At 43.0% G+C, this 44,701-nt stretch carries 31 protein-coding genes, 2 tRNA genes and 1 pseudogene; 7 read left to right on the top strand and 27 right to left on the bottom strand.

What is annotated here, in order from left to right; translation table 11 throughout:
- Positions 1–1,018, top strand: a 1,018-nt coding sequence (locus QZU58_RS06680; RefSeq protein WP_294495780.1) for a hypothetical protein, incomplete at its 5' end; no start/stop codon positions are given.
- A 171-nt stretch (positions 1,019–1,189) separates the two neighbouring features.
- Here QZU58_RS06680 and QZU58_RS06675 read toward each other — a convergent pair.
- The 6 genes from QZU58_RS06675 to leuA all read right to left on the bottom strand — a co-directional run bounded on the left by QZU58_RS06675 (position 1,190) and on the right by leuA (position 8,906).
- Positions 1,190–2,989, bottom strand: coding sequence for an ABC transporter ATP-binding protein/permease (locus tag QZU58_RS06675; protein WP_294495779.1), 1,800 nt, complete (start codon positions 2,987–2,989; stop codon positions 1,190–1,192).
- A gap of 324 nt (positions 2,990–3,313) precedes the next feature.
- Positions 3,314–3,589, bottom strand: a complete 276-nt coding sequence (locus tag QZU58_RS06670) for a PilZ domain-containing protein (RefSeq protein WP_294460270.1) — start codon at positions 3,587–3,589, stop codon at positions 3,314–3,316.
- A gap of 391 nt (positions 3,590–3,980) precedes the next feature.
- Positions 3,981–4,580, bottom strand: coding sequence for a 3-isopropylmalate dehydratase small subunit (leuD, locus tag QZU58_RS06665; RefSeq protein WP_294460268.1), 600 nt, complete (start codon positions 4,578–4,580; stop codon positions 3,981–3,983).
- Positions 4,581–4,592: 12 nt separating this feature from the next.
- Positions 4,593–5,990 (bottom strand): 3-isopropylmalate dehydratase large subunit, encoded by a 1,398-nt coding sequence (leuC, locus tag QZU58_RS06660; RefSeq protein ID WP_294460265.1) that lies wholly within the window; start codon positions 5,988–5,990, stop codon positions 4,593–4,595.
- 2 nt (positions 5,991–5,992) lie between these two features.
- On the bottom strand, positions 5,993–7,093 hold the full coding sequence (gene leuB / locus QZU58_RS06655; RefSeq protein WP_294460264.1) for a 3-isopropylmalate dehydrogenase: 1,101 nt from the start codon (positions 7,091–7,093) through the stop codon (positions 5,993–5,995).
- Between the two features lie 259 nt (positions 7,094–7,352).
- Complete coding sequence (gene leuA, locus QZU58_RS06650) at positions 7,353–8,906, bottom strand: 2-isopropylmalate synthase (protein WP_294495778.1); 1,554 nt, start codon at positions 8,904–8,906, stop codon at positions 7,353–7,355.
- A 638-nt stretch (positions 8,907–9,544) separates the two neighbouring features.
- On the opposite strand from leuA, the gene QZU58_RS06645 reads away from it, so the two are divergent.
- The gene (locus QZU58_RS06645; protein WP_294495777.1) at positions 9,545–11,443 is read left to right on the top strand and encodes a peptidoglycan DD-metalloendopeptidase family protein; all 1,899 of its coding nucleotides are present in this window, start codon (positions 9,545–9,547) and stop codon (positions 11,441–11,443) included.
- Between the two features lie 359 nt (positions 11,444–11,802).
- Positions 11,803–12,330 (top strand): Rsd/AlgQ family anti-sigma factor, encoded by a 528-nt coding sequence (locus QZU58_RS06640; RefSeq protein ID WP_294463415.1) that lies wholly within the window; start codon positions 11,803–11,805, stop codon positions 12,328–12,330.
- A 94-nt stretch (positions 12,331–12,424) separates the two neighbouring features.
- On the opposite strand, the gene QZU58_RS06635 is transcribed toward QZU58_RS06640, so the two are convergent.
- From QZU58_RS06635 to pflA, 10 genes are all read right to left on the bottom strand, one after another.
- The gene (locus QZU58_RS06635; RefSeq protein WP_294463414.1) at positions 12,425–13,810 is read right to left on the bottom strand and encodes a sodium-dependent transporter; all 1,386 of its coding nucleotides are present in this window, start codon (positions 13,808–13,810) and stop codon (positions 12,425–12,427) included.
- 83 nt (positions 13,811–13,893) lie between these two features.
- Positions 13,894–15,285, bottom strand: a complete 1,392-nt coding sequence (radA, locus tag QZU58_RS06630) for a DNA repair protein RadA (protein ID WP_294495776.1) — start codon at positions 15,283–15,285, stop codon at positions 13,894–13,896.
- 240 nt (positions 15,286–15,525) lie between these two features.
- The gene (locus QZU58_RS06625) at positions 15,526–16,653 is read right to left on the bottom strand and encodes a metallophosphoesterase (protein WP_294460961.1); all 1,128 of its coding nucleotides are present in this window, start codon (positions 16,651–16,653) and stop codon (positions 15,526–15,528) included.
- A 1,903-nt stretch (positions 16,654–18,556) separates the two neighbouring features.
- Complete coding sequence (gene serB / locus QZU58_RS06620) at positions 18,557–19,552, bottom strand: phosphoserine phosphatase SerB (protein WP_294460960.1); 996 nt, start codon at positions 19,550–19,552, stop codon at positions 18,557–18,559.
- Between the two features lie 39 nt (positions 19,553–19,591).
- A complete protein-coding gene (gene prfC / locus QZU58_RS06615) occupies positions 19,592–21,184 on the bottom strand; it encodes a peptide chain release factor 3 (protein ID WP_294460958.1) in 1,593 nt (530 codons plus the stop codon).
- A 104-nt stretch (positions 21,185–21,288) separates the two neighbouring features.
- Entirely contained in the window at positions 21,289–22,149 is an 861-nt protein-coding gene (gene kdsA, locus QZU58_RS06610) for a 3-deoxy-8-phosphooctulonate synthase (protein ID WP_294460956.1), read from the bottom strand.
- A gap of 5 nt (positions 22,150–22,154) precedes the next feature.
- Positions 22,155–23,021: a peptide chain release factor N(5)-glutamine methyltransferase gene (gene prmC, locus QZU58_RS06605; RefSeq protein WP_294460954.1), complete on the bottom strand. Its 867-nt coding sequence runs from the start codon at positions 23,019–23,021 to the stop codon at positions 22,155–22,157.
- Positions 23,022–23,154: 133 nt separating this feature from the next.
- Positions 23,155–24,246 (bottom strand): peptide chain release factor 1, encoded by a 1,092-nt coding sequence (gene prfA, locus QZU58_RS06600; protein ID WP_294460953.1) that lies wholly within the window; start codon positions 24,244–24,246, stop codon positions 23,155–23,157.
- 425 nt (positions 24,247–24,671) lie between these two features.
- Entirely contained in the window at positions 24,672–27,479 is a 2,808-nt protein-coding gene (locus QZU58_RS06595; RefSeq protein ID WP_294495775.1) for an alpha-amylase family glycosyl hydrolase, read from the bottom strand.
- 1,179 nt (positions 27,480–28,658) lie between these two features.
- Complete coding sequence (pflA, locus tag QZU58_RS06590) at positions 28,659–29,426, bottom strand: pyruvate formate-lyase-activating protein (protein WP_294495774.1); 768 nt, start codon at positions 29,424–29,426, stop codon at positions 28,659–28,661.
- Positions 29,427–29,635: 209 nt separating this feature from the next.
- Between pflA and QZU58_RS06585 the strand changes: the two genes are divergently transcribed.
- The gene (locus QZU58_RS06585; RefSeq protein ID WP_294495773.1) at positions 29,636–30,613 is read left to right on the top strand and encodes a DUF1731 domain-containing protein; all 978 of its coding nucleotides are present in this window, start codon (positions 29,636–29,638) and stop codon (positions 30,611–30,613) included.
- A gap of 95 nt (positions 30,614–30,708) precedes the next feature.
- Here the strand turns inward: QZU58_RS06585 and pta are convergent, their stop codons facing one another.
- Entirely contained in the window at positions 30,709–32,829 is a 2,121-nt protein-coding gene (pta, locus tag QZU58_RS06580; protein WP_294462805.1) for a phosphate acetyltransferase, read from the bottom strand.
- 402 nt (positions 32,830–33,231) lie between these two features.
- Between pta and yfbV the strand changes: the two genes are divergently transcribed.
- Positions 33,232–33,705 carry a terminus macrodomain insulation protein YfbV gene (yfbV, locus tag QZU58_RS06575; protein ID WP_294495772.1) on the top strand — a complete coding sequence of 158 codons (474 nt, stop codon included), beginning with the start codon at positions 33,232–33,234 and terminating at the stop codon, positions 33,703–33,705.
- A gap of 65 nt (positions 33,706–33,770) precedes the next feature.
- Here yfbV and tsaA read toward each other — a convergent pair whose 3' ends face one another.
- The 3 genes from tsaA to QZU58_RS06560 form a co-directional block, all read right to left on the bottom strand.
- Positions 33,771–34,493: a tRNA (N6-threonylcarbamoyladenosine(37)-N6)-methyltransferase TrmO gene (gene tsaA, locus QZU58_RS06570; RefSeq protein ID WP_294495771.1), complete on the bottom strand. Its 723-nt coding sequence runs from the start codon at positions 34,491–34,493 to the stop codon at positions 33,771–33,773.
- Positions 34,480–34,800 (bottom strand): Rcs stress response system protein RcsF, encoded by a 321-nt coding sequence (gene rcsF, locus QZU58_RS06565; protein WP_294495770.1) that lies wholly within the window; start codon positions 34,798–34,800, stop codon positions 34,480–34,482. The genes tsaA and rcsF overlap by 14 nt, the downstream gene beginning before the upstream one ends.
- 126 nt (positions 34,801–34,926) lie before the next feature.
- A tRNA-Ala gene (locus QZU58_RS06560) sits at positions 34,927–35,002 on the bottom strand.
- A 335-nt stretch (positions 35,003–35,337) separates the two neighbouring features.
- Here QZU58_RS06560 and QZU58_RS06555 point away from each other — a divergent pair.
- A tRNA-Gly gene (locus QZU58_RS06555) sits at positions 35,338–35,411 on the top strand.
- 241 nt (positions 35,412–35,652) lie between these two features.
- Positions 35,653–36,084, top strand: a pseudogene (gene rfaE2 / locus QZU58_RS06550) (D-glycero-beta-D-manno-heptose 1-phosphate adenylyltransferase); the annotation flags it as partial.
- A gap of 94 nt (positions 36,085–36,178) precedes the next feature.
- On the opposite strand, the gene QZU58_RS06545 reads toward rfaE2, so the two are convergent.
- From QZU58_RS06545 to QZU58_RS06515, 7 genes are all read right to left on the bottom strand, one after another.
- On the bottom strand, positions 36,179–36,613 hold the full coding sequence (locus QZU58_RS06545) for a hypothetical protein (protein ID WP_294495769.1): 435 nt from the start codon (positions 36,611–36,613) through the stop codon (positions 36,179–36,181).
- Between the two features lie 233 nt (positions 36,614–36,846).
- Positions 36,847–38,157 carry a TolC family outer membrane protein gene (locus QZU58_RS06540; protein ID WP_294495768.1) on the bottom strand — a complete coding sequence of 437 codons (1,311 nt, stop codon included), beginning with the start codon at positions 38,155–38,157 and terminating at the stop codon, positions 36,847–36,849.
- A gap of 276 nt (positions 38,158–38,433) precedes the next feature.
- Positions 38,434–39,342: a tyrosine-type recombinase/integrase gene (locus QZU58_RS06535; RefSeq protein WP_294495767.1), complete on the bottom strand. Its 909-nt coding sequence runs from the start codon at positions 39,340–39,342 to the stop codon at positions 38,434–38,436.
- Between the two features lie 134 nt (positions 39,343–39,476).
- Entirely contained in the window at positions 39,477–41,393 is a 1,917-nt protein-coding gene (gene parE / locus QZU58_RS06530; RefSeq protein ID WP_294460203.1) for a DNA topoisomerase IV subunit B, read from the bottom strand.
- 241 nt (positions 41,394–41,634) lie between these two features.
- Positions 41,635–42,222, bottom strand: a complete 588-nt coding sequence (locus QZU58_RS06525) for a YqiA/YcfP family alpha/beta fold hydrolase (RefSeq protein WP_294495766.1) — start codon at positions 42,220–42,222, stop codon at positions 41,635–41,637.
- A gap of 1 nt (position 42,223) precedes the next feature.
- Entirely contained in the window at positions 42,224–43,060 is an 837-nt protein-coding gene (gene cpdA / locus QZU58_RS06520) for a 3',5'-cyclic-AMP phosphodiesterase (protein ID WP_294495765.1), read from the bottom strand.
- A 435-nt stretch (positions 43,061–43,495) separates the two neighbouring features.
- The gene (locus QZU58_RS06515; RefSeq protein WP_294495764.1) at positions 43,496–44,122 is read right to left on the bottom strand and encodes an NUDIX domain-containing protein; all 627 of its coding nucleotides are present in this window, start codon (positions 44,120–44,122) and stop codon (positions 43,496–43,498) included.
- Between the last annotated feature and the right edge of the window lie 579 nt (positions 44,123–44,701).

The following is a 44,701-nucleotide window of genomic DNA, read 5'->3' as shown; positions in this document are numbered from 1 at the left end:
TAACGACCTTCATTCAATGTATGTAGTAAATTCATTCAATGTATGCGGTAAATCCGTTTCTGTTTTATTAACATCTACAGTTTACACGGTAAATCCACGATTTACATTCATTCGTGGAGGTCGTTTCATATTGTCTTTAGGATGCTTTGTATTCGTTCTTTATGGTTCATTTCCCGGACTATATAACAGTCTGACAGGCAAATTACCATCAGGTTTTGCTGACGGCTCAGGATTAGTGGTAAAGGTAATAAATAACAGTAAAAATCCGGACAGTGTCAGAACTGATAATGATCTTACAAGAAAAATATCATGTCTTGCCCTCGTTGATATTGACCATAAAACCACTGCAATCCCGTCCGACAGAACATGGTTAACCGATATTGCATGTGACGTTAAGGAAGGCGAGAAGCTGAATTTTGCTTATCTCACCAAAAAGGCTCAAACATTCACGGAAGAACTGCAGTCTGATGCAATTATGTACGCCACATACCAGTCTTCCATATTTCCGAAAGAAAGACTGAGCGTAAAGCAGAAGAACTTCCACAAGAACATTTTATTTATGACAGTAGCCTTTCTGATTATCCTGCTCGGAATAGCTTACCGCATTGTAAAAGAAATGTCAGCCAGGGCAAATTTGAAAAAATTCACTCCTGTCACTCTGCACCTCAGACGATTAGATGCCGAAAATTTCAATGTGATAAACGAGCTTGCAGCTAATGAATTTACAAAATACGTGGCTCGCACTCTGGCTACAAAGTACCTTAAAAACGGAATTGACGGAAGCATGCGTCAATGCACCTTTTCAGGCAAATCATACGTTTCATTCTGCTACGCTGTAGCCAAAGCGGAACTGGCTGCACTCTGTGGTAAAACAACGGACAACGGAACGAATAATCAGGAGGACTCTATATTTTTCTATGGTCCTTGGATTGAGGAAGGAAAAGAACCGGCACCATCCATAGAAATCATTTTCTACGATAACAAAGCATCAGACTATCTTATCGTTGACAACAAATAACCTTCTGTACCAAGTTGATCAGTCCTAACTGATTACAAAATCAAAAAGCCCGGAAACAATGTGGCGTCCCTTACGAATTCTGGTTACCCCAGAGGGAACACTCAATGTTTTCCGGACTTTTCAGCCTCTGGTTACACATCTGAATGTCTGACTTCTTATATCAGGCAACTTCTAACAGTTAATCTGATTTTTTCTCTTTGAGTCATCGGAAAAATCAAGAATTCTGTTGTGTTGTTTTTCAAGTGTACTGCGATGACCTACACTTATGATGATGGACTCCTTCAGTTCATTCTTAAGCATTTCGTAAAGCTTAAACTCATTAGGTTCATCCATGGCGCTTGTAACCTCATCCATAAAAATGACATCAGGTCTGTTTATAACGGCTCTCAGGAAGGCGATACGCTGCTGTTCACCGAGACTGAGCACCATACTCCACTGATCTTCCGTATTCAGATTTGGAACAAGATACTCCAGTCCTACGCCGGAAAGCAGTTTTTCAAGGTATCCGTCATCATCAGAAACAGGTGACGGATAACATATGGTCTGAGCAAGGGTGCCCATAGGCATGTACGGTTTCTGACTTAAAAACAGAACCTTTTTTCCTTCAGGAAGCTTAACCATCCCCGTTGAATACGGCCATATTCCCGCTACTGCTCTAAGCAGAGTGGACTTTCCGACTCCGCTTGGTCCTTTTATAAGCAGTCTGTCTCCTGCTCTGAGAACCAGCGACAAATCATCTATGAGCGAAGTACCGTCCGGCTTGGTTATTGAAAGTTTATCTAACTCCACGTCATTGCCTTCATAGACCACCTGCGGCTTAGGAAGAAGGAGAGCTCTGTCCATACTCTTCTCAAACAGTGCCAGACGGTCAATAACAGCCTTCCACGTAGCCAGTTCCGGGAACAGTGACATTATCACGGACAACGAGTTATAAACCTGCCCGAATGCAGAATTTATCTGCATCAGACTGCCGATGGTAATCATCTTTGCAAAGTAAAGGGGAGAAGCTACAAGTATCGGAAAAATTACAGCCAGCTGATCACAGCCAAAGGTAAAAAACTCCAGTGCCTTTGTTCTATTAATGAGGTATATGTAGTTCTTAACAACATCACCAAAGTAACTGGTTAATCTTTCTTTTTCCTCTGATTCCCCCTTATATAAAGCAACCGCTTCGGAATTTTCACGCAAACGGATGAGCGAATAACGGTAGTCAGCCTCAAAACGCTGCTGTCTGAAGTGAAGCAGCGCCAGCGGCTTACCGATTATAAAGGTTATCAATGTACCGCACACGGCATAAATCAGAGCCAGATAGAACAAATATCCGTCAGGAAGACTAAAGGTATATCCTGCTACTGAAACATTCTCAACTCTTTCCGACAGTCCCCAGAGAATTATCGCAAATGTCACCAGCATGGCACTCGATGTAATCAAACGGACAATTATGCCGATAGTTAGAGTAACAAAGCTGTTAAGATCCTCAGCGATACGCTGATCCGGATTATCGGTCTTCTGCTCGGTCAGCTGAAGTCTGTAATATGTGCTTTCATTGAGATAACGATGCGTATAGTATGAGGTAAGCCATTTACGCCAACGGATGCTTAAGGCCGAAATTACATATGATTTGTAAACAACATTACATACATGGAGTGTGGCAAGGAACAGAAACAGACAAAGACCGCCGTAAAAGCCGTCCATGTTATAACTCTGAACATTGTCCCAGAATTCCTTATACCAGTCGTTGAACATTTTAGCCAACACAATGGTAGCAGCGGTAAACATCAGTATCCCTATGAACTGAATCCAGCCAGGAATACTTTCCCTTGTTTTCCAGTAAGGTAATGCTATTTTAAAGAAAGCCCCTACAGACTCACAAAGACGCAGACTTTCATGTCTGTCAGGATTGCTTCCGTCATGATTTCTGGCTCCGAAAATACTGAAGATCGGAGACTTTTTTCTGCCTTTTTGGCTCATATTAAAGGACCTCAAAATTAATTTTCCGGAAATTCCGGTTTTCTGCAGACACGTGTAAATACTCTATCTGCCGGCAACAACGCATCGGTATGACAGACAGCATAAACATAATACATTACTCATAAACATATGTCTGAAGACAAAAAAATAAGCAGTACAGACATTACATCCACTGCTCTCACAATTCAATCAGCAAAGTTTTTGCTGTCAACGGCACACACAAATCCCCCCTTCATCCTGTTCCACATTAAATTAACATGTGGCAACAAAATTCAAGGGACTAATAATTTCATTGTTCCAAAACACCAACGATACGCACGTAAATTACTCTTCAAACTTAATTCCGTATTTACATGAACGCTGATCGATGACTCTTACAACCTTTGCCTGTGCATCAATATGCGGCATGTCATCCTCATCTTCAGATATAACCTGAATGGCATCACCGACTTCGAGCGAACCATTTTTCAGTATTAAAGACATACCTGTAGCACTAAGGTCCAAACACTTCGCATCATAAACAGCATCCTGCCGTATCACCCGACATTCAATCGGCAACTCAACCCGAATAAATGTTCTTCTTTCCTTGTTACCCGTCATCTTGGTTCCAAATGCTAACGATTAGTAAAATTATAGATATTATATATATATTTTCGGGAATGAAAATCCCCTTCCGAGCACAACCGCTCTATTTTATTTTTATACAACATATCCCCACAAAATTGAATTTTAAATTGCCAAATTTTGAATTCCTTACAAAAAAAATAAAACATTCCCTCCACTGTTGTTGATATATCTCACATGTTTATCCGTACTTCCCTTTCTGACGCTGGGGATAAATTTGATATAAGAATCCAGATATATTTCTTAAAGCCTTTACAGTCAATGGTTTCACGGATTCTAATAAACAAGAAGCGGAGAAAATATTTCTCCGCTTCTCATTAAAAATTCGCAGCAGGCAGGCTGCCTGCCGAAAATATCGGTATCGAAACTAAATCCAGGACTTCAGTTTTGATTCAAACGCTGAAATTTCACCTTCATGCTGCAGTGTCAGACCAATATTGTCCAGACCGTTTAAGAGACAGTAACGTCTGAAACTGTCAAGGGTAAAACTAAATGTCTTATCGTTGCACTTAACCAGCATGTTTTCCAGATCGACAACAATCTTCTGTCCCTCATGAGCATTGATTTCCTTATGCAGGATATCAACCTCCTCTGCAGTCAGCTTCACGAGAAGCAGACCATTGTTAAGAGAGTTGTTGTAGAAAATATCCGCAAAACTTGAGGCAATAATCGCCTTGAAGCCGTAATCGGCAAGAGCCCAAGGTGCATGTTCACGGCTTGAACCGTTACCGAAATTTTCACGGGCAACCAAAATGCTGGCACCGGCGTATCTCGGATAGTTCAGAATGAAGTCAGGATTAGGAATGGTACCGGCTTCATCCAGATAACGCCAGTCATTGAACAGGTGCTTACCGAACCCCTGTCTTGATACGGCCTGAAGAAACTGTTTAGGAATAATCTGGTCGGTATCAACATTTGCAGCATCAAGAGGTACTGCCAAACCTTCATGGCAAACAAACTTTTGCATATATCCTATCTCCTAAAAATTTCTTACGTCTACAAGATGACCTGCGATAGCCGCTGCCGCTGCCATTGCCGGGCTGACAAGATGGGTTCTTGAGCCTCTGCCCTGTCTGCCTTCAAAGTTACGGTTTGAGGTTGAGGCACAACGTTCACCGCTAGGTACCTTGTCACTATTCATGGCGAGACACATTGAACATCCAGGAAGACGCCATTCAAAACCAGCGTCCAGAAATATCTTGTCAAGACCGAGCTTTTCTGCGGTATCCTTTACTTCCTGAGACCCAGGAACCACGATTGCCTGTACGTTAGGTGCAACCTTTCTTCCCTTAATAACTGCCGCTGCAGCCTGAAGGTCTTCAAGACGGCCGTTGGTGCATGAACCGATAAACACCTTATCAATTGATACATCCGTAATTCTGGTATGCGGTTTGAGATCCATGTATGCCAGAGCCTTTTCGCATGAAAGCTTTTCAATCTCATTATCAAAGTCCTCAGGCGCAGGAATCAGACCGTCAATACTCATACCCTGTCCAGGATTTGTGCCCCATGTAACCATAGGTTTGATTTCAGAGGCATTAAGGGTAACAACGGCATCAAATACGGCATCATCGTCAGACTTTAATGTCTTCCAATAGGCTACCGCCTCATCCCATACGTCATCCTTAGGAGCAAATGGTCTGCCCTTAACGTAGTTGAATGTTGTCTCATCTGGTGCAATTAAACCGACCTTCGCACCCATTTCAATAGCCATATTTGAAAGAGTCATACGACCTTCCATGGTTAAATTTCTGATGGCTTCACCACAGAATTCCACGGCATAACCTGTACCACCGGCAGTACCGAGCTTGGCACATATTGCAAGAATAATGTCCTTTGCGGAAAGATCCTTGCCGAGAACACCGTTTACCTCAATTTTCATGTTTTTCAGACGAGCCTGCTTAACGGTCTGGGTAGCCAGAACATGTTCAACCTCTGAAGTACCGATACCAAAGGCAAGAGCCCCGAAAGCACCATGAGTAGCGGTATGAGAGTCACCGCAGACTAGAGTTACACCAGGGATGGTTACACCAATCTGAGGTCCGATTACATGAACGATACCCTGCCACTTATGGCCTAACGCATAAAGAGGAACACCGAACTTGGTACAGTTATCAATCAGAGTCTGCATCTGAATACGGCCCAGTTCACCGCATGCATCTATGCTGCTGGACAGAGTGGATACGTTATGATCCATGGTAGCCCAGGTTCTGTTTGGTCTGCGTACCTGACGGTGATTGTATTCGAGACCGGCAAAAGCCTGAGGACTGGTTACCTCATGCAATAAGTGACGGTCAATGTAAAGAATAGGTGTTTCACCTTCGTTCTCTGATACGATATGAGCATCATAGAGCTTTTCGTATAAAGTCTTACCCATTTTTATAATTCCTTAACCTTTTTAGCAATTAAATCACCCATTGCACTGGTACTCTGAACTTCGTGCTTGCTTGCACCGCTGGCCATAAGATCTCCGGTCAGATAACCTTCGGCAAGAACGGCAGATACAGCATTTTCGATTGCCTTAGCAGCATCTTCAAGCTTAAAGCTGTAACGAAGCATAAGAGCTGCAGAGAGGATCTGAGCAACAGGGTTTGCAATGTTCTTTCCTGCAATGTCAGGAGCAGAACCGCCGGCAGGCTCATAAAGGCCAAAACCGTCCTCGTTAAGGCTTGCACTAGGCAACATACCCATTGAACCGGTGATCATTGCACATTCATCGGAAAGAATATCACCGAACATGTTGTTGCATAAAAGGATATCAAACTGAGAAGGATCCTTAACCAGCTGCATGGTGGCATTGTCAATATAGATATGGTTAAGTTCAACGTCTGGATATGACTTATGTACTTCAGATACAACTTCTCTCCAGAGAATTGAACTCTGCAGTACGTTTGACTTATCTACGGAAGTAACCTTGTTTCTGCGCAGACGTGCTGATTCGAAAGCGATCTTTGCAATTCTTTCGATTTCAAAACGATGATAGATTTCAGTATCATAAGCTTTTTCTTCAGCACCTTCGCCTTCTCTGCCCTTTGGCTGACCGAAATAGATACCGCCGGTAAGTTCTCTTACGCAGACCATGTCAAAGCCCTTTGCGGAAATATCCTCTCTTAACGGAGAAAGGGTGTTAAGTCCCTGGTGAATCTGAGCTGGTCTTAAATTACAGAAAAGCTTGAAATGCTTACGTAACGGAAGAAGTGCACCGCGTTCAGGACGCTGATCCGGAGGAAGATGATCCCACTTAGGACCGCCTACGGAACCGAAAAGAATCGCATCGGATTCTTCACAGGTCTTCAGGGTTTCTTCAGGAAGCGGGCAGCCACATTCATCAATGGCCTTACCGCCGACAAAACATTCTCTGAATTCAAAAGAAAGATTGAATTTTTCTGCTGTTGCCTTTAATACCTTAACGGCCTGCTCCATTACTTCAGGACCGATACCGTCGCCGGGTAAAACTGCAATACGTAAATTATCAGACATCTCAAAATCTCCGAGGCACAGCAACACTGCACCCATAAATACTGTAGATCCAATACATTAAAAACATAAAAATAAGACTCGGGGTACTCCCGAAGTCTTACTGAAAAAAATTATTATGCAAACTATATCATAAAAGGCTTTTACAGTCGCTTTTTATTAATAAGCGGGAGATTCCGTCATGCTCCCATGACATCATGAATCACCTTCTGCCTTATGCGGAGAAAGACTCATGCTGACGGAAACAGCCGCACAAAAAAAATTACTGCAGCTCTATACCGGCATGTTTCTTCTCTTCCACAAGATCAGACTTATAAATTGAATTGCATGCATGAATCATTGCCAAAGCCGAAGCCTGGATTATATCCGTTGCAAGCCCCATCCCATGGAACACCCGCCCCTTATAGTTAACAATTATTGATACCTGTCCAAGTGCATCAATTCCCTGTCCCTTAGCCTTGATCTCATAAGTCTTAAGCTCAATGTCATAACCGGTAAGCTTATAAATAGCCTTGTAGAGAGCATCAACCGGACCGTTACCGACGGCAGCTTCAGTAAGAACAGTATCACCCACACTCATCTTGATGCTTGCAGTCGGCATCACATTTGAGCCCCCGCTCAACACGGAAAGATACTCAAGTCTGTATCTTTCCGGTTCGTCGCGCAGATTACTGAAAAACAGCAGAGCCTCAAGATCGTAATCAAAAACCTGGCCCTTAACGTCTGCCAGATCCTTGAAACGTCTGTATACGTTGTCAAGATCATAGCTTCCTTCTGGATAACCGAGAGCGGCAAGTCTGTGGGCAATGATGTGACGACCGGATCTTGCGGTAAGGTTCATGGTGTTTTCCTTAAGTCCCACACTTTCCGGAGTGATAATCTCGTATGTATCCCTGTTTTTAAGTACACCGTCCTGATGAATGCCTGAGCTGTGAGAGAATGCGTTGGCACCGACAATGGCCTTGTTAGGTGCTATAGGCATGTTGCACAGCTGACTTACAAGACTTGAGGTTCTGGTTATTTCCGTGCAGTTTATTCCGGTATGAAGATTAAGAATTCTGTTGCGTGTCTTAATCGCCATGACTACTTCTTCCATGGAACAGTTACCCGCACGCTCCCCTATGCCGTTAACGGTACACTCTATCTGACGGGCTCCTTTCACGACCGCACTTATGGAATTAGCCGTGGCCATTCCCAGGTCATTATGGCAGTGGACACTGATTCTGGCCTTATCTATATTAGGAACACGATCAAAGAGCTGCTCTATGATGCCGCCAAACTCGAAAGGAAGAGTGTATCCCACGGTATCCGGAATGTTAATTGTGGACGCACCGGCATCAATGGCAGCCTCAACGATTCTGCAAAGATGATCTATTGGGGTTCTGCCCGCATCCTCGCACGAAAACTCCACGTCAGGAGCCTTATTTCTAGCATATCTTATGGCATTTACAGCCATATCCACAACTGATCCGAAATCCTTTCGCAACTTATCCTTAACATGAACGTCAGAGGTGGCAATAAAGCAGTGAATTCTGTAATTGTCACTTACTCTGAGAGCTTCATAAGCTGCATCAATGTCTTTTTCCACAGCTCTTGCAAGACCGCATACTGTACTGTTCTTTATTTCTCTGGCAATCATCTGCACAGAATCAAAATCACCGCGTGAGGAAATCGGAAAACCGACTTCCATAACATCAACACCCAACTGCTCAAGAGATTTCGCTATACGCAGCTTTTCCTTGAATGAAAGACTTGCTGACAGAGCCTGTTCACCGTCACGCAGGGTTGTATCAAAAATTATTACACGATCCGACATATGTATTTCTCACAACTTCGTGCCAGCAGGGATACCGCCGTCACTTTATCAATAATTGAATTTAAATATTACATGCAATTTTAATGTGCGCCATAAGATATGTCAAAACAGGAAAATACCCGCCTCTGGCCGGAGCCGTCTTTGTATAAAAAATCACCACTTAAAACACATCATTAAAGACCTGCGTCAAAAATCTTAAAGCAGAGTGAAACTTTTCCTAAAAATAATGTCGTAATAATAAGGACAGCCGCCTCCGATTCCAGAGACGGAAGATGTGAATAACGTTTTATAACAGCCTGTAAAAATACGGATAACACCATTTTTACAAACAAGTGTTATGTTGAAGTAAATTGCACCGACATGACCTTTTTGCGCCAAATTATTAGTGTAATTACGGTGCAATTATGTTATAAGTTATTAAATTTGTGCCCTGTTTCCGCTGACAAAATCACGTTCACACCGTTTTTCCGGCTATTTGTTCCGGACTCGGTGAGACATATTGATCCGCCATGCCGGAATATTCTGTACGGCACCGTCGCTCCGGGAATTAGCAGTGTTTGGGAGCATTCTCAGGTTCGACATATAAAATAAGATTGTGAATAAATAGTTTAAAAAAATGCTTATGATTGGGATTAAACATGAGTAATACTCACTCTGGCAAAGGCAATAATCAGAAGTCACACAAACCTGGTACCACCGCTGCAAAAACGGGCGGGATCAATAATCATGGCCGTCAACAGCACAAGGAAAAGGCAAGCACCGAAAATACCAGGACAGACAATGCCGGACAACACCTCCAGCCGGAAAATAAATCCCACATAAAAACACCTTCGGCAAAATCCATCTGGGCTCAAATAAGCAGCGACAGCGATTTTTTCACGGATACCGAACCGACTGACGGTCAGGACGGAAAGGATTCCATTTTATCCATTCCACGCCACCACATGTATGCAATATGGTCTCTTGTTACCATTGCATTAATCACAGCCATAATTCTGCCAGCCCCAGAAGAAATCTCAAACCGAAATGACTACACATGGGTATCGACAGGACGACTTCCTGACAGTCATCCCGGGATGGCCAGAAACATATTCTCCGATGAAGACGTAAACGCCACGGAAACTCTTGACAGTGAACCTATTCCTTTCAACGTTCTTTATGATGAGGACGAAAGCGAAAAATCAGATGATTCCGCCGATAATGAATGGTTTACCCAGACAGTTGTTCCCGGAGACAACATCAACAACATCTTCATGAGCTTAAACCAGCCGTTTGCGGTACTCAAGGCCATTGAACAGGTGCCGGAGTACGGTAAAAACATAAGATCCATCAAACCGAACGACAAGCTGTATTTTCTGTTTAACAATAAGATGCAGATACTTCAGCTGGTAAAACCTTACGATCGTCAGCACCAGCTGCGTTTCACCCGACCATCTCCGGATTCACTTGAATTCACCGCTGTTCTTGAACCTAAAGATGCGCATCTTGACAGTCAGAATGATGATGAAATCAAATCAACAACCGTAATAGCTGGACAGACCAAGCCTGAAGAGCAGCAGAATCAGGAAGACAAGAAAGAAACTGAAGCTACTCAGACTGCAGATTCTGGCAGCACGGGTAAGCAGCAGGATAACAGCGCTGAAGAAGCAAGAAAACAGCAGGAACTGGCAAAAAAGAAAGCCGAGGAAGAAGCCCGTCGCAAAGCCGAAGAGAAGAAGCTTGCCGAAGAAAAGGCCAGAAGAGAGCTTATCAGCAAACGTAAGGAACTCGTAACATTCAGCATACAGAAGGGAGATACTTTCGTTCAGGCTGCCCAGAGAGCCGGACTGACAAAGTCCGAAGCCTTAAAAATCACCCAGCTGTACAAAGGCCGAATGCAGCCTAAGAATCTGCGTCCTGGAGACGAGGTAAGGGTACTGTTTGCCTCAAGCAAACCAAACTCAAAGATTAATGCCGTATCAATTAAGTCACAGAAGAGCGGTCGACTTAACGCATTCAGAAATACTGCAAACAACTCATACTACGACGATAAGGGCACACATGCCAGAATGAGCACAAAATTCAACCGTTACCCTGTCGCCGGACCAATCCGCATTACCAGTAACTTCAACCCTCATCGCCGTCATCCGATTACAGGCAAAGTAAGACCTCATAACGGAACAGACTTTGGTGTTAAGGTTGGAACTCCAATTTTTGCTCCTGCCGACGGTATCGTAACCAAAGCAACCTTCCAGAGAGCAGCCGGTAATTATATCGTTATTCAGCACAGAGGTGACTACTCCACCGTATACATGCATCTGAGCAAGATTCTGGTAAAACCGGGGCAGAAGGTTAAGGCCAATGACAGAATAGCACTGAGCGGAAACACAGGAGCATCAACCGGTCCTCATCTGCACTATGAGGTACGTATTAAAGGTGTTCCGGTCAATGCCCTTAAGGTAAGCCTCCCAAGCACGGGATATGACGGAGACTCAGCATCAGAAAAGAAATTCAAGATTCAGATTGCCGAGTACAAGCGTAAAATGGGCATAAACTAACCTTCACAGCAGAGCCCCGTTATCAATCATATGATCTCAGTAACGGGGTTAATCCTAACAGTGAAGCTTTATCTTTTTCGATTGACCAAATAACAAGTAATTAACATGGCTTTCGCTTTTTCTCAATATTTCCTGAATTTAAACTACTCACAAAAGCCGATTAAAACCATGGTTTGCACCTCATAACAAACACCAAAACGCCTTTTGTATCAATACTTTCAGTAATTAGAAGTCTTTCACAATATAAGACTTTGCCGTCTTATTTTTTTAAATATTCCGCTCCGTAAACAGAATGAAAAAACGTTTTCATCTATACTGAAAAATAACATAGACGGATAACTTGTCACACGGAGGTGTTTATGTTGCTCACAACTCTTAACAGAACAAAACAGATCTCCTCTGGCCATCTGAAATGGATTGATGAGATGATCCATGCTCGGGAGCAATTGATTACCGCCTACTTCAAACTTCTCACTCTGCCTGTGGATAAGGATGACACTGCATCAAGAGATCTGCACCCTTCCTATGAACAGATGAACGAGTTCTGCAATCTGCTGGTCGACTACCTATCACGGGGACATTTCAAGGTTTATCCGAAAATTCTGACAATCATGGAAAACGTAAGCAGCCGACGAATGATTGTAGCCAGAAGGTTAATACCAAGAATAGAAAACACGACAGAACACCTGCTTAAGTTTGACGCCAAGTATGGAAAAGAACTTGACGAAGGAATTATGAGCAGTTGGCGGGAGGATCTGAGTTACGTTGGTCAGTGGCTTGAGATCCGCTTTAAACATGAAGACAGAATGGTAATTGCCCTACAGATTATGGACAATACCATCTCAGAGAGCGCCAAACAGGCCGAAAGTCAAAAAGCCGGTAAATAACCAGGATACAATAGTTCCGGTGAACCGAACCATAACGAATTCCTGCGTGTTTTGCGGACTGTAGCCGTCGGCTGACGGTATCAGTCCGTGGTTTTTAAAACAGACTTACGTATCCCATAACCAGTATGGTCACAATGGTTAAGACGATAATGTATTTATAATAACCGCACAGCCATTTACTTCCCGTTAATTTCGCTCCCCTACCGCAGTTGACCTCATCAACATAATTATTCCATCCCCAGCCTGCTTTGCTCACACAGAACAGCAGCATCAGAATTGCGCCCAAAGGAAGGAGATTGTTCGCTACAATAAAATCACAGAAATCAAGGATTGTGGAATTATTCCCTAACGGATGAATACCGGAGAGTTTGTTAAATCCCAGTGCAACCGGAACCGACATCAGGGAAATCGCCAAAAAATTAACGAGTGATGAAACCCACCTTCTTATGCCGAACAGTTCAGAATATCCTTTAATAATAGCTTCCATCACTGCAATAACCGTTGTCAGCGCTGCTATGAACAGGAACAGGAAAAACAGGGTTCCCCAGAACTGACCGTAAGGCATTTTGTTAAACAGCTGCAACATGGTCTCAAAGACAAGCGTAGGCCCTGCCCCTGGGTTTATATCAAAACTGAAGCATGTAGGAAAAATGATGAGACCGGCCATGAATGCAACGGCCGTATCCAGCATACAGATAATAAATCCTTCCTTGACAAGAGAGTGTTCTCTTGACATATAAGAGCCAAAAACCATGATTGAACCTATTCCGATGCTCAGAGAAAAGAACACCTGGGTCAGGGCATTATATATAACCCTGTCAAAGCCTATTTTCTCGACTGATTCTAAATTTGGCATGAGGTAAAAGGACAGTCCTTTCTCCGCTCCCGGCAGTGAACAGGAGTGAAAAATCAAAATTGCCATGATGGCAAGCATGCCGATCATTGACGGCGTAACAATTTTTTCAATACCGTTTTTTAAGCCGAAACTGCAGACAAAGCACGCCATTGAAAGCACGGACATTGCACATATTATCTGAGCCTCGGGACTTAACAGAAGTTCAGTAAAGCTTGCGGAAACCTGAGACTCACTTATACCTATGACGTTTCCGTTTGCAGTCTGACACAGATAATGCAACAGCCAGCCGCTGATTACACTGTAATACGACATCAGAATATACAGACCTGCCAGAGACATTACTGAAATTACGTTCCAGTATTTTTTGTCACCACGCAGTTTGGTAAAAGCCTTGGCTATACTTCTGCGCGATGCTCTGCCTATGGCCAGTTCAACCGTCATAAGCGGCAGACCGAGACACAACAGTATTACCAAATACAGAATAACAAAGACTGCTCCACCGCTCTGACCTGTTATGAATGGAAACCTCCACACATTGCCAAGTCCCACGGCGCAACCGGCCGTAACCAGAATAAAACCCAGTCTTGTTGCAAATGAAGAGCGTTTATGTTCATTAGATGTCATTCTTACTTCCGCCAAAATCAAAAAAATCAGACATAAGACTCAGAAGCTCAGGTCTGTCATAATCAAATACCATAAGTCATGTATCAGCAGTTGCCACTCAGAACATTAAGTGCGTCCTGAAGGGTTTTTACCGGATAGATTTTCATATCTCCAATCGGCTTTCGAGGGTAGTTATCGTAAGGCACAACAGCCTGTTTAAAACCATGCTTATACGCTTCCTGAAGTCTTTCGGTTCCCTGAGTCACGGGGCGTACTTCACCGTTAAGACCTATTTCACCAAAAGCAATAAGATCTCTGGCTATCGGTGTGTTTCTGTAACTGGAAATCATGGTAATGATAAGCGGCAGATCCGCACTGGTTTCCTCAACCTTTACACCGCCAACGACATTGATAAAAACATCATGATCACCGAGAGACACTCCGCCGTGACGATGCAGAACCGCAAGAAGCATTGCCAGTCTGTTGGCCTCAGTCCCCAGAGTCAGCCTGCGAGGATTACCGTACTGGCTGTAATCCACGAGAGCCTGAAGTTCCACAAGTAAAGGCCTGGATCCCTCCCAGACCACCATAACCACGGATCCCGGACTGATGATGTCCGAACGGTTTAGGAAGATGGCTGAAGGATTGCTAACCTCCCTCATGCCTTTATCCACCATCGCAAATATACCAATCTCGTTAATCGCTCCGAATCGGTTCTTCTTGCAACGTAACGTTCTGAATCTTGAATCGGCATCGCCTTCAAGCAGCAGAGAACAGTCCACGCAGTGCTCAAGAATCTTAGGACCTGCTATGGAACCATCCTTTGTAACGTGCCCTATCACAAACGTGGCTACGCCGTTCTGCTTTGCAAACTGAGTCAGGGCAGCAGCACCTTCCCTAACCTGAGAAACGCTTCCGGGCGCTGATGATATGCCGTCAAGATGCATCACCTGAATGGAATCAACAATAAGTATCTGCGGTTTTTCCCTTTCAGCCATGGCAAGTATGGTTTCAATTGATGTTTCCGTGGCTATCTTTACCCCGGAAGTATTGCAACCAAGTCTGGCTGCACGCATGGCAACCTGCTGCAGAGATTCCTCACCGGTTATGTAAAGCACCTTCACCCTGTTTGCAAGATTGCACACAACCTGAAGCAGCAGTGTGGATTTACCTGCACCGGGATTACCACCGATCAACACCACGGATCCGGATACTATTCCGCCGCCTAAAACCCTGTCAAGTTCATTAAAACCGGAGGAAATCCGAGGTACACTGGTAAGAGATACGCTGTTGAGATCAACAACCTTCTGTGATATTTCCCCGGAAAACCCCTTGAGTCTGCTACTTACCGCCGAGGCTGAAACCTTAGGAGTATAGTCATTTACAAACGTTTCCTGTATTGAATTCCAGGCACCGCATTCAGGACAGCGGCCCTGCCACTTTGAAAACTCGGCACCGCATTCTCCGCACACAAAAACAGACCCACTTTTTGCCATAACCGTACCCTTTCCCTCCGGTAACAATAGTATTTTACAGATGAAGAACTGCTATTTCAGCGGCAGATGATCCCAATGGAATTTATTGTGACTGCTCTCACAGTAGAATTCTCAGAATACAAACTAAAAATCAAAAGAATACCGGAAGTACATAGCAATTCATTAAGCATAAAACCGGGGATAATCATACTGAATAAAAATATACTCAAGCGTGATTCAATTATTGTCTGAACCCACTTACTATTTCTTCTTCAAATCGACAACCACAATTTCCGCAGGATCGTTGATTCTGGCATAAAATCCGGCCCAGAGAATGGTGCCGTTACCCGTAATCATCTTTTTTCCCTTGTGTTCATAGTACCCTGACACATAACCGCCGTTGGTGAGCGCAACAATCTGCTTTAAAACAGGAATCATGCCTCCGTGAGTATGCCCGCTGAAAGTGATGTCGGCACCTGCCGTAGCGCAGTTCGGAAATTCAGCCGGTCTGTGACTCAGCATAATTACCGGAAGACTTCCGTCCACACCGTCAAGAGCTGCTTCGTAATCAGGTCCCGACATGTTGAGACCGTATTTTCTGGCGGCAGGATCGCTTACTCCTGCAAGTACCAGCAGTTTTCTGCCAAAATCATCGGTAATAGTCACATTGGCGTTATTAATCATTCTTATATTCAGTTTTTTCCAGACATGTTCCCAATCTGGTGCAGACGAATAATATTCGTGATTACCGTTAACGGCATAAACGCCGTATTTTGCCTTCAGTCCCTTTAACTCGTCAACCTGAGGAGCAATAGCCTCATACTTTCCGTCGATAATATCACCTGTATGAATTATCACATCCGGATTAAGCTCATTCACCTGTCTCACTATATCCCTTACCCTTTCCGGTGACACATTTGTTCCTATATGGGTGTCCGTAAGATGAACTATACGGAAAGAATCAGGGTATTTAGCATCCCGGAAAGTATAAAAAGTATTCTGCGGCGGCAAATCGGCATTACATGTTGCAATAAAACTGATACACGATGCACTTGTTATTACCATAAGGAAAAGGCATATTCTGAATGCATTTCCTGCCCTCACCTTAAAAACGATACTGACGATAAAAAGAAAGAGCTCAAGAACCAGCCCGAAAAACACTGCAATTATAAGCGCAAGCTGAGCGGCACTCGCACCAATTACAATCGGCCCCGGCAACTGAGGGGCAAGAAGGTTGCCACCGAAAATAACCAGTATCGGATTCTTAAATGAAATCAGCAGAAAAAGGACAATGAGAATCAGTCTTAAAATGGCATTAATCCGAATCTGCCGTATTAAAACCACATAACTTAGGGAAAACAGAATCAGGGCAAATACAAATAAAATCATTAAAAGAAATCCATGGGTACATGTTGTATATCAAAAAACTCAATCAGACACAGCATCTCTGGTGAGACTTGTAACTTCTTTTATGATTATACAGAAAAAACACTTTTTTTCCATGTAAGACATCAGCCATGATCATGTAGGAACAAACAAAAACATATCACTGTATAAAATTAAATCACTCATCTCTTAAACCCTTTATTTTCAATACATTGAATAATGTCCTACAAAATAAGAAAAGTTGAAACAGGTTATTTAAATAACGATGAAAAATTTGTTTTTAATTCAGGATTACTTAAAATAACAGGTGTTGAGGGGGAACACGGAAGTTCCGGAAAACATACCTCAAAGTAAAAGACCGAATCTGATATACAGGATGTAAACAGTATTAGGTCTAAGGAACAGGATGTTCCTTAACGTGCACCTGTTTTTCACAGGATGTGAAAAAATACAGAGCAGATTAAATCAAATCACATACAAGAAGATGACGGGGTCGGATTTTGCATCGGATGGTGCGGATACCGAACCTTTTTTTTGCCTGTTGCCGACAATTGTTTACTGCAGCCGATTCAGCCATTAGCAGCAGACTAATTCGAACACACTCTCTCAGGCAGACACCTAATGAACATTCCTAAGCCCAACAGACCATATCAAAAACAATTTTATTCCTGTCGTGTGAGACATTTGCCATTGTCTTGTAAGAACAAACAAAAACATAACACAGGAACAAAACATGGATTTTTATGTAAAATCCTTTATTATCAATGTCCGGAGGCTTGTCTTACAACTATTGCAAATTTGAAATACACATTGTACGTCAGCAGAAAAAATTTGTTTTTATCCTGAAAATACATAAAATTATAAGTGTTGAGGGGAACAAGGATGTTCCGGAAAATCAAACCTCAGCTTAAATGACTGAATCTGATATACAGGATGTAAACAGAATGAGGTCGATGGAACAGGATGTTCCTGAACATACGCTTGATTTTCACAGGATGTGAAAAAACACAGCGCAGATTAAGTTAGTATAAATCACAGCAACAAGAAACTGGCGGGTTCGGATTGGGCACAGGATGGTGCCGATACCGACCCTTTTTTTTGCCCTTCTTATTTTCTCTTTTCAGTTCTGCAGACATGACAGAAATGTTCATTATTTCAAAAATGAAATAATCATTCAGATACCGACAAGCCCCCTTACCGTCGATTACTAACTCATTAATATATTTCATACTCATACCTGATTCGCTACCAACCTCTCACAGGCATTTACAAAAAGTACCGAAACCTCCGGACAGCACATTCCGACGTGTAAGACATCAGCCATGATCATGTAGGAACATGTAAAAACATTAACGCACCTTCAACTTTAGACGTCTTTATCTCAAACCCTTTACTATCAATGCTTTCACACGTGTCTCACAAAGTCAAAAAAAGTAAAAAAACATTTTTTATTCTGCAGAAAAAATTGGTTTTTATCCATGGAATACTTAAAATTATAAGTGTTGAGGGGAACAAGGATGTTCCGGAAAATCAAACCTCAGCGTAAATGACCGAATCTGATATACAGGATGTAAACAGTATGAGGTCGATGGAACAGGATGTTCCTGAACATACGCTTGATTTTCACAGGATGTGGAAAAATACAGCGCAGATTAAGTTAAATCAAATCACATACAAGAAGATAACAGGTTCGGATTTAGCACCGGAAGTGCGTACTCCGAACCTTTTTTTATCCATTCAATATCATTTTCCATTTTTAGAAAAACTCCACATATGAATCTTGGACTCCACGTGACTAAAAAAGGGGCTCTTTCCGTGGTGCCGCCAGTAAGTTGAACAAACCTACCGGATTCAGTGCAGAAAGAGCCCCTGCCATAAAATGGTAATATCTTAAATCAGAACAGGACTACATGGATTTCAAATAACTGTATGCAGTTAACACACATACAATGGCATCCAGTCCCAGCGTGTTAATCGTCGCGGTAGCCTGTTCACGGACAATAGGCTTGGCGTGAATGGCAAAACCAAGACCTGACTCGTTGATCATCGGCAAATCATTAGCACCGTCACCCACTGCAATACTCTGTTCCTTTGGAATATCATACTTTGCACATAATTCATGAAGTGTGGCAACCTTTACGGTTGAATCCACTATTTCACCAATCAGGCCGCCGGTAAGATGATCCCCATCAATTTCGAAGGTATTGGCACGAACCAAATCCAGTCCAAAATCCTCCTTAAGCTTATTAACAAAAGGCATGAAGCCACCGGAAGCAATTGCGGTCTTCCACCCTTTGTCCTGCAGAAGTCTTATAAGTTCTGGGAATCCAGGCATGATAGGCAGGTTGTTTCTGATCTTGTCCAGAATAGAGGTAGGAGCGTATTTTAATAATCCTACTCTTTTTCTGAGACTCTGCTTGAAATCAAGCTTTCCGTGCATTGCCATGCTGGTGATTTCGGAAATCTGCTTACCAACTCCGTATGCCTTGGCTATCTCATCAATGCACTCGATCTGAATACATGTTGAATCCATATCAAGAAGAATAACTCCAGGCTTTGACAGATCCGGAATATTCTTCACGTGAATTACATCGGCATCACCGGTAAAAACCTTGAAAGCCCGATTAAGTTCTTCTGAATATCTGTCGGTTACGGCAATAAATACCTGCTTACCGCAAATTTCAAAAGGTTCTCTGAAAGCAAATGAAACGCCTGACTTGTCGGCAAGTTCCTTAATCATGAATACATGCTTCATGGTTATTCTGTCACCGATGGCACAGATGTAGCCTCCGTTAAAGTCACCATCAGCGGTAATAATACTGTCATTTACCATGGCATAGAAAGCCTTCTCCGGCAATTTGGAAAACAGTTCTTCATCTGCATTAAAATTGAATTCTGCCATTATTATTTAAATCCTATCTGATATCACACGCGTGAATTATTAATGTTCTCTGGTGGTATTAAACTTAATCTTAGGGTATCTTTCCATGGTAAGGTTTAGATTTACCATATTAGGGGCAATGTAGGTGAGATTGTCGCCACCGTCCAATGCGACGTTCTGAGGAACCTTACGCTGAATTTCTTCCAGAGCGGCAGCGTCATCACTTTCTATCCAACGGGCCGTTGTTACGTTGACAGGCTCGTATACCGCCTCAACGTTATACTCATTCTTCAATCTGGAAACAACCACGTCAAACTGCAGCACACCAACAGCACCTACAATAAGATCATTGTTAATCAGAGGTCTGAATACCTGTACCGCACCCTCTTCAGAGAGCTGAACCAGACCTTTAAGCAGAGCCTTCTGCTTTAAAGGGTCCTTAAGACGGATACGCTTAAACAGTTCAGGAGCGAAGTTAGGAATACCTGTAAACTTCAAATCCTCACCCTTTGTAAAGGTATCACCAATCTGAATAGTACCGTGATTATGAAGGCCGATAATATCCCCGGCAAAAGCCTCTTCAGCCTGTTCACGATCACCTGCCATAAAGGTCACGGCATCAGAGATATTCACATCCTTGCCGATACGTACGTGATGCAGCTTCATGCCTTTTTCATATTTACCTGATACCAGACGTACAAAGGCAATACGGTCACGATGCTTAGGATCCATGTTAGCCTGAATCTTGAATACGAATCCGGTCAGGTTCTCTTCCTTCGGATCTACGGTTCTGGTTTCGGCATTTCTGGCAAGAGGAGCCGGAGCCCAAGCCGTGAGCCCGTTAAGCATGTGGTCAACACCGAAGTTACCCAGAGCGGTACCGAAAAATACAGGAGTCAGTTCCCCCTTTAAAAACGCATCCTCGTCGAACTCCGCACTCCCTGCCCTTACGAGTTCAATGTTATCTCTGAGGATAGAGGCAAGATCCTCACCGACAGCATCATCAAGCTCAGGATTATCAAGACCCTTTACGGTAACCACGTCTTGAATGATATCCCCCTGACCCGACTTATAAAGATAGGTTTCATCCTTGTAAATATGATAAACCCCCTTAAAGCTCTTACCGCATCCTATAGGGAAAGTTATCGGTGCACAGACAATGGATAATTCCTTTTCAACTTCATCCATAAGTTCAAGAGGATCCCTTGTTTCACGATCCATCTTGTTCATAAAAGTCAGAATCGGAGTGTCTCTTAAACGGGTAACCTCCATCAGCTTACGGGTACGCTCTTCTACACCCTTGGCTGCATCAATAACCATCAGACAGCTGTCAACGGCGGTAAGAACGCGGTAGGTATCTTCGGAGAAGTCTTCGTGACCCGGAGTATCAAGAAGATTAATAAGGCAGTCATTGTAAGGAAACTGCATTACGGAGGTGGTTACGGAAATACCGCGATCCTTTTCCATCTGCATCCAGTCGGATTTGGCAAAACTGCCGTTGGCACCACGGCCCTTAACGGTACCGGCACGCTGAATTGCACGACCGTAAAGCAAAACTTTTTCAGTAATGGTTGTCTTACCGGCATCCGGATGGGAAATAATAGCAAAAGTTCTACGTTTATTTATCTCTTTAAGAAATTCAGCATCAGCCATAATATCTTACCTAAAATACAGCAACCCCAGTCTGGGCTTAAAATATAAAAATTAAAAAGACATCGTCAGTCAAGACGATGCCTTTCACTCAAAAACAGCTCGGATTAATCAATGTTCAGCTCATCAAAAGATTTGACCAAATCATCTATCTGCTTAATCTGATTAAGGAAAGGTTCCAGCTTATCCAAAGGCAGCGCACTCGGACCATCGCACTTAGCCTCGTCAGGATTCGGATGAGCTTCCAGAAACAGCCCGGCAAGCCCCACGGCCATGCCCGCTCTCGCAAGTTCGGCTTCCTGCTGCCTTCTGCCTCCAGAGGCCGCTCCGCTCGGATCCCTGCACTGCAGTGAATGGGTTACGTCAAAAATTACCGGAGCTCCCTTTGAAGCCTTCATCATCACTCCGAAACCAAGCATGTCAACCACCAGATTGTCATATCCGAATGTGGCACCGCGCTCACAGAGAATGATGTTGCCGTTTCCTGATTCCTCAAACTTTTCCACAATATTGGAAATCTGTGAAGGACTGATAAACTGAGGCTTCTTTACGTTTATAACCTTGCCGCTTTCGGCCAAAGCCTTCACCAAATCCGTCTGACGGGCAAGAAATGCAGGAAGCTGCAGAACATCAACAACTTCCGCCAGCGGAGCAATCTGATCCGTTTCATGCACGTCAGTAATAATCTTTACGCCGAATTCTTTCTTGAGGCGCTCAAAAATACTAATTCCCTTCTCCAGACCGAGACCTCTGAATGAATGGATTGAGGAACGGTTTGCTTTATCCCAGCTTGCCTTGAAAACAAACGGAATTCCAAGCTTTTCAGTAACCTCGACATACTTTTCACAGGCAGTCAAAGCCAGTTCCTCGGACTCAAGAACATTTATTCCGCCAAAGAGAACGAACGGAAGATTATTAGCCACACTGATGTCGCCAATCTTAACAACTTTGTTTTCCGCAAAGGCCATTGTATTTACTTATCCTTGTAGTTAAAGCACCCCAAAGTTACCCGGTCATTATATCCTAAATCCTTTACGGTCTCAACCTGAGTAAAGCCACCGTAATTCATCAGAAGCTTGACGTCTCCGGCCTGCTGATATCCATGCTCAAGCAGCAGGTAACCGTTATTTGCAAGATAATCGCAGGAATGTCTTATTATGTTAAGAATATCGTAGAGCCCCTGCATCGGAGCCACCAATGCAGTTCTTGGCTCAAACCGTACATCTCCCTGATTAAGATGCGGATCATTCTCGGCAATATAGGGTGGATTTGAAACAATAATATGATACTGATGTCTGGCCTTGATTTTTTCAAACCAGTCACTGTTAATGAGATTTATCGGAAGATTTAGATTTTGACTGTTGAATTCCGCAACCTTAAGAGCTTCTTCAGAATAATCAACAGCATCAACAATGGCACCGGGAAGTTCACTCTTGAGAGCCAGCGCCACAGCTCCTGTTCCGGTTCCGAGATCCAGGATTCTCAGCTTTATGTCAGGAGAAAACTTCTGGGCACACAACAAAGCCTGTTCAACCAGTGTCTCTGTATCCGGACGGGGAATCAGAGTGTGTTCGTTAACCTTGAGATTAAGTGACCAGAATTCCCTTTTTCCGAGAATATGAGCCAGAGGTCTGCCGGAAATACGTTCAGCAAGAATTGTCTGTATTTTTGCGTATTCCTCATCGGAAATCTCATGTTCCGGATATGTGAGAAGAAAGGTTTTGTTCTTTTTTAAAACCTCAGAAACAATAAAATAGGCTTCTATGGAAGATACCTCACGATCCTGCAGAAATTCATTCAGTTTCTGCCAGGATTCTTTATAAACGGTTCCGATCTGCATGCATCCTCCTAATTCGTCAGTGTTCCTAACTTAAGCATAGCCTCAAAAGCTAAAAAAACCCGAATCCAACATAAAAACAGGTTCCGAATTGTGAACCTGTTTTTAAAATGGCTGGTGATAACGGAGATGTGAATTAATTCTCGTTGGCTAATTCTGCCAACTGATTTGCCTGATGTTCTTCAATAACAGGCATCACCAGCGAATCCAAATCTCCGTCCATAACATCACTCAGCTTGTACAGAGTTAGATTTATGCGATGATCGGTAACACGCCCCTGTGGATAGTTGTAGGTTCTGATTCTGTCTGAACGATCACCGGAACTTAAAATGCTCTGTCTCTGTTCAGCCATTTCCTTTGCCTTCTTTTCTTCTTCAAGTCTTGCAAGACGGGAAGCCAGCACTGCAAACGCCTTAGCCTTGTTCTTGTGCTGAGAACGTTCATCCTGACATTCAACAACAAGACCTGACGGGAAGTGGGTAATACGAATTGCGGAATCAGTCTTATTAATGTGCTGACCACCCGCACCGGATGCCCTGAATGTATCAATACGGATATCCTTCGGATTAATTTCAGGAGCTTCAGACTCCGGAACCTCAGGGAATACCATCACGGTACATGCAGAGGTATGCACACGTCCCTGTGTTTCTGTTTCAGGAACTCGCTGCACGCGATGACCGCCTGATTCGAACTTCAGAATACCGTAGGCTCCCTGCCCAGAAACCTTGAAGATGATTTCCTTATAACCGCTGAATTCACCTTCTGAACAGCTCATTATTTCAATACTCCAGCCTTTCTTTTCAGAATACTTTGAATACAATCTGAAAAGATCTCCCGCAAAAATTGCGGCTTCGTCACCGCCGGTACCGGCTCTGATTTCAACGAAGGCATTGTTGTCATCCTTCGGATCTTTAGGAAGAAGAAGGATCTGAATGTCATGCTCGGTCTTTTCAAGACCAGCCTTTGTCTCCTCAAGTTCGGCCTCAGCCATTTCTCTCATGTCTGGATCATCACCGTTAATCATGGCATTGATTTCTTCAAGATCATCAGAATATGTCTTATAGCTCTTAAATGCGGAAACTATTGTTTCAAGCTGTGAATATTCCTTGTTTAATTCTCTGAATCTGTCCTGGTCGGCTATTACATCAGCCTCACCCAATAAGGCCTGAACTTCCTCAAATCTTTCAACCAGAGTCTCAAGCTTTGTAATAATGGATTGCTTAAGCATTGTTAATACCTTTGTAAATTAAACGGTTTAATAATAAATCTCAGACCGGCAGAATATATGTACGACTGCCAATCAATATAAACTGATATCTAAAAACTGCCCTAAAAAAGAAGTCGCTCGGTGCAGGCGGCACCGGTAATGAAAATATCCGACGGTATGTAACGCAGAAATAACCTGCCACACTATGTCGCCACGAATTGGAATGCCGGGACAGCTAATGTCTCCGCTCAGGAGATAATGAGCCGCCATCAGCCGGTTGAACAGTCAACATAAAGTTTTCCACAATTAAGGCAAATGATAACTTGCTTGATTTTACCACACTTTTCCCTCGCCTCAAAATAATAAGGCACGGTAAGAACCGTGCCTTAAAAGTTTTCACATCAGTTTTTCAGGTTTTCCCAAAAAACATCTGAAAAATATGCTAACTAATTGTCGACAACATCATTCAGGACCTTGTCACCGTCAACAACCTTGACAAGCTGTGCATCGAGATTGCTAACTGTTACAGCAGTTTCCTTACTGTTAAACGCAACCTTAATGCTGCTCCATTCATCACCGACAGCTGCACCGTTGATATCAAATACAACTATTTCATTATTACTGTTTGCAGTATCTAATGTAACGTTATCAAAGATATCATCAGCTGTAGTCATGTGGAATGCAGGGTGAGCCTTTCTTAAAGCAATGAGCTTGGCATAGGCTTCACTTACATCCTTCCAGTCTCCGCTCTTAAGATTCCACTTGTAGTCATTTGCACCGGTGGTGGTGTTGTAGCTGTTGTGAATATCTTTACCCGCAGCAGCTTTGGTACGACCGATTTCTTCACCGCCATGGATAAAGCTGATGCCCTGGCTTGCAAAAATCATGGCATTTGCATAAACCTGAAGCTTCTTCTTGTCGGCAAGAGCTTTCACACCGGCAGCTTCAATCTTATCACGGAGGGCAAGATTATCGTGAGCGGTCAGGTAGGAGATTGACTGTTCAGGATCGCTAAAGCCCTGGGCACTCCATATATTGGTTCCTGTTGCATCCTTATGACGGACACCGCCGATTGCCCCCATAAACACACATTTCAAATTGCTATCAAGTGGCTTATCGTTTTCATCGGTTTCGTTGCCGTCCCAGCCGGTATTAAACTCATTGAAAATAAAGCCGAGGGCATCAGCATTGTCACTTGAACCCTTCAGACAGTTTCTGATACGGTTGTTGAACGCACCTACGTGAGCAGCATAATCCTGTGTATGCATTCTGCCGGTACGAACAGGATTGTCAACAAGCTTTTCAGCGTCATCATTGTAAGCTGCCCATGGTTCGCCGTAGATCAGGAGATTGGCATCCGGATGCATCTTGTTGAGGTATACACCCCAGTCGGAATAATCCTTCATTGAGAATGAACCAACAAGGTCTAATCTGAAACCGTCGATGTGATATTCGTTAATCCAGTAATCCATTGAATCACGAATCATGGTCCAAACCATGTTATTGTCAGCATTAACGGTATTACCGCAACCGGTCAGGTCAGCCTTCAGATAGTACTTTGAAGTAATATTTTCGAACACGGATTTGTTCATGGTATGGTTATATACCACGTCCATAATTACACGAATGCCGTTTTTGTGGAATTCGTTAACCATGGTCTTAACTTCTTTGATCTTGGTGTTGTACTCAGCAGTACCGAATACGGATGAGTAACGATCTTCTGGGACATTGTAGTTCCAAGGATCGTAGCCCCAGTTGTAGCAGTTATTGCTCTGAGAATCTACGTTTGAGCAGGTGGCGTAATCATAGATTGGCTGCAGCTGAACGTGTGTAATCCCCAGTTCCTTCAGATGATCAATACCGGTGGTTACTCCGTTATATGTAGTTCCGGTCTGAACCATACCGAGGTAGCGCCCTCTCTTATCTTCATCCACACCTGAGGTTGGGTCAATGGTAAAGTCACGTACGTGAACTTCATAAATAACGGCATCTTCTCTGTTCTTAAGTTCCGGAGCGTCAACCCAGGCTTCATCCGGTTCGGTCTGACTCATGTCCATTACGATATTGGCGGTGTTACTTCCATTTGCAACCATCTTGCCGTACGGGTCACGAACCTTCTTGCCGCCTACGGAGAACTGATAGGTTTTACCTGCCAGATCGCCGTCAACCACGACTTCGTAAACCTCAGTAAGACAAGGGAGTGCAACCTTGCTCATATTGTACTTAACGCCGTCAACGGTAACGGAAACATTGCTTGAATCAGGAGACCAGATACGGAAAGTTGTTGCAGCAGAGGTGTACTCGGCACCGAGAGGTTCTGTCTTTGTATTCAGTCGGCATTCATCAGTCTTAACAACATAAGACTTTTTGATGGTATATGATGAAACGGCGCCGTTATACATTACGTTAAGCTTAACGCTTTTTGTTTCTCCGTCAGGAACAATCAGGTCCTGACCGATACGAATAATGTCGCCGTTACTGAATTCGATAGCATTTTCCCTGCTGTCGCCAGGAGTCTTGGCTGAAGCCTTGCTGAACCAGAAAAGCCCCTTGGCATCTTCAGCCATGTCAGGTCCCTTGAAAAGAAGTGTAACGTCGACATAGGCTGACTCAGGATTACCTACCTTTTCGGTGAATTCAATTTCTGCGCCGTCCTCACGAATTGCGCCGTCATAAGAAATATACGCCGCATTATCCACAGGAACCTGTTCATCCAGGCCGTCGATGATAACGCCGCATTCAGCCGCGGTAACGAAAGTGGCATTTGAAGCAGAAGTCATGCTGAGACAAGGTCTATCCTGAGTAAAGATATTTCCGTTACCGGTCTGTAAATCATGATTATTGTTATTTACAATTACCTCATAACCTTCAAGGGAAACAAGGGTGCTATTATCCTCATGGTTAAAGAAATGAATCGGAGCCGCACAGTCACTGCCCATGGAATTAGCAGTAAACTCTTCACCAGGCCAGTCGTCAAACATATTACCTTCATCATTCCAAAGCCATGCAGCATACTCATCGTAAAAATCCCCCTTAACGATGAGAGTATTCTGAGGAATAACACAGGTATCTTTGGTTTCTACAGGCACATATACCAAAGACGAATCGTTACCGACTGCGGGATTATTACTGTCAACCCAAGGGTCGGTCACCTTGCCGTTATCGCCGCCACCGCTGCTACCACATGCGGCAAGCGACATGGAAAGAACTGCAGTCGAAACCGCAAAACAAAGCTTATTTCTATTAAACTTCATAAATACTCTCACATAGTTAAGTTAAGATTAAGTACAACAAGAAAATATGGCTTACGCCAAGATAGTTAGAGTTTACTATATATGACGTAAAGCCAAGATATTGTGATGTAGGACTGTTTTTTTTTAAAACTCTGACAGACACGTCAAAATGTGACAACGATCTTAAGTATCTCAGTCATATTGTTGAATTTTTACAATTATGTATAAGCAACGCACATGTCACTTACAAGAAAATCCACCGATTTAGATTATCATCCACTGATAATAAAAATTAAAAAAGTCTTCATTTCTGAAGACTTTCAAATAAGTTACTGGGGTATTACAAACTAAATTAGAACTGCATATTACCTACGTTTTTTACATAGCTGAAATTATATGCTTTGGTAAAAGGAGGTAAGGTGTTCGGTTTTACTGCTTTTAATAAGTTCTTCATTTTGTTTCTTCTCTTCTTATAATAATATGACTATCGGTTTTCAAGCCTTTCACTTATTTCTTAATTATTGTTTCCACCAGAAGGCCTCATGTCATGTGTTTTTATTCTCGGTTACTTAACGTAGCTGAAACCATACTGACGGGTTACGGGAGCAATGGCATTAACTTCGTTATTGGCCGCAAACATATTTCTTAACATTCTCATTTCTGCACTCCTTATCAAGATTGCATTAACTTAACTTCTGTTTCTTTCTTAACTATGTGATGTACTTAACACTTATAATGATACATCATATTTAATTCGATTCAAGCTTTTTTGAAATTATTTTACTTTTTTATGTAATGAAAACTTTTTCAAAACACAGAAAACGCTTTCCATTACCATATATTTATTTTCAAACCCCCGAATTTTGAGACAAAAATCATTTTTTAACACTCTTTTTTACCGTAAAACGCAGAAAAATCACATGTTAAAAATGTAATTTATTTTCATAATTACTGAAAATAATTAATTATTTCGAGAATTCTGAATAATCAAATAAAAGATCCCGGCATACTCCAAAAATCATTCATTTCATGGGTGACATACGGTCTCTGAAAAAAAAAAAAAAAACGCCGGAANNNCGGTCTCGGAAAAAAAAAAAAAAAAACGCCGGAATATCAACAATGCTCCAGGCAGGTGACATTATTGGTATTCCGGCGGGTTGCAGACAGCCCTGTCTGAATATAATCAGAACACTGTTCTCATCAGTAAACCTCGTGATGATATTCTTTTAGAATATCCTTCAAATGTTTCATAACCTCTGCTTTGGGAGGGTGGATGTCATTAAGTCTGTATGGATCATTAAAGAAAGCCCACTTATGTTTTCCCATCTCATGATAAGGAAGCAGCTCCACTCTCTCCACCGCATCCCCCAGTTCCTTTATAAAATTCCCCATTTCCCTTGCATTATCTTCGGTATCCGTGTAAGTAGGAACAACGACCAGTCTTATCCACATTTTCTTGTGATTATCGGCAAGATATCTGGCAAAGGCCAGGGTATCTCTGTTGGAACGACCGGTAAGTTCCTTGTGAACATCATCATCCATGGCTTTCAAATCAAGGAGAAAGGTATCAGTTTCGTTTATCAGAGCCTTTACATCTTCATTGTAGTTACGGATGCCACCGTTAGTATCGAGACATGTATTAAAACCAGCGGCATGCACCTGCCTAAACAATTCAGCCACAAATTTAGCCTGCATCGAGGCCTCCCCACCTGATGCGGTTACCCCACCGCCACTTGCTCTGAAAAACGGAGCATATGTGACAATTTCATCCATTAACTTCTTAACGGTGACTTCCTCTCCGCCCTTAAAATCCCAGGTATCCCTGTTGTGACAGTAAATACATTTAAACTGACATCCCTGAAAAAAAACAATATATCTGATTCCAGGACCGTCAACAGCCCCTCCCGTCTCAATAGAATGAATTCTGGCCGTTAATTCAGATCCATTTACGTTCTCTGCAGGCGACATACTACGCTCCTCTAATCATATATTCTTGTATCGGTTAAACCGCATTATATTGACGTCATTAAAATCCTGGACGACAAACATTTCTTTTATTCCTGTGCTTACAATTATAATAACAACTGCCGGTATTTTTTAAAAGCTGTATTAACCGGAACCGTCTGGACAGCCGCGAATAACAACGCAACATTACAATTCATCATTCGAGGAACATAATGAACAATTATTTAATAACCGGGGCATCTGGAATGATTGCCGGAGGATTCATTCAGAAGATAGTAAGTGAACATCAGTATGTGGGACTTATTCTCCTGACAAGAGATAAGATACATACCACTTACCGTTACCAGAAGCTGCTCGAAGCCTCTCACGCTCCAATAAAAATCATCTCCGACCTTTCTGAACTCACGGATAATGAAGCCACATCAGTAACGGCCGTTATCAACCTTGCCGGAGCCCCCATAAGCACCGGACTTGTTAACACCGTGAAATTTAAAGAGCTTTACGAATCAAGGGTAACCTATACTAATAATCTTGTAAAAAATCTGAAAGAAAGAAACATAACACCTCAAGTTTTTATTTCTGCGTCCTCCATGGCCGTATATTCAGAAACATCTGCCCCGTTCACCGAAACCACACCTCCCGAACAAAATAAATCCAAGCTTGCCAAATTATGCGACGAATGGGAAAAGGCTGCACTCAATGCCCACAGTGAACTTAACTCCAGAGTAGTGATTATGAGACTCGGAAACGTCACGGATCTCTCCGGTGGAATGCTCATGAGGCTCCTTCCCGTTTTTCAGAATGGATATATTCCTCTGCTTGGAAACGGTGAACAAATCATCCCGTGGATTACTCTTTTTGACACAGCCAGAGTAATATCGCATCTCATAAGAAAGAACGGAATAGAAGGTCCGGTTCATGTGTGCACCGATGAACGGATTGCTCAGTTTGAACTGTTTAAGACACTGGCAGCCGTCACCGGAATGAAAACAGCAAAATCACTCAGAGTACCAAAATTTCTGGTAAAAGCCGCTCAGAAGGATGCCGCACAGGCTGTTCTGAATTCCATTCCATCAGTTCCGGAAAAACTCAACGGATCAGGATTCACATTCAGATACAAAACGGCAGCAGACTATGTCCGGGCCGTAAGGGAAACAATGGAAATCACTTCAGATCTCCAGAATTCATAATCCTGAACTTATGCATAAGAAACTCGCAGTATAACAAAGGCCCCGCACCGGAAGGTGCAGGGCCTTTGAATTATTTATAGTCAGTCTGGCTCGACTTACTTATTCTGCTGAGCCTGAATTGCGGTGATTGCAATGGTATATACGATATCGTCAACCAAAGCACCGCGGGAAAGGTCATTTACAGGCTTCTTCATACCCTGAAGCATAGGTCCGATGGATACCAGCTTGGCTGAACGCTGTACTGCCTTATATGCAATATTACCGGTGTTCAGGTCTGGGAATATGAATACTGTAGCCTTACCTGCAACAGGTGAGTTTGGAGCCTTGGAGGCAGCAACATCAGCCATGATTGCGGCGTCGTACTGTAACGGACCGTCGATTACCAAATCAGGACGCTTGGTCTTGGCAATTTCGGTAGCGGTACGAACCTTTTCAACATCTTCACCCTTACCTGAGGTACCGGTTGAATATGAAAGCATTGCAACACGAGGTTCAATACCGAAAGCCTTAGCGGTATCGGAAGACTGGATAGCGATTTCAGCCAGCTGTTCAGCTGTAGGATCAGGATTGATAGCACAGTCACCGTATACCAGAACCTGATCAGGAAGCAGCATGAAGAATACTGATGAAACCAGTGATGAACCAGGAGCGGTCTTAATAATCTGAAGAGGTGGTCTGATGGTATTTGCGGTAGTATGCACAGCACCTGATACCAGACCGTCAACTTCATTTCTTTCAATCATCATGGTACCGAGAACAACGTTGTCTTCAAGCTGTTCACGGGCAGCTTCAGGAGTTAAGCCCTTGCTCTTACGAAGTTCAACAAGACGTTCAACATAGTTTTCACGGGAAGCAACCGGATCAATGATTTCTACGCCTTCACCGAGAACAACACCCTGCTGAGCGGCAACGCGCTGAATTTCTTCAGGATTACCAAGAAGCACCGGAGTTGCAATGCCTCTGGCGGCACAGATTGCAGCTGCCTTAACTGTACGAGGTTCATTACCTTCAGGAAGAACAATACGCTTTCTTTCTGCTCTTGCACGTTCGGTGAGCTTATAACGGAATGCGGCAGGGCTTAAAAGTCTTACATGAGCATTCTGCTCAGACTGAGTTTCAAGCCAGTTCTTGTCAATAAATCCTGCAACATAATCGGCAATAAGATTGATTCTTTCAGCATCATCAGCAGGAATTTCAGTATTGAAGTGCTGTAAGTCAATGGCAGTCTGCCAGGTATGATCTTCAGTCTGAAGAATAGGAAGACCGGTAGCAAATGCCTGCTCACAAAGCTTCTTTACCCTTTCATCAAGATTGTAACCGCCGGTCAGAAGCAGAGCACCGATCTTGGTACCGTTCATTGCGGCAAGTGCAATTGAAATAATGATATCTGATCTGTCACCTGAAGTTACGAGCAGTGAACCAGGCTTGATATAGTCAACCATGTTCTGAACGTCACGGGCACAGAAAACGACTTCTGACAGACGACGGGTTGCAAGTTCACCTTCATTTAATACCTGACACTGTAAATAAGCAGCCAGATCGCTTGCACGTGCTGCATTCAGTGACGGATTCCAAGGAATTGAAGCCAGAACCTTAGCAATATCGTCAAGATTCATGTCGCTTAAGTCACCTGAAGGCTTGCCCACTTCAAGCTGAGTAGGAACACCGTGAGAATCAACACTTGCACCTACCTTATTGATTACACAGCCGAGTACTCTGTTCTGTGCACCTTCGGCATAGGTATTTACGGCCAGTTCCAGTCTTTCACGGATTTCCTGAGCGCCACCATTGCCAGGCTGAGTTACGAACACGATGTCAGCATCGATACCGCTGGCAATCTGCTTGTTTAATCTGTTCGCAAACGGATGCTTTTCAACAGGAACAAGCCCCTCAACGATAATTACGTCAGCTCCGCTCGCAGCAGCATGATTTTCAAAGTTGGCAATAATTTCCTCAAGTAATGTTGAATCGTCACCTGAACTCAGTAAAGTTTCCATACGGGAAACTTCGATTGGTTCTGGAAGATCAAGATCTGTACCGGCCTTAATAACTGCGGTACTTGCTTCCGGTCCGATATAGGAAGGCTTTGGCTGTGCTACCGGCTTGAAGAAACTGACCTTAACACCTTCTCTTGCAAATGCTCTTACAAGACCTAAACTGATTGAAGTTACACCCACGCCGGTTCCAATGGGTATAAGCATTATAGTATGCGCCACTTGAGGAATCCCCTTTCTACTTGTAGTAGATTTTTTCAGTAAAAAAACAAACCGTTTTGGTTAACGGTTATCCGAGCTGTCATTCCACCAAGCTTTACCGGTGGAAGTACTGTCATTTATCAAAGATCTGATACCAATCAGTGATAAAAAATAATATGTGTTATTTTACTCTCTGAATACCAATCTCGCAAACTACAATATAAATGAATGGTCATTTTTAAACAAAAATCACTTTGTGTCCGTATTCAAATAAGCAAATACATTTTTGAACTGAATGCATCATTCCTTATACCTCATAAATCACCAGTTCACCTTTACGGATAATGACTGTAAAATTATGTGAAAAATCATCACTCTCCTTACAGGTTAGTCGGATGGCGGACATCTCCGCGGGCTTACGCAATGACAACCATCGGATTTGAGGTAATTATGGGAATTTTTCACGTCTGGCATTCAGGTATCATGTATGCAGGGCTCTGGCCTGATCAGCCGATACTTGACAATGTGTTCAGAGAAGGCCGTGTAATACGCATTCTGCGTAAATCAGCTGACATTCTTCCACCTGTTCTGGCCCTGACACTGATATGGTCTTACTGCAGCGGATCCATTCTGCCCGAAAGCTTCAGATACATTCCCTGGATCGGTACCGTCGTAACAGCCGCAAACTGCGTGCTGATTCCGTTGTCAGGATACTGGTGGCTGGGCAAAAGAGCTGAACGGTTGCTGTCAGGCAAATCCCTGTCCTGGTATCAGAACATTTGCGCAAAACTAAACATAACGGCTGAGCTTGCTCCTAACGGTTTAAGTCTGGCCGGGGTTCTGAAAAAAGCCTCCCGGGATCGGGAACTCTTTAAAAGAATAACGGATGAAATGTAGCGGACATAATATTTCAGGCTGTCGCGAAAATCCTCTAAACTGCCGTAAGCAGAAAACATACCCTCTTAATCATTCTTTTTTTCAAGACGGAGAACAATGAATGTCCCGTCTTTCACACACCATTTTACATCATGACCACAAAGACCTACACCATATATACGATCATCAGAATGAGCGGCTCTGTAGGCCGGACGGGGATCCTGAGCAAGAACTTCCTGAATAAGATTTCCGAACTCTGCTATCCCGGTCTCTTCAATCTGCCTCAGAGCCAGATCCGTAAAACGCACCTCCTGCATTTTCGGTGCTTCAGGAGCAAAACCGCTGACAGCATCAGGAACGGAATCAACGAAACAGATATAAGGTTTAATATCCACAATCGGTGTTCCGTTCACCATATCTGCCCCTTCCACAACGAGAGACACATGACCGCTTACGTTGTTTACCTTTTTTAACCGAACCACTGAAAGTCCAAGTCGGTTCGGTCTGAACGGAGATCTGGTGGCAAAAACGCCTTTGTACTCATTTCCGCCAAGTCTCGGAGGACGAACCATAGGCCTGAATTCCTCATCATCGGAGTTTCTGTCAAACAGAAAACTTATCCACAGATGTGAAAAACCGTCTATACCTGCAAAAGCCTCTTCTCTGTCATAGGGAGGATAGAAATGTATTTCAAAATGACCATGACTGATTAAGGAACTCTGTCTCGGTACGGCAAACTTTTCATCGAAAGGAGTTTCAATGTAACCAATGGCCTTAACAGCAATCTCTTTTGAATTACTGCTGCTCATGAGCCTCTTCATCCTCTTTCACGTAAATAACCCTGGCATAGCAGGAGACGCTACGCAGACAGGCTGGCGTATCGTCAAGCGTGATACAGGTGCTGTAAACCAGACCGTTACCTTTTTTACTGAGAGCAAGAGCTCTTGCATCTGCCTTAGCTTCCTTTTCTGTCGGTTCCGGCTCATTTTCCTTCATCTTGCAGGAAATGCCTTCAACAGTTCCTATATCCTCATAATTTAGCTCCCTGAGCTCACTATTGGTATATATCTTCACCTTTGACAGCTCGAAATAGGATATTACATTATCAGGATCCAAATTGGACTCAAACGAAAAAGACGAACAACCGGAAAGAATAACAAAAGAAACTACAGATAAAAGTCTTTTTAACATTGGAACGAAATGAAGTAATTGAATGAATGTTTTGGAAAACCACAAAGGTTTTGGTGGAGCTACGCGGGATCGAACCGCGGACCTCTTGCATGCCATGCAAGCGCTCTCCCAACTGAGCTATAACCCCTAAGAACAGGTGTTATTTTATAGACCACCTCATATTCTGTCAAACCTTTTTTCTAAAAAAAATTAAAATTGTATTATTTATAATCAATTTATCCATAACTTGACATAAACATGTTCAAAAAGAACACGGAGCTATTATTTTAAGCTAAAGAAAACTATCAAAATACAATAAAAAACATTCCGACGCCACCTTAAATAATCATGTGCCGTATCGGAAATTTGTATATTCAGAATTCCGTATGTATGTTTTTTACGCAAAACAACTCAGAGCGTACTTTGCTCCAAATAATAGTTTGCATTTTAAAATAAAAATAATTAAAATTAGCTGTATCTTCTGCGGGCGTAATTCAATGGCAGAATGAAAGCTTCCCAAGCTTTACACGCGGGTTCGATTCCCGTCGCCCGCTCCAAAATAACATACACACATTTCACTTTTCCCTCCATACATCAACATTATTCCGACTTGCAGTGTAAAAATAATTTATTTTATGATAATTTACACATGGTTACCGGAGTTAAAAACATTTTCGATGTTTCTTAATCCATGACTACAATTTGAAACGCAATTATCTCAGGTATATACACATGAACAAGAACTTAATAGAAAGAGATCATGAGATTCTTACCGTGGAAGAACTCCTTTCCTTAAGAAAAAAAGCCAAAGAACACGGCTTAAAGGTCATCATGACTAACGGGTGTTTCGACATTCTTCACTCCGGACACGTTACCTATCTGAAGGAAGCCAGAGAACTTGGTGACATTCTGATAGTTGCTGTAAACACCGATGCATCCGTATCAAGACTTAAAGGACCTACCAGACCAATCAACAATACGGAAGAAAGAATGACAATACTTGCCGCACTTCATTCCGTTGACTGGGTTGTACCTTTTGATGAAGACACACCAAGAGAACTCATAGCCAAAGTTCTTCCTGACATTCTGGTTAAGGGAGGCGATTATAAACCCGAAGACATCGCAGGATATCATGAGGTAAAGGCAAACGGCGGTGACGTTAAGATTCTGTGCTTCAAGAATGGCTGCTCAACCACCAACGTCATAAAGAAAATCAAATCTCTCGGCTGATAACGCCAAACAGAACCGATATAAAGAAGAAAACGGCATTTGTATAAACAAATGCCGTTTTCTTCTATTTGTTATCCGTATGGATTAAACCGGATTACCAATCCTTGGAAACCCTGTCAAGCATAACGTACAGAGCCTGAGCCAGTGAATCTTCACCGAAAAAGTTTCTGATGGCAGGAAAATCTTCAACGGTGGCGGCAATATACTGCTTTTCTTCGTTATCTATAAGAGTCATACGCTGACATACAAACTTGTCATTTCTGGTTTTAAACAGTTTCAGATAACCGAGACGACGGTCATCCTTGTTATGTCGCTCTTCCACATTACAGATTTGCCATCCCTTGAAAGTGATGTCTATCTTTCCGTCACGCTTTACAACTTCATCAGCAGGCAGGTCAGACAGTTTCTTGCACAAATCCGGACGTTCCTTTATTAACGCATTTCTATGATCTTCCTCGGTTACCTTACCAAGGCCGGCAGATGATGAGGAATCCCCGTCCTTGCCTAAAATCTTATCAAAAAGCCCCATTTCAAAAATCCTCCCCCGATAATCTCTTTACACTATCATAATGTTCTTCCTGAAACAATAAAACAGTTAGGTATTTCGGAAGCCCTATCGATGCACGCCACGTACATCTCCATACATAATGCCAATTATCTTTAGATAATATAACATTATTTTATTGAGATGTACTGAATTAAAGTGCAAACAGAAAAAGATTTTGCTATCTAAATATAGTTTTGCTTCTTTTTTGTACACACCTATCTAATCAGGCCTGAATTAACTGCCTTTAGATCATCCTCTGAAAGAAGGCCTGAAGTATATCTCAGATTCAGCCAGCTAAGAATGTAAGTATATCTGGCACTAGCAAGATTACTCTTGGCGTTGTAAAGATTTTCGGTGGCATCCAGAACATCCACAATGGTTCTTGTACCCACGTCATACCCTGCTTCAGTGGCATCAAGAGCACTCTGAGCCGAAACAACGGTCTGAGCATAAGCTCTGACGGTTCCGATGGCGGCATTTATGTTATTGTACTGGTTGTACAGTGATGTCTGTACTGAACGATGTGCGTTTTCAAGGCTCTCACCGGCGGCAACATAATTAAGTTTAGCCTGCTCAACCCTGCTGGATACAGCCCCGCCGCTGTATAAAGGCATGTTAAAACTCAACCCGACTACACCGCTGTTGACAGTACCATCTTCCTTACCAATGGTATTCTTCTTGTAATCGGTATACTCAGTTCCCAACTGACCGTAAAGATCAAGAGTCGGCTCATGACCGGTCTGAGCAAGACTTATCTGATCCTTTGCAATTTCCTTCTCGAGCATCTTTGCCTGAAGATTAATATTGTTCTCCTCTGCAGTTTTCAGCCATGATGAAGAGCTTCCGTTAACCCCGGGAGTAGAAAATCTTGAAACATCCAGTTTGGAAAGATTTCTGTGCTCCATACCGGTAAGCTGACGCAGGTTCTCATATTTGTTGGACAGATTGTTTTCGGCAATAATCACCTGAGCTGAAGCGAGGTCATAAGCAGCCTTAGCCTCCTGGACATCCGTATTAGCAATTAACCCGACGGAATATTTCTGATTTGATTCATCGTAATGACGCTTAAGCGCATCCATGTCGGCCTTTTTAAATTCCAGCATATCCTGAGCCTCAAGCACGCCGAAATAAGCCTGTGCTGTTCTGAGGATGAGTCCCTGAAGGCTGTCGTTATATGTCAGATCCATTACGGTAGCCTGTTTCTGCGCAATGGAACTGTTAATGTGATTTGAATGTCTCCAGATTGCCTGCTGTAATGAAACATTACCTCCGGCAACAAAAGCTGTACCGGTGTCATTCCTGTTTGTCTTCTGATAATGTGCATCACCTGACAGGTTAATCTGAGGCAGCATTGCCGCATCAACCTCATTGATAGCCTCACGTACCGCATCCCTCTGAGCCTTAATCTGAAGAACAACAGGATCCTTAACAAGAGCCACACCGTATACGTCCATGAGATCATCCGCACATGCGGCACCTGATAATACTGAAGCTAATACTGCTGACCACACTAATGATAAGCGCATGACTTTCCCCCAAAAATCTGTAATCAATCCTCTGCCATTATACTAGAAACGCTGAAATGAAACATGTTTTTATAGTATCAATTTCCGCATATCCGTCGGCAATTTCATATTTTTGATTATTACGCCGGGGATAACTAATATTACCGGCCGACGATGCACGGTACATTATACATACATTCACGTCGGTTTGTATATAATCAATTCTCTCTGCAAACCGAATATCATCCAATCGCCTGTTGACACGCCCGGACGTTGCGGTATGCTTCGAAGATGATTTTAGGAACGGGGGTGGGTTTTCTCGTAGATCTTGTGCATTCTGCTCTTGGCTACATGAGTATATATCTCGGTAGTCGTCATTGAAGAATGCCCCAGAAGCTCCTGAATGGATTTTAAATCCGCACCATTATCAAGAAGCTCGGTTGCAAATGCATGTCTTAATGTATGCGCCGAAACGTTTCTCACTATTCCGACCTTTCTGACGAGTTTCTTGATATGCAGAAAAAGGTACTGTCGAGTAAAAACCCGACCTGTTTTAGGATTAATAAAAACTTGAGTTCCCCGGTATTCTGGAATCTGTTTTTCCGCCATCAGCTCCCGAAGTTTCGAAGTATAAAGATTCAGAACCCGAATCTGTTCATCGGACACAGGCACCTGACGTTCCTTACTGCCTTTCCCTTTGATTTTAAGAAACTGACTTTCATAATTTATCATGTCGTACGACAGATTCATTACTTCGCTGGAACGAAGACCGGAACCGTAAATAAACAGCAGAATGCATTTATCCCTGAGTTCGTCCAGCGTCTCCTCCCCAAGTTCATGGAGCATCTTCATTACTTCCTGATGAGATATTACCTTGGGAATTCTCTGTCCGAGTTTAGGAGTTGACACATTCTCCAGCGGATTATCCATCCTCAGACCTTCAACCCTCAGAAACTTCATAAAAGAACGTACGGCATTGATGGATATTACAGTTGTGGTTTCCTTATGTCTCAGTTCATCAACGACATAGGCCAAAAAGGCCTCGAAATCGTCAACGGTAAAATCGGTAAAAGTCACATTTCTGCCGGAAAGAAAATGCATAAACGTCTTAAGCTGGTACACATAGGTATTCACGGTAGCATCTGACAGACCGAGTTCACCTCTGACATACGATCCGTAATTATCCAGAATCTTATCAACCGTCATAAACCCCCCGGGACTCAATTTACGCACATACCTGCAGGCTATAGACCTCTGCACCTACGCAGGAATTCTGCGTACGTACTCAAAAGTATATATCCGCCGACATAAATATGACTGAGCGGACTCACAAAAATGAATTAATCTTCAACATCGGCAAGATAGCCTTTTGTTGCCAGCCATTCCCTTCTGTCTGCCTCTCTCTTATTCTTCTTTGAAAGCAGCATATCCATGATACTGAATACGTTCTTTTCATTTGTTTCATCAAGAGTGAGCCTTACGAGACGTCTTGTCGCCGGGGCCATTGTAGTTTCCTTCAGCTGAGCCGGATTCATTTCACCCAACCCTTTGAATCGGGTAACCTCTATATTACCCTTGCGTTTTACACTTAACTTCTTGATAAGGCTCTCCTTTTCCTCCTCATCAAGCACGTAATAACTCTCAGTCCCCTGTACCACTCTGAATAAAGGAGGCATTGCCACATACAAATGTCCCTCCTCTATAACCTTTGGAAAATGTCTTGCAAACAGAGCACAAATGAGAGTACCTATATGCAGACCGTCCGAATCGGCATCTGCCAGAATGCAGATTTTGTCATATCTTAATCCGCTTAAATCATCGGAAGAAGGATCCAGACCAATAGCTACCGATATGTCCTGTATCGTATCTGATTCGAATATTCTTGCCGTTTCCACATCCCATGTATTGAGAATCTTGCCGCGAAGCGGAAGAACCGCCTGATATTCCCTGTCCCTAGCACTGTTTGCTGAGCCACCTGCGGAATCCCCCTCCACCAGGAACAGCTCCCCTCTTGAAGGATCCGTACTGGTACAGTCCTTAAGCTTACCGGGAAGAGTCGGTCCTCCGACAACCTTCTTCCTGTTAACGGTCTTGGATGTCTTGGTTCTGGCTGAAGCTCTGGCAATACAGATCTCAGCAATGGCATTTGCCGCTTCTATATTGGCATTAAGCCACAGGGTAAAGCTGTCCTTAACAGCATTTACAACCAATGAGGCACATTCCCTGTTTGAAAGTTTTTCTTTTGTCTGGCCTGCAAACTGAGGCTCAGGAATCTTTACCGACAGTACAAATGAAATGTTGTCCCATGTATCATCGATTGTAAGGGTAACATTCTTAGGCAGCATGTTATGTATGTCGCAGAATTCCTTTAGCGCACTGTTAACAGCCTGTCTCAGGCCGTTAACATGAGTTCCTCCAAGCGGTGTCGGAATTAAGTTAACATATGACTCGGCAACGGTTCCGGATGATTCACTCATCCACACAAAGGCCCAGTCAACAATGGAATCTTCCAGCTGCATGTGCCCGGCAAATGGTTCCGGGGAAGGAACGTAGGCACATTCACCCAGTGCCGTAACCAGATATTCCTTCAAATCTCCCTTAAAACACCAGCAGTATTTTTCATTTGTGATCTCATTGAAGAAGGTTATTGTGAGTCCGGGACACAAAACAGCCTTAGCCTTAAGCAGGGCTATCATTGAACTTACCCTGAAATTGCTTCTTTCGAAATAGGAAGCATTCGGCTTGAAACGGATTTTGGTTCCTGTGTTTCGTTTTCCCACTTCACCGATTACATGCAGATCCTCAACCTTGTTACCGTCGGCGTAGCCTATCTTATACACCTTTCCGTCGCGTCTTATTTCTGCTTCAAGTTTTTCGGAGAGTGCATTAACAACACTGACACCGACACCGTGAAGGCCGCCGGAAAACGAGTAATTACGATTTGAGAACTTACCGCCGGCATGAAGCTTTCCGAATATCAGCTCTACGGCAGGAACCTTTTCCTGAGAATGAATGTCAACAGGCATGCCTCGACCGTTATCGGCAACCTCAAGAGACTGATCCTGATACAGAACCACGTCAATTTTGGTAGCATAACCGGCAAGAGCCTCGTCCACGCTGTTATCAATAACCTCCATGCCCAGGTGATTTGGAGAGGAGGTGTCCGTATACATTCCCGGACGTCTGCGAACCGGATCCAGACCTTCAAGCACCTCAATCGAATCGCCGTTATATTCATCTAAAATATCTGTGGACATCACTATCACCTGAAATAAAAATGGTTTACCGATAATTCTGCTGTTTATGCCTAACGAACGCCTTTATACTGAATCAGTCAGCAGGCTGCGCATGCAGCGTGGCATTAAATATAATTTTACTGGAACACGACCGCTGAAAAGCATTAATCGAAAGCCCGGTCGTACCTGAAGTCATTATAACATACAGGATTATTTGAAAGAAAAACGCCGTTAAATAATTACCGACGTCTTTTTCAGAGAATCAGCTTCTTAAGAATCTGATGATTTCAGGAAGACAGAATTCATAGTGATCAAACTGGTGACATCCGCCATCCTCAATGTGCACAAGTGCGGACCTTCCCAGCAAAACACTGGCATCAACGTAATCAAGAACCTCATCCCCTCTCTGGAGATATACAGCCAGATTTTGCGGATTAATTTCATAGGATTCCGCTATTTTTCTTGCATCGGCAACATGCTGATCATTAACCTCAAATTCGTCACCAGTATATACGTTAATCTGTCTACCCTTAACTGTTTCAAGATAATTCCACGGATATACGCACGGATTAATCAGTACGGCCTTCAGATTATACTTTGCGGACAGATACATTGACAGGAAACCGCCCATCGAACTGCCGATGAGACAGACCCTTACCCCCTTGTTGAGATACTTCTCCACCAGACCGCACATATCGCTGAAGGCTTCGGCAGGAGTATTCGCAAGATCCATGGCATCAAATGACAAATCGACCTCATAATCTCTGATGTAATCCCTTGTCATGGTAGCCTTTGCAGCTCTGGCGGAGGATTTAAAGCCATGTACATATAAAACTACGGTGTCATTCATTTTAATATCCGCCTATTGCAAAATCTGGTCTGAACATTTCGAACGGAAGCCTGTACACATCCGTTGAAATTCCGCCGTCTGGAGTAAATGTCAGATAACGCCACCCCGGCCCCTTGCTGTCCAAACCAAAATTAAAACTCAAAGGTTCGAACTGAATACTTGTTGACGGTGATGAAATAAATCTTACGCCATCTTTGACAAAATCGGTCTCCTGATGAACATGCCCGCATAAAACCAGTTTCACCTGAGGATAACCGCTGATTAACGACAGAAGCTCTTCCTTATTCCTAAGCTCATGCTGATCAAGCCAGGCGCTGTTCACCCTGTATGCATTATGATGAAGGCACACAACGGTATGAAGCTCAGGATGATTATCAAGACACAGTCTCAGATAATTAAGCTCTTCCGGGGTAATCCAGCCGAAAGGTGCATTGTATACCTGAGTATTAAGCAGGACAAACTGCCATCTGCCCACGATCACGTTTTTGGCAGCACTAATCCCAACAGTTGGAAAGACACGGGCCATCTTTGGGCCGTCATCATGATTTCCCGGCAACCAGAAAACAGGCTGACTGAATGATGCATGCATCATTTTGGCAAAATTCACATAGGACTGCTCAGAATAATCCTGAGCGATGTCTCCGGTGGTAATGATTAGGTCAAATTTTCTGTTTTGTCTGAGCACGGCATCAATTACGGCCTGAAGACTCTGGGCCGTATTAACACCTAGAAAACCTGTATTCTGATCTGCGAATAAATGCGTATCAGTAAGCTGAAGAATACTGAATGCTCCGTCAGCTCTAGTCGGCTTTACATATTCTTTATCAAAATCTTGCACTGATAATCAAATCCTATTTTGCTTGTCTGAAGTCTCGGATAAAAACCGACTAACCATTCAGACCAACGCATTAACGGAAGTCTCAAAGTTTTCCGTAACGGCAGAAATTTCAACATCCCGGACTCGTAACCGAGAGCCGCCGTCCGATATCACCTTTTCCGTAAACGTATGTTCCCCGCAAAAACATTCCAACTTCAGATTCATGCCGGTACCAAAACTCATTTCCGAACGGTTTCGAAAAATGGCATTCCGGAATTCCAAAGCCATAATCAGTTGTTCAGCTATCGACGTACTGCAAATGACAAATTAGTGACCTAATTCTTTTGAGCGGTCAAAAATAATTTTATATATATTTATAATAAAAATCGCAAAAATCAATCAAATAAATCAAAAATGTATTTTTGATTTTATAATTTTTGAACAATCACACACTTATCAAATTTTCTTTTCCGATAAGAATTTCCGCCTTATTTCGTCTTTATGAAGAGCAAGATACTGAATCCCGACAATGACTATCGCATTGCAAAAATCTCCGTTATCAAGCATCTTCATAATCTCAGGGAAAGGCACTGCAAAAACCCTGATATTCTCATGTTCCGACGCAAGTCCGTGCACACCGCCGGCCTTTGAGGCATCAACCTTGCCGATGTACAGATCTATACTTTCGGTAGAACCGCCAGGCGTGGTAAAAAACCTGGTTGCAAACACTGCATCGGTACACTCCACTCCGGCCTCTTCCCTTACTTCCCTCAGTACGGTTTTCAGAGTATTGTTTCCATCCTTCTCGTCAACAATTCCGGCCACAACTTCCAGCAGCCAGGGATTCTGATCTTTTCTTATTGCTCCGGAACGAAACTGTTCGATAAGTATAACCTCATCCCTTACAGGATCATAAGGAACCAATGCAGCGGCATCACCTCTTTCAAAAATTTCACGGGACATGGGACCGACGATCGTGCCATCAAAGGCCTCATAGCTGACTGTATAAAGGTCCATACCAAAAAAACCCTTATACAGTGATTTCGTTCCGTGTAACGTATATTTCAAATGTTGCCGCCGCATCAATTTAACCTTTAATAACAAAACAAATACCGAATAAACGGCTTTATACCATATTACGAATTATTCGATGTGCTGATTTTACATACAACCAAACGAAAAAATTGTGAAAGAAACTGTTTTTATAACAAAAAGTCCGTGATTTACTGAAAGAAGCAGTTTTTCCACCATGTATCAGCATGTATAAAACGTTTAAAATTTAATCTATTTAACATTTTTATCAAATATTTATTACATTCTATATACTTTATACGACTCATGCAAAGTCTGATTTATGCCTTATAGGCAATTATTCATATTTTGACTATTCACTGAACAGATCTGGATTCTTCGGCGAATCATCAACACGAAGTGTTAAACACATACCTCATTTGACAGATGTGCTGTGACTTTCATTCAATCAGACCTCTGACAAATACAGGATCCGCATAAACGGAGTGAAAATTTAACTATAATCATGAAACTTCAGCTTACTACATATTTTCTCAACTTTCCCACATGATTTTGAGTGGAAAAACATAGCGCAACCTTAATCCATGCGGTTTAGGTGTTTTTTAAAAACATGTATTGATTTTTATGACA

Source organism: uncultured Ruminobacter sp. (genome assembly GCA_902764345.1).
In the GTDB taxonomy this organism is placed as follows: Bacteria; Pseudomonadota; Gammaproteobacteria; order Enterobacterales; family Succinivibrionaceae; genus Ruminobacter.
Note: the sequence above shows the minus strand (reverse complement) of the source record. Positions and strands in the feature narration are given on the sequence as shown.

What these genes read in the sequence shown, in the direction of transcription:
- QZU58_RS06670 (WP_294460270.1), bottom strand. Translation starts at nt 3,589, where the DNA reads ATGACGGGTAACAAGGAAAGAAGAACATTTATTCGGGTTGAGTTGCCG.
- kdsA (WP_294460956.1), bottom strand. Translation starts at nt 22,149, where the DNA reads ATGGCCTTTGCGGAAAACAAAGTTGTTAAGATTGGCGACATCAGTGTG.
- prfA (WP_294460953.1), bottom strand. Translation starts at nt 24,246, where the DNA reads ATGCTTAAGCAATCCATTATTACAAAGCTTGAGACTCTGGTTGAAAGA.
- leuC (WP_294460265.1), bottom strand. Translation starts at nt 5,990, where the DNA reads ATGGGTAAGACTTTATACGAAAAGCTCTATGATGCTCATATCGTATCA.
- QZU58_RS06625 (WP_294460961.1), bottom strand. Translation starts at nt 16,653, where the DNA reads ATGATTTTATTTGTATTTGCCCTGATTCTGTTTTCCCTAAGTTATGTG.
- QZU58_RS06535 (WP_294495767.1), bottom strand. Translation starts at nt 39,342, where the DNA reads ATGACGGTTGATAAGATTCTGGATAATTACGGATCGTATGTCAGAGGT.
- QZU58_RS06545 (WP_294495769.1), bottom strand. Translation starts at nt 36,613, where the DNA reads ATGGGGCTTTTTGATAAGATTTTAGGCAAGGACGGGGATTCCTCATCA.
- QZU58_RS06585 (WP_294495773.1), top strand. Translation starts at nt 29,636, where the DNA reads ATGAACAATTATTTAATAACCGGGGCATCTGGAATGATTGCCGGAGGA.
- QZU58_RS06645 (WP_294495777.1), top strand. Translation starts at nt 9,545, where the DNA reads ATGAGTAATACTCACTCTGGCAAAGGCAATAATCAGAAGTCACACAAA.
- QZU58_RS06515 (WP_294495764.1), bottom strand. Translation starts at nt 44,122, where the DNA reads ATGCGGCGGCAACATTTGAAATATACGTTACACGGAACGAAATCACTG.
- QZU58_RS06675 (WP_294495779.1), bottom strand. Translation starts at nt 2,989, where the DNA reads ATGAGCCAAAAAGGCAGAAAAAAGTCTCCGATCTTCAGTATTTTCGGA.
- QZU58_RS06525 (WP_294495766.1), bottom strand. Translation starts at nt 42,222, where the DNA reads ATGAATGACACCGTAGTTTTATATGTACATGGCTTTAAATCCTCCGCC.
- yfbV (WP_294495772.1), top strand. Translation starts at nt 33,232, where the DNA reads ATGACAACCATCGGATTTGAGGTAATTATGGGAATTTTTCACGTCTGG.
- tsaA (WP_294495771.1), bottom strand. Translation starts at nt 34,493, where the DNA reads ATGAGCAGCAGTAATTCAAAAGAGATTGCTGTTAAGGCCATTGGTTAC.
- parE (WP_294460203.1), bottom strand. Translation starts at nt 41,393, where the DNA reads ATGTCCACAGATATTTTAGATGAATATAACGGCGATTCGATTGAGGTG.
- leuA (WP_294495778.1), bottom strand. Translation starts at nt 8,906, where the DNA reads ATGTCGGATCGTGTAATAATTTTTGATACAACCCTGCGTGACGGTGAA.
- pflA (WP_294495774.1), bottom strand. Translation starts at nt 29,426, where the DNA reads ATGTCGCCTGCAGAGAACGTAAATGGATCTGAATTAACGGCCAGAATT.
- radA (WP_294495776.1), bottom strand. Translation starts at nt 15,285, where the DNA reads ATGGCAAAAAGTGGGTCTGTTTTTGTGTGCGGAGAATGCGGTGCCGAG.
- serB (WP_294460960.1), bottom strand. Translation starts at nt 19,552, where the DNA reads ATGGCAGAATTCAATTTTAATGCAGATGAAGAACTGTTTTCCAAATTG.
- leuD (WP_294460268.1), bottom strand. Translation starts at nt 4,580, where the DNA reads ATGCAAAAGTTTGTTTGCCATGAAGGTTTGGCAGTACCTCTTGATGCT.
- prfC (WP_294460958.1), bottom strand. Translation starts at nt 21,184, where the DNA reads ATGGCTGATGCTGAATTTCTTAAAGAGATAAATAAACGTAGAACTTTT.
- QZU58_RS06640 (WP_294463415.1), top strand. Translation starts at nt 11,803, where the DNA reads ATGTTGCTCACAACTCTTAACAGAACAAAACAGATCTCCTCTGGCCAT.
- leuB (WP_294460264.1), bottom strand. Translation starts at nt 7,093, where the DNA reads ATGTCTGATAATTTACGTATTGCAGTTTTACCCGGCGACGGTATCGGT.
- QZU58_RS06540 (WP_294495768.1), bottom strand. Translation starts at nt 38,157, where the DNA reads ATGCGCTTATCATTAGTGTGGTCAGCAGTATTAGCTTCAGTATTATCA.
- QZU58_RS06595 (WP_294495775.1), bottom strand. Translation starts at nt 27,479, where the DNA reads ATGAAGTTTAATAGAAATAAGCTTTGTTTTGCGGTTTCGACTGCAGTT.
- QZU58_RS06635 (WP_294463414.1), bottom strand. Translation starts at nt 13,810, where the DNA reads ATGACATCTAATGAACATAAACGCTCTTCATTTGCAACAAGACTGGGT.
- prmC (WP_294460954.1), bottom strand. Translation starts at nt 23,021, where the DNA reads ATGCAGATCGGAACCGTTTATAAAGAATCCTGGCAGAAACTGAATGAA.